Here is a 57671-nt window from a genome sequence, read left to right as displayed (position 1 = left end):
CCGCGGTCGTTTCCGGCGACCGGATCGGTGGTGTTGATCGCCTCCGGGATCGGGATCACTCCGTTCGTGTCGATGGTGCGGGAGCTGGTGCAGTCGGGCCACGATCTCTCCGGCCTGACCATCGCGCACGTGCTGCGAGATCAGGGGCGTGCCGTATACGCCGATGACCTGGAGAGCGCCCGGGCCGTGAATGCCCGCGTCGCGGCCGTCGAGGCGCCGGAACTCGCCGACGGGATCGATGATCCCACCCGGCTGGCCGAGCTTATCGGTTCCATCGCGGCCGGCGCACACTATTACGTGTCGGGTACGCCTGCGTTCGTCGAACGGACGTCGGCGGCGGTCCGCCGCCTCGACGGTACGACGCGGTCCCGGCCGTGGCGTGTCCACACCGACTCGTTCTCCGGATACTGAACGCGTCTGATGGAGTTCGAATACCACTGCGAGATAGTCACATTCGTCGTCTCGCCGAAGCACGCCTACTTCGGTAGGCCGAAGGACGGCCCGGCCGACGAGGTCGAGACCCGCACCCCAGCCTCGGTGGAGATCGTCGCCGACAAGGGGATTCGTGGTGATCGCTTCTACGGAATCCGAGCCCACACCGAGGCGGCCGTGACGTTTCTGGCGCTCGAAGCATGGATGGCGGCGGCGGCTGACGCCGATCCTGTTCTGGCCCGCCGCAACGTCGTCGTGCGTGGTGTCGAGCTCGATCCGTTGCGGGGACGCGAGTTCGAGCTGGACACCGGGTCGGGTCCGATCCGGTTCCGCGGCGGACGCCCTGCTCATCCGTGTTCGTGGATGGACACCGTTGCCGGGGACGGGGTGCGCAAAGCCCTGATCGGACGTGGTGGACTTCGGACGCAACCGCTGACGTCGGGGACGCTGAGCGTCGGTCCCGCGGTCTTGCGCACCGACGTCGAACTCGACGCCGCCCGCGCCGCCGACCAGGTGCGGCGGGCGCAGCCGACGTAACCGTTACCCCTTGACCCGGGGGGGGCGAGGTGATGGGTGGCGAACTCCGAAGTGGCTCAGCAGTTTGTCTCCCCGTTCGCAAATGGCGGCCGCCTGACCCGGGACGGACCGTGAGCGGGCACACCGGCCCCCTGCTGTTGGCCGCTGTCTGGCGGACGGTGCCCTTGACAGTCGAGCCGGTAACGCAACGTGCTCGTGTTCAACAGTAGGTATCGCTGAGCGATACCTACTGATGAACACCAGCAATGTCACTGTGGAGTTGTCAAGGGACGGATGCGGTCCCGGGTGTGGCCCGGGTGCGGAAGGTGCTACGCGAAAGTGTGTGTCGGACGGCCGGTCAGGCGGCGTCGTCGAGTCGCATGGTGCGGCGGTTGTAGGCGGGTAGCGGTCGGCGGTGCGGGTCGATATTGGCGGGCGGGACGAGCCACGGGTGGCGGTCGAAACCCATCACGATGTCCCAGCCGTGGTGGTGGACTTGGGTGTGGCAGCGTTGGCAGAGCAGGCAGCCGTTGTCGAGGTCGGTGGGTCCGCCGTCGGCCCACGACTTGATGTGATGCACCTGCGTATGGGACGGCGGTGCACCACATTTGATGCAGCAGGCGTCGCGGACGATGATCGCTTTGCGTAAGTGTGACGGATACAACCGGCGGGTGTGACCCATCTGTAGTGGTACGCCCTCACTATCGAGGATTATCTCCGTGAGCGAGCCGTCGCACGAGACCTGTTTCGCGGTGGCTTGCCTGACCGATCCGGTCCACGGCAGCGTTGCGAGGTCTCCGGTCGCGGGGATCGTCAGCATCAATTGAGTGCGCGGGGAACCAACGGTATCGACGGTAGCGCCGATCGCGGCTTGGTCGAGGATCAACTCGAAGGCGTCGGCGCGGCGTTGCTCGGCGGTGCGTCGATCTTCGGCGCCGTCGGGTTCGGGTCGTGGGCAGGACCGTTCGTCGATCATCGTCAGGAACTTCTCGCCCACGACCTGGGTGAGGTCGGCGCGGACTTCGACGCGGCCGTCGTCGGTGGTGTGGGCGTTGACCGCGTTCAGCGATGTGTCGTCGGCGGCGGCGAGGCCGGCCTCGGTGTCATCCACCAATGTGTTGCCGATGGCCCGCGCGTGCTTGCGCACGTCTGTCGGCGTCGCACCCGAGAGCGCTTGGGCAATCAGTTCGATCTCATAGCGAGAACGTTTATCCTCGGAAAAAGCGTCGCCACAGCGCTTCTCGATTTCATTCATGCCTCGCACGATGGCATCGACGATCTCGCCGGATAGTCGCCCATCGGCGGCGTGACGCGCCACAGCGGGCAGGTTGGGTAGGGCGTCGACACTTCGCATGGTGCGAAGAGCGGCGGCAGGTGCATGTCCTGACTCGATCAGCAGCTTCTTGGTGGTGCTGCCGGTTTTCTGTGCGACTCCGAGGGCGTCGAGTTGCGCTGCGTGCGTGGCGATCTGGTGGTCTGCGAGGTTGCGGATCAGGCGCCACGTGTCGAGGGCGTCGAATGTTGCTCTGCCCGTTGGGTCGTCGGTGGGTGGGGTGGTTCCGATGAGTTGATCGAGGAGAGTGGCTAGCTCTGGCATGACTCCAAGGTACAGGAACATTCGTTCGATTTCGAGGGTTTTCCACAGGCGCGAGACGCGCGAATTCGTCAGCTGTGCAGTGTTTTTCGTTGACAGTGCGTCGATTCGCGTTGACTGTGCAGCAATCGTCGACAGTGGTCGCACTTCAGTCACGCATGATCTCGGATCCTGGCCAATATTCGATCGAGGCAGTCCGAGGGGATTCGGGCTGAGTTTCGTCGCGCGCCGGCGGTGAGGCGCTGTCAAGGAGCGCAGTCGACCTCAGCCGGTGGGACTGTCTGGCGTATCTGCCCCGAGGTGCGGTCGCCGGCCCACCGCTCTCAATAGTTGCCTGCTCGACCCGCGGGGCGGCTTTCCGCACTCCGGCAACCGCAGATCCAGCGGTTCGGAACAGGAAGCAGTGGCCCACTGCCGCACAGTCGACGGGTTGGGGGCCTCACCCGGCCAGTGCGCGCAGAAAGAACCCCAGGTTCGCCGGACGTTCGGCCAGGCGTCGGACGAGGTAGCCGTACCACTGCTCGCCGTAGGGGATGTAGACCCGGACGCGTGCGCCCGCGGCTGCCAACCGGCGCTGCTCGTCGGCCCGTATTCCGTACAGCATCTGGTGTTCCCAGCTGTCCGGCGCGCGACCGAATTCGTTGGCGAGGATTCTCGCGGCGTCGATCATCGTGGGGTCGTGGCTTGCGACCATCGGATAACCGGAGCCCTTCATCAGTATCCGGAGGCACCGCTGATAGCTGTCGTCGACCTGGCGGCGGTCGGTGAACGCGACCGCGGGCGGTTCGGCATAAGCGCCCTTGCACAACCGGATTCGGGCGCCCGACGCCGCGAATTCGGCGCAGTCGTCCTCGGTGCGGCGCAGGCAGGCCTGCAGCACGGTCCCGGTCTCCGGGAACTCCGAGCGCAACGATCGCACGATTGCCAGCCGCTGGTCGACGGTGGTGTGATCCTCGGCGTCCACGGTGACGACGACGTCCAGGCCATCGGCCGTTTCGACGATCGTGCGCGCGTTCTCCTCGGCGATCTTCGCGCCGTGCTCCGGCAGTGCGAGACCGAGCGCGGTCAGCTTCAGGGACACCTCCAACGACCCGGCAGGTGACGGACGGCGTCCCGAAAGAGACTCGAGCAGAGCCAGATACGCGGTCACCGTGGCTTCCGCCTGGGATTCGTCGAGGGTGTCCTCGCCCAGGAAGTCGACCGAGACGGAGAGTCCGTCGGCGAGTTCGGCCCCGACGGCGGCCATGGCGGCGTCGAGCGATTCGCCCGGCACGAATCGGCGGACCACTCGTCCGGTGACCGGCCACCGCTGGGACGCGTCCTTGATCCGCTCGCTGCGCGATGCCGCGACGATCGCGGGCCGCAGCACCGTGTCGAAAACGGACCCCATCACAGTGCCGTCCAGTCGGCGACCATGTGCGGGTACGACGAGGTCGTGGGAGGTGAGAACGTCTCCTTGATCGTGCGAGTCGAGGTCCAGCGCATCAGGTTCTGCTTCGACCCGGCTTTGTCGTTGGTTCCCGACGCCCGGCCGCCGCCGAAGGGTTGCTGCCCGACCACGGCGCCGGTCGGCTTGTCATTGACGTAGAAGTTGCCCGCCGTGTTCCGCAGCCGGTCGGAGGCAAGGGCCACCGCGGCGACATCGGTCGCCATGACCGACCCCGTGAGTGCGTACTGCGCCGTCGAGTCGACCAGGCCGAGAATGTTCTCGTAGTCGGCGTCGTCGTAGACGTGAACCGCGAGGATCGGACCGAAGTACTCCGTGGCGAACGCCTCGTCGGTCGGGTCGTCGGACACCAGTACCGTGGGTCGGACGAAGTACCCCTCGGTGTCATCGCAGACGCCGCCGACCGCGACGGTCAGCGACGCCGACGACTTGGCCCGGTCGATGGCCGCGACCTGCTTGTCGAACGCGCGTCGATCGATCACCGCACCACCGAAGTTCGTCAGATCTCGGACGTCGCCATAGGCGAGTTCGTCGGCCTCGCCGAGGAACTCGTCACCCATCCGCTCCCACACCGACCTGGCGACATACGCGCGCGACGCCGCCGAACACTTCTGTCCCTGATACTCGAAAGCGCCGCGCGTCAACGCCGTTCGCAACGCGTGAGGTTCGGCCGAGGCGTGCGCGACGATGAAGTCCTTGCCACCGGTCTCGCCGACGAGGCGCGGATAGTTCCGGTAGTGCTCGATGTTGGCACCGGCCTCACGCCACAGATGACGGAACGTCCTCGTCGACCCGGTGAAATGGATCCCGGCCAGATCCTCATCGGCGAGAACGACATCCGAGACCGCGGCACCGTCGCCGTGGACGAGGTTGATCACCCCGGGCGGCAATCCGGCGGCCTCGAGCAGCGCCATGGTCAGCTGCGCCGAGTACGCCTGGGTGGGGGAGGGCTTCCAGACGACGGTGTTGCCCATCAAGACCGGGGCGGTGGGCAGATTGGCGGCGATGGCGGTGAAGTTGAACGGGGTCACGGCGTAGACGAACCCGTCCAGTGGACGGTGGTCGAGCCGGTTCCACACCCCGGGCGACGACTCCGGTTGCTCGGCGAGGATCTCACGCGCGAAGGCGACGTTGAACCGCCAGAAGTCGACGAGCTCGCACGGGGCGTCGATCTCGGCCTGCTGCACCGACTTCGACTGACCGAGCATGGTCGCCGCCGCGATCCGTTCGCGCCACGGCCCGGCCAGCAGCTCGGCGGCGCGCAGGATCACGGCCGCGCGGTCGTCGAAGCTCGTGTCTGCCCAGTCGGCGGCGGCAGCGCGGGCGGCGTCCACCGCGGCGCGGGCGTCGTCGTGGGTGGCATTGGTGATGAAGCCGAGTACCTCGCGGTGTGCGTGGGGCTGGACGACGTCGATCTCCTCACCCTCCCCGAGGCTCAGGTGGCCGCCGATGATGTGCGGGAACTCGCGGCGGCCGGCATGCGACTGTCGCGCCAGCTCGTCAACGATGCGCGCACGCTCGGGCGAGCCGGGGGCATAACTGTGGACGGGTTCGTTCGACGGTCGAGGGGGAGTGGTGATGGCATCCATGACCTCAGTCCACCGTCCCCTCCGACGTCGCGATATGGCCGATCGGCTGAGAGGGGTCTCGTAGTCTTGTCCGTATGGACAAGACGGCCGGTATCGCGCTCGGGCGGTTGGTCCTCGCCCTTGACCAGACCGTCGCGACCCTGGTCTCGTCGCCCCGCGGTCTCGACACGCCGGTGTCGACGATGGCGATGGTCGACGCCGACGACGTGCACTACGGGCTCGGGCATGCCGCCCGATCGGCCGACCTGTTCCTCCTGGTCGGGCTCGCCGACGACGTCGTCGTGGAGTGGCTCGGCGGCCTCGGCGCGCACCGCCCGGTCGCCGTACTGGCCAAGACTCCCACCCAGACCCAGGTCGGTCTCGCCGATCGACTGGGTATCGCGGTCATCGCCATCGACCCGCACGCCCGCTGGGAACGCATCTACAACCTCGTCACCCGGGTGCTCGACGCGGCACGCGGCGCGGTCGGGAGAAGCGAGTCCATGGAGTCGGGAAGCACCGGCGACCTGTTCGAGCTCGCCGCGGAGGTCGCCCGCCGGACCGGTGGTCTGGTCAGCATCGAGGACGAGCACGCGCACGTCCTCGCCTACAGCTCGGCCGGTGAGGAGGCCGACGAGTTGCGCAGACTGTCGATCCTGGGCCGCGAGGGGCCACCGGAGATGCTGGCCTGGCTGCGCGAGTGGGGAGTGATGGACGCGGTCCGGAAGTCGTCCGGCGTCGTGACGGTCGAGGCACGCACCGATCTCGGACTTCGGCCGCGTCGCGCGGTCGCCATCCGTCCGGCCTCGGGCGCACACGGCGATCGCTCCGACGTCCTGATGGGGGTCGTCTGGTTGCAGGAGGGGTCGCGCCCGCCGACCCGCGACACCGACGAGGTACTCGTCGGCGCCGCAGCTGTTGCGGCCCGGGTGATCTCGCGACGGCGTTCGGCAGGCTCCGACCACGATCAGCGGGTCCGGCGACTCCTCGGTGTCGGTGGCGTACCGGTCGACGCGGCCCACCTCGCCGCCCAGCTCGGCATCGCGCCGACCGCCACGGTGACGATCGTGGGGTTCACGGCCCCCGACGGCATCCGCGCCGGGCAGGTCTCGGCACTCATGCTGCACGCCAGCGCATTCAGTCCGCTGTCGGTCACGGTCACCATCGGTGACCGCGCGTACGTCGTGCTCCCCGACGTCCCGCTCGACGACGCCGTCACGTGGGCGCGGATCTCCGTCGACGCCGCCGACCGCCAATTCGGCGTGCCGGCACGCGCAGTCGTCGCCGGCCCCGACACCATCGCCGCCGCAACCGATCTGCGCTCTGCGATCGATCGTGTCCTGGACGCCGCCGGTCGCGACGCCGACCTGTTCGACGACGTCACCACCGTCGAGCGATCCCGCACCGGGGTGCTGCTCGCCGAGATCATCGGATTGCTCTCGGAGAACCCCGATCTCGTCGACACCCGGGTCGCCGGGCTCGCGGATCTCGACACTCGCAGCGGCAGCGAGTTCACCGCGTCGTTGCGCGCCTACCTCGACCATTTCGGTGACGTCCGCGCGGCAGCGGCGGCGCTGCACGTCCATCCGAACACCTTGCGCTACCGCATCCGTCGAGTGCAGACCCTGACCGGGATGGATCTCGACGACCCGGCGACGCGTCTCGTCGTGGCGCTGTCCCTGCGCGCTCGGTGAGAGTCGCTGCGCACCCGAGTCTCACCCCGACCGAGTGCCACCCCACCCGGCCGGCCGGTGGGTACCGTGGCGCCCATGCCCTCATCGTCGAAGTCCCTGTCCGACCTGACCGGCTCGCGGGTCGTCGTCACCGGTGCGACGAACGGTATCGGGATGGCCACCGCCCGCGCGCTCGCCCGGGCCGGTGTGCAGGTGGTCCTGGCCGTCCGCGACACCGATCTCGGCGCCCGGCGCGCACGGGAATTCGGCGGTGACTGCGAGGTGATCCGGCTCGATCTCGCCGACCTCGCCTCGGTGCGGACCTTCGTCGAGGAACTCGACGGCCCGATCGATGTGCTGGTCAACAACGCCGGCATGTTCCCGCATCAGCATCGGACGACGCGGGACGGATTCGAACTCGGCATGGGCACCAATTTCCTCGGGCCGTTCGCCCTGACCAATTTGCTCCTGCCGCGCATCAGGCGGCAGATCGTGTCCGTGGGTTCGGAGGGGCATCGCCGAGCACGTATCGATCCCGCCGACCTGGACCTCCGACGCGCCCGGTGGTCGTCGCCGCGGGCCTACACCGGGTCGAAACTCGCGGTGATGCTGTGGGGCCTCGAACTCGACCGACGGTTGCGCGACGTCGGGTCGCCGGTGACCTCGATGCTCACCGATCCCGGCTGGGCCGCGTCGAACATCTCGAACAAGCCGGGCCTGGGCGTTCTGCACCGCGCGGCGCAGGGCCTGGCGGGTGTCGTCGGCAACGATCTCGACGCCGGCGCGGCACCCACCCTGCACTGCCTGACCGAGCCGATCCCGCCGGGCAGCTACGTGGGGGTCGACGGACCATGGGGACTGCGCGGCCGACCGGTGCTGTCGGGCCGGTCGCTCACGGCGTGCGACTACGAACTGGCCGGTCGACTGTGGACGGAGGCCGAGGCCCGCACCGGTACCCGGTGGCCGCTGGGGTAGTGCTTACGTCGCCCTACCGGCGGACGCGGGATCGGTCAGTCGATCCGACAGCTGGGCGGTGAGTTCGTGCGCATACTCCAGTTGCCGCTCGAGCTTCTCGCACGCCAGTCGTGCGCGCTGCCGGAACTCCGCGACCTCCTCGAGTGCCGCCCGCCGGTCCGCCGGCGCCGCGTCGGAGTCGTCGAGGACACTCTCGGCGTGCAGGAGTGCGCGCATGTCGTCGAGGGTGAAACCGAGAGGCTTCATCCGCCGGATCACGAACAGCCGATCGATGTCGGCCCGGGTGTACAGCCGGAAGCCCCCGGCCGAGCGGGCGGACGGGACGACCAGACCGACCTCGTCGTAGTGGCGGATCGTCTTGATGGACAACCCGGTTTCGGTTGCCACCGCGCCGATCTGCAGGTGCTCGGCGGTGTCGGTCCCGTCGTCGGTCACGACCTGTCCTCTCTGCCCGGTCAGCCCACGCCGCCGAGCTGCCCGCTGAGACGTCGATGACGTTCGGCGCTGTGGTCGTCGAGGCCGACGATGGTGGCCGTCTTGCCCTTGGCTGCGTACTTGGTGGTGACGGCATCGAGCGTAGCGACCGTCGACGCGTCCCAGATGTGTGCGCCGCTCATGTCGATGACGACGTCGTCCGGGTCGCCGACGTAGTCGAACTGGTACACGAGGTCGTTGCTGGACGCGAAGAACAACTCGCCCAGCACCGCGTAGACGCGGGTTCCGGGTTCGGGATCGGCGACATCGACCACCTCCGTGAAGTGGGCGACCCGGCGCGCGAACAGGACCATCGCCGTCAGGACGCCCACGATCACCCCGTACGCGAGATTGTGGGTGGCCACGGTGACGACGACGGTCGCGAGCATCACGGCCGTCTCGCTCTTCGGCATGCGCCGCAACGTCTTCGGGTTGACGCTGTGCCAATCCATGGTGCCGACCGACACCATGATCATGACGGCGACGAGCGCGGCCATCGGGATCAGCGCGACGATGTCACCCAGCCCGACGACCAGGATGAGCAGGAAGAGTCCGGCCAGAAACGTCGAGATGCGGGTGCGGGCCCGGGACTCCTTGACGTTGATCATGGTCTGGCCGATCATCGCGCACCCGCCCATGCCGCCGAAGAGACCGGTCACGATGTTGGCGATGCCCTGACCGGTGGCTTCACGCGTCTTGTCGGAGTGGGTGTCCGTGAGGTCGTCGACGAGCTTGGCGGTCATCAGCGATTCGAGGAGGCCGACGAGTGCCATGGTGAAGGCGTAGGGAGCGATGACCGTCAACGTGTCCCAGGTCCACGGAACGTCGGGGATGAACAGGCTGGGCAGACTGTCGGGCAGGTCGCCCTCGTCGCCGACGTCGGGGACGGAGAACCCGACCGCGAGTGTGACCGCGGTGAGCAGCACGATCGCGACGAGTGGTGATGGGATCGCCGTGGTGAGCCGCGGCAGACCGACGATGATCGCGAGCCCCGCCGCGACGAGGGGATAGACCAGCCACGGCACCCCCAGCAGGTGGGGGAGTTGAGCCGTGAAGATGAGGATGGCCAGTGCGTTGACGAATCCGACCATCACGCTGCGCGGGATGAACCGCATCAGACGGGCGACACCCACTGCGCCGAGGACGATCTGGATGACCCCGGCGAGGAGCACCGCGGCGATCAGGTGATCCAGGCCGTGACTGGCGACCAGGGGCGCCACCACCAGCGCCACCGCCCCGGTGGCGGCGGAGATCATTGCCGGACGGCCGCCGACGATGGCGATCGTCACCGCCATCGTGAACGAGGCGAACAGGCCCACTCGCGGGTCGACCCCGGCGATGATCGAGAACGAGATGGCCTCGGGGATGAGCGCGAGAGCGACCACGAGACCGGCGAGGACCTCGGTACGCAGGCGCCGCGGGGAGCGCAGGGTCGCCAGCACCGACTGTTGTCGGGCAGGAGTCAGCACCTCGGCCGTCATCGGCGTCTCGACTTTCGTGAGGTAACGGAAACGTCTGTCGCGGAAGGGGTCACCCACCCTCGCGGGCGTCGGGCGATTCCGACGGCCGACGCCGCCCCGCAGGACGTGCCAACTCTACCCTCACGGGAGGGTAGAGATGCAAATGCGGGTGCGCGGATGGGCGTCACGCCACATAACTCCAGGCGCGCAACAACACGCCCCCTGCGCGATGCGCAAGGGGCGTGTCGACGATGCGGGATCAGAGAATCGTGAGCATCTCGTTGTAGGTCGGCAGCGGCCACAGATCGTCGGCGACGATGGACTCGAGGGTGTCGGCGACCTCGCGGACCGCGGCCATGGCCGGGACCAGTTTCTCCAGCGCGTACTTCGACTCCTCGAAGGTGGACTCGCCGTGCATGCCGGCGATACCGGCATCGAGGGCCGTCAACCCGTCGTGCAACGTGCTGATCAGTCCGGTCAGTTCCTCGAGCAGCGGTGTGGGAGCCTCGATTCCGGCCATCTTGAGCGACGCCGCGGTCCCGGCGAGCTCACCCTGGTACCGGATCGCGGCCGGCATGATCATCGTCTTGGCGATCTCCGCGGTCTCCTTGGCCTCGACGAGGAGGGTGAGCGCGTAGTACTCGAAGATGACGTCCTCGCGGGCCTCGAGCTCGCGGGCCGACAGCACGCCGTACTTCTCGAAGATCTCGACGACCTCCGGCGAGGTGTACTCCGTCACCGCGTCGACCGTCGTCCGCAGGTTCTTCAGTCCGCGGGCGGCGGCCTCTTCCTGCCATTCGTCGGAGTAGCCGTTGCCGTTGAAGATGACCGAGCCGTGGGCATTGACGATCTCCTGCAACACCTTCTGGACGGCGTCCGCGAGTTCGAGACCGTCGGCGAGGAGCTTCTCGAGGTCCGAGGCGATGAAGTCGATGGAGTCGGCGAGGATCGTGTTGATGGCGACCATGGGATCGGAGATCGACTGATTGGAACCCGGTGCGCGGTATTCGAACCGGTTGCCGGTGAACGCGAAGGGGCTGGTGCGGTTGCGATCTCCCGGATCGGCTTTGAGGGGCGGCAGGGTGTCGACCCCGAGTTCGATGACCCCCGCGGCCTTGGAACCGGTGGCGCCGCCCTTGGCGATCTGCTCGAAGACGTCCATCAGCTGGTCGCCGAGGAAGATCGAGATTATCGCCGGCGGAGCCTCATTGGCGCCGAGACGATGATCGTTCGACGCCGAGGCGACCGCCGCGCGGAGGAGCCCGCCGTAGAGGTGTACCGAGCGGATGATCGCGCCGCAGAAGGTCAGGAACTGCATGTTCTCGTGCGGGGTGTCGCCGGGATTGAGCAGGTTGCCCTGATTGGCGTTGCCGAGCGAGAAGTTGACGTGCTTTCCCGAGCCGTTGACGCCGGAGAACGGCTTCTCGTGCAGCAGGCATTTCATGCCGTACTTCTCGGCGACGGCCTTCATCGTGGTCATCATCAGCTGCTGATGGTCGTGGGCGAGGACCGACCGCTCGAAGACCGGTGCGATCTCGAACTGGCCGGGCGCGACCTCGTTGTGCCGGGTCTTCGCCGGGATCCCCTGCTTGAACAGCTCGCGGTCGAGTTCGATCATGAACGACAGCACTCGTTCCGGGATGGCACCGAAGTAGTGGTCGTCGAACTCCTGGCCCTTCGACGGCGGTGCGCCGAACAGGGTTCGGTTGCAGGTCATGAGATCTGGTCGCGCATAGAAGAAGTGCTCGTCGATCAGGAAGTACTCCTGCTCGGCGCCGGCGTAGGAGACGACGGTGTCGACGTCGTCGTGGCCGAAGAGGCGGAGCAACCGCATGGCCTGCTTGCTCATGGCCTGTTGGCTGCGCAGGAGCGGGGTCTTCTTGTCGAGGGCCTCGCCGGTCCACGAGATGAAGATCGTCGGGATGCAGAGGGTGTTGCCGTTCGGGTTCTCCAGGATGTACGCCGGGCTGGTGACGTCCCAGCCCGTGTAACCGCGGGCTTCGAAGGTGCCGCGCAGACCGCCGTTGGGGAAGCTCGACGCGTCGGGCTCGCCCTGCAGCAGCGTCTTGCCCGCGAACTCGGCGAGCGATGCACCGGTGGAGTCGGGTTCGAGGAACGAGTCGTGTTTCTCGGCCGTGAAACCGGTGAGCGGGTAGAAGACGTGGGCGTAGTGGGTGGCGCCCTTCTCGATGGCCCAGTCCTTCATGGCCACCGCGACGTAATCGGCGAGGGTGGGGTCGAGCGCGCAGCCGGTGTCGACGGTTGCGGCGACCGCCTTGAAGACGTGCTTGGGCAGCCGCTTCTTCATGACCGACAGGCTGAACACATTGCGCCCGAACGTGTCTGCGAGGGGTTCGGTGAACCCCGGCGCCGACACGTCGTAGGTCGTCACGGCCTCGATCGCCTGTCGGCGGGACATGCTGCCACTCATGGATACTCCTGGATGATCTGGGCCCCCCTGTGCGCGGGGGCGCACGACGACGTCGCTACGCCGTTTGTCGCAATTGCGAGCGCTTCGACGCTATGAGCTGGGTGTATGCGCCCGATTGCCCCTGTGTGACGCCGAGGAAAACTAGTGCCCCTCGGAACCGATCGGGGCAACGCCGTTTTCGAGAACCCGTGGCGCGACGGTCTACCGCAGCGTCGCGTTGTCGCCCATCACCGCGCCCTCGCGGCGCGGATCGGCGCCGCCGATCCAGCCGCCGCCGTGTCGCAGCAGTGCGCTGAGCCCGCTCGACTGTTCCTCGACCGACACCTCGGCTCCGCGTTCCCGGAGGCCGCGGACCAACGGATCGTGTGCGCCGTCGTCCGGGGTGTCGACGAGCGGGTGTTCGCCGCCGACGTTGGAGGTCGGGGTGTTGGCCGAGCCGAAGTCGATCATCGACACGGCCTGCTGGGGATCGAGGCCCCAGTCCAGCATCCCGACGATCGTCTTGACGACGAACTGGATGATCACTGACCCGCCGGGGGAACCCAGGGCCGCGACCACCTCGGCCGGCGCTCCGTCGGCGCCGGGCTGCAGAACGAGTGTGGGCGCCATCGACGAGCGCGGCCGCTTGCCCGGCGAGACCCGGTTGGCGAGCAGCGTCCCGTCGTCGTCGCGGGGTTCGGCGGAGAAGTCGGTCAACTCGTTGTTGAGTAGGAACCCGTCGACCATGTGGTAACTGCCGAAGGCGGATTCGATGGTCGTCGTCATCGTGGCGACGTTGCCGTACCGGTCGGCGACGGTGATGTGACTGGTTCCGTGTTCGGTGCCCGGGTGCGACCCCAGGGGCACCGGTCCGAGGTCACCCGCCGGCGCCTCGCCGAGCGAGGAGTCGGGTGAGATGAGCGCTGCCCGGGACCGCAGATAGGCCGGATCGAGGATGGTCGTGACCCCGCGCCCGGGCAGCGGGACGAAGTCCGGGTCGGCCACGTACTTGTCGCGATCGGCGTAGGCGAGGCGTTCGGCCTCGGTGACGAGGTGCACGGCGGCCGGGTCGGGACGCCCGCCGTCGGCGTCGAGATCGGACGGCGGCATCGACGGCAGATCGAAGTTCGCCAGGATGCCCAGCGCCGACGCGACGGCGATCCCGCCGGACGACGGTCCGGGCATGGCCACTATCTGTCGCCCCCGATAGGTGGTGACCACCGGCTTCCGGGCGATCGCACGGTAGTCGCGTAGATCCTGCTCGGTCATCAGGCTCGGTGTCATGCCGCCCGCGGTGCTGCCGGCCTCGGCGACGATGGCTCGGGCGAGCGGCCCCTCGTACATCGCGCCCGCGCCGTCGGCGGCGAGGGTGCCGAGCGTCTTGGCGTACGCGGGGTTGACGAGCCGGGCGCCGGCCGGCTTCGCGGCGCCGTCACTCGCGAGGAAGTAGGAGCGGGCCTCGTCGTCGGCGCCGAGGTCGGCCGCCGACGCGGCGATCGCGGTCGCCAACCGCGGGCTGATGTCGAACCCGTTGTCGGCCAATTCGATCGCCGGATCGAACAGATCTCGCCACGGTTGTCCGCCGAAGTCGGCATGGACCATCTCGAGCATGCGCAGCACGCCCGGCACGCCGATGGACCGTCCCGAGGCGCGGGCACTCGGCACGGGTGGGGTGGGATCGTCGGGGGCGATCCGGGTCAGGTAGGTCTCGGTGGCCGCCGCCGGCGCCGTCTCGCGACCGTCGAATGCCCGCACGCTCTTCGACCCCGCGTCGTAGTAGAGCGCGAAGGCGCCTCCGCCGATCCCGGAGGACTGCGGCTCGACGAGTCCCAGCACCATCTGCGCGGTGACCAGGGCGTCGGCGGCCGTCCCGCCGTCGCGCAGCACCTCGCAGGCCGCGCGGGTCGCGACCGGATTGGCGGTTGCCGCTGCGTAGGTGTCGGTGACGACCGGTCTCATCCCCGTTCGGAAGCCGGACGCGACTTCCGGTCTGGTGGCGATGTCGGTGGGTGCGGCCGTCATCGTCTGGGCGTCGATCATCTCCCCGTTGGGGATCTCGGCGCAGGTGACCGGACTCGCCTCCGGCCCGGCTGGATCCGAGCCGCAGGCAGTCGCGAGGAGGGCGGTGGCCGTCGCGACGACGAGGACACGTACCACTCGAGAGACTCCGGACCCGGCCGTCATCGGCCAAGCGTACTGACCGCGGGGCCGTTCGCGACGCGAACTGGGTCGAATGTTCAGGACAGCGGCCGTGACCGCATAGGGTCGAGGCGGAGGGCCGCACCGACATGGTCGGCCGGACGAGACGAACGGGGAGAATCGTGGGAGTGGTACGGCATCAGGCGAAGATCGACAGGCCGCGCGAGCGGGTCTTCGACTACATCGACGGTTACCAGAACGTCCCGGAGTACCTGCTCGGGGTCACCCGGTTCGAGCCGACGACGGAGAAGACCAGCGGACTCGGCGCGAAGTTCGCGGTCTCGATGGACGTCGGGCCGAAGACACTGAAGTCGGTGGTCGAGTGCACCGAGTACGTCGAGAACGAGCTCATCGAGTTGAAGGCCGTCGAGGGTTTCGACGCGAACACGACGTGGCGGTTCGCCGACGCGGACGGTGGATCGGGCACCGAACTCGACGTCGAGATCAACTACAACCTCCCCGGCGGTATGGCGGGCAAACTCCTCGGCAAGGTCGTGGGACCGTTCGCCGCTCAGGCGGTGCGGCACACAGAAGCGACGATCAGGAAGAAGATCGACTAGGAGCCGGATTTCGGCTCGGGCTCGGCCGACCGCCGTTCGCGCGCCGGGCCGGGTTCCGGTATCCGGTTGGGCAGGTGCCGCGAGAACAGCAACGCCAGCACGAGCAGGCCGAAGACGACGAACAGCGACTGCTGCAGGGCCGCGATCTGCGAATCCGAATAGGCCTGTGACACCGCCTGTGCGGACTCCTCCGAGCCGCCCGCGTCGAGGACGAGGGTGCGCGCCTCGTCGGCGGAGATGATCGGCACTCCCTGCTCGTCGACGGCGGCGATGATGCGTTGTTGGTCGGTGGGGGAGAGGTTCTCGGCGTCGTCGACCGCCGACACGAAGCCCGACGACAGCATGAGCAGGAAGACCGATCCCGCGACCGCGGTGCCGAACGACGACCCCAGGTTCTGGAAGGTGCCCTGCAGGCCGCCGACCTCCGAGGTGTCCTTCTCCTCGACAGCGGACATGTTGACGTTGCCGAGTTGTGAAGCGAGCAGACCGAAGCCGGCACCGACCACGAACATGCCCGCGGCGAAGGCGGCGTTGCGCAGATCGATTCCCACCGAGGCGATGACGAGAAGCGTCCCCAGCGCCATCGTGATCTGTCCGCCGCGGGCGATGAACCGTGCGGAACGCCGTGCGGTGAGCCAGGATCCGAGGATCGAGAACAGGACGAGCCCGACCGAGAGCGGCAGGATCTTCACCCCGGTCTGCAGTGCATCGCGTCCGAGCATCGTCTGCAGGTACACGGGAACCACGAAGAACAGGGCGGCGATCGCGAAGTACTGGGCGAGGAAACCGCCGAGTCCGCTTCGGAGAGCAGCGATGCGGAAGAGTTCGACACGCAGCAGCGGTTGGCGGCCGGACGTCGCCAGGGTGCGCTGCCGCAGGACGAACAACCAGAGCACGACGACCCCGGCGAGCAACAGGTATGCCACGGGGGAGACGCCCAGCGGGGCGATCTCGTCCCCGCCGAGCTCCGGCGGATGCTGCGGCTTCAGCCAACCCCACGTCTTCGACTGCAGGACGCCGTAGACGATCAGCGACAGGCCGCCGGCGGATGCCACGACGCTGAGGGGGTCGATGCGTACCTCCGGGTCGCGGGGTACGTCACGAATCAGCTTGGCCGCGAACAGGACCGCCACCATGACGACGGTCTCGGCGACGAACACGTAGCGCCACGACAGGTATGTGGTCATCACGCCACCGAGCAGCGGGCCGACGGCGGCGGCCAGCCCGGTGACCGCGCCCAGGATCGAGAATGCGGTGACCCGGGCCTTGCCCGTGTAGTTGATGGCGGCCAGCGATGCGATCGCGGGGATGACGAGCACCGCGCCCAGCCCCTCGACGAGTGACCAGCCGATGAGCAGGACGGTCAGGTTGGGACTCAGCGCTGTGGTCAGCGAGCCGATGCCGTAGATGACCGCACCGATCTTGAATGCTCTTGCGCGCCCCATCAAGTCGCCGAGCTTGCCTCCGGTCAGCATGAAGGCGGCCATCGTCAGCGCGTAGAAGGTGATCGCGGCCTGCATGCCGGTGATCGAGGTCCCGAGGTCGTCGGCCACGACCGAGATGGACACGTTCATCACGGTGCTGTCGAGCACCATCACGAACTGTGAGACGGCCAGGATGATGATCACAGACCAAGAGCGCATCGTCAGTCTCCTCAGATGTGGTGAGCGCTCTGATCTTTACAGGTTCGGCGGTTTACTGCGCGGGATTGAGCATCGGTACGAGGAACTGGCGCGCCACCGTGGCGAGCTGCGCGTCGTCGGTGATGTCGACGACGCGGCTGGGCACGGTGAGGAACGACGCGGAGATGCGGACCATCATCTCGGCCACGAGATCGACGTCGAGTTCGTCGGAGATGTTGCCCGCCAGCTGTTCCCGGCGCAGCTGGGCGGCGACGAAGTGCTGGACCGTCGCGAGCAGCATGCCGTCGCCGCCGATCATCGATTCGATCAGCATGCTGGGCTCGGCGTCGCTGATCTCACCGATCAGCGGGTTGCCGGAGATCGCCCGCAGCGAACCGACGAACCCGACCACGACGCGGTCGGCCACGGTGTCGGCGCGGGGGATCTCCGCGCGGAACCGGTCGAAGTACCGACGGAACTCGCGGAGCACCACCTGGTCGACCAGGGCGTCCTTGGTGGCGAACTTGCGATACAGGGTGACTCTCGTGACGCCGGCGCTCTTCGCCACCTTCTCCATCGGCGTCCGTTGCACGCCCAGCCGGCAGAAGAGTTCGAAGGCCGCGTCGAGCAGACGTTCGGCGGTGGGATCGGCGGCCTCGTCGGATTGAGCCGCGGATTCGAGAAACGCCCGCTGGAGAAGCGAGCTGGACAGCGAAGCGCCGGACGGCTGCGTGGTCACTCGCCTCACCCCCTTCCTCACATCATGACCGCATGAGCTTCCATGATCGCAAAATTCGCGAAAGAGGTGTGTTCTGGACCACGCGGTGGTAACAATGATACAAGGATACGTTGTTTGTCACATTGATACATGGAAGTGATGGGACGGGGTCATGGAAGATCTGAACAGGCGGAACCTGATACGCGCGGGCGGTGTCGTCGGCGCAGCCGGTGCGGTCGCGGCGCTCTCGCAGACGACGCCGTGGACGTGGTCGCCGGCGAACTCGGTGCCCGGCCGCGGTCGCGGCGCGGACCCGCGGCAGCTGTGGGACGACGAGGCCGACCCGGTGATCGCCAAGGTCATCGACAGCGGGCAGGTGCGCAACGTCAATCGCCTGCTGCGCACGTGGCATCGTAACTCGCAGCCGCTGCCCGCCGGGCTGCCCTCGGAACTGCGCGACTTCATGGAGCACGCTCGTCAGCTGCCCGCGTGGGCCGACCAGGCCAAGCTGGCCGACGCGGTCCGATTCAACCAGAAGCGCGGAACCTACCTCGGCGTCCTGTACGGCTTCGCCAGCGGCATGATGAGCACCGTCATCCCGCGCGAGGCCCGGTCGGTCTACTACTCCAAGGGCGGATGGGACCTCAAGGACCGCATCACCAAGACCGCGAAGCTCGGATACGACATCGGATCGCTCAACGCCTATCAGCCCGGCGGCGAGATGATCGTGACCTGCGTGAAGACCCGTATGGCGCATGCCGGCGTGCGCCACCTCCTGCCGCAGTCCCCGCACTGGGTGCACGGCGCGACGGAGAAGAAGCCGATCAGTCAGGCCGACATCATGGTCACCTGGCACAGCCTGCCGACGACCGTCATGCGCAACTTCGACAAGTGGAACGTCCCGATCGCGGCCGACGAATCCGCCGGATTCCTGCATTCGTGGCAGATCACCGCTCGCCTGCTGGGCGTCCAGGACGAGTACATCCCCGCCTCCTGGGCCGCCGCCGACTCGCAGGCGCAGCAGGTCCTCGACCCGATCCTGGCGCCGACCCCCGAGGGTCGCAAGCTCGCCGACATGCTGCTCGACCTCGGCATGAACCTCGACCTCTCGCTGATCTCGCGCGGCGTCCTGGGGGCGCTCACGCGATTCGTGCTCGGTGACAAGGTCGCCAACTGGTATCAGATCCCGCGGGAGCCCGTGTGGAGCCCGCTGCTCGAGACGGCGTGGGGTCCGTACGTACAGATCCGCGAGGGTCTGCTCAATGTCGGCATGCCGCGTGAGGCCTACTGGCTGTTCGACGAGTTCCTCCGCCAGTTCGTGCTGTTCTACATGTCCGAACTGCGGATGCCGATCAACATCGAGATCCCGGTGATCAACAACCCGAAGTACAACTAGCCCACCTGGTGGTATGTCTCAGAATCAGGCGGCTAGTCTCCGGCGTTCGATCGGCGCCTGGCTGCGTTGTCGTCGGTCGAGATAGCGATGCTATCCCTCCCTCCTCCGCCTTGCCAGACACCGATCGCTCCGCCGGATACTGGCCACCTACTCCTGAGACACACCACTAGTCGGCGGACTCCTTCTCAGCCCCCGCCGACTCACCGACTTCCACCGCCCGGTCCTGCTTCTTCTTGTTCCGCTTCGGCAACAGGGGGAGGCGGGGCCGGGCGGTGAGCCATTTGCTGAACGGTAGGCGTAGGAGGACGTCGACGAGCGCCAGCGAGGCCGTCAGTACCAGCACGACCAAGATGATCGAGCGCAGGATCGCCGAATGCGGGAACCAGTCGAAGAGGCCGCTGAGGAATCCGACGCGTCCGAGGACGTCCAGGATCAGTGGGTGTACCGCGAAGACCCCGAAAGCGCGCAGGGTCGCCTGGGACACCAGTTTTCCGCCGGCAGGCCGGCCGGCGGCGCGTCGGTCATCCCAGACGAGGCCGATCAGCCAGAGCAGGACGAAGCCGCCGATGAACCAGGGGAGCGACACCGGGTTCCAGGCCGTGTTGGCCTTCCACGGCACATTCCCCGGCGATGTCGCCAGCAGGTATCCGGCAACGGTGAAGGCCGCGCAGCCCGCCGCGACCAGGACGACCGTCGCCATGTGGTCGCGGAGCCAACGGTCCACCGCCTCGCGATGCTGCGCGGCCAGCACGCCCATGGTGATGAAGAGCGCGTACATCGGCAGCGTCTTCCACAGGTGCTGGTAGGCGACGTCCCAGACGTGACCGGAGGGTCGGGGGAGGTACTGGTAGACGACGAACACCAGGAGTTGGATCGCGGTCCCGCCGGCCAGCAACAGCCATGGGTGATTGCGGCCGCGTTCGAAGACCCACGCGATCAGTGGGAAGAACAGGTAGATCTGCATCGAGATCAGCAGGAAGTACAACTGGTACTTGCCCTCGCCCACGAGCAGGTCGTGCCCGAGCCGGGGCAGCATCTCACTGATCGGCGGGAACGGATTGTCGGCGATGATGATGTGGTCGGTGATCGTGTAGATCAGCGTCCATGCCAGGTAGGGCCCGACGACGAGCCCGAAACGACGCCGCCAGAACTGCCACGGCGACATCTCCCGACCCTGCATGCTCAGCACGAGGACGTAGAGGGTCACCGCCACGAAGCCGTATCGCGTCAGGTGGCACAGGGTGCCGACGAGATTCGCGCCCCTGATCTCGTCGGCACCGCCGTTGATGGCGTTGATGCTGTGCGCGACGACCACGAAGGTGAACAGGACGACCCGGACGAAGTCGGCGGTGTGCGCGCGACCGCGGGGCTTGGTCGTGGGCGAGGGAGGGGCCGACTCGGCGGGACGGGGTGCCACGGAGTCCGCAGACCCTTTCGCGCTGGTCGTGGTCTCGTCGTCGGCGGTGGGTGCCGACCCTGATGCCGCGTGCACCAACGAAAAGACCTCCCCGGGTGAAACGGTAGAACGTATGCGGTAGGCAGTGTACGGACACAGGCTGGCAGGAACCTCAACGCCGGGGTGTCCTCAGTGGTGACGATCACAGCCGGAAATGTCCGGTTCGCGTCGGGGTCGATCGTACCGGTCCTCGCATTCCGACGCCGGGCGTCACACATCGTCGTGGGTGTTCCCGGCGACGGGGGCGAACTACACGATCTTCACCATCTGAGGTGTGTGGTGTGGCCGGGTGAGGTCGCTCGCGTAGACTCCCGCTGTCGGGGAGCCGCGCCACCGTGGGCTCTTCGCGGTCCGCCTTCGTAGCTCAGGGGATAGAGCAACCCTCTCCTAAAGGGTAGGTCGTAGGTTCGAATCCTACCGAGGGCACCAGTCTGGCCGTTCCACTGCGCGAGTGCCGTCTCGCGGGGTTTCGGCCTACGAACTCACGCCGGATTTCGCGAACCGCCGACGGTAGACGAGTGGCGAGACGCCGACACTCGCGGCGAAATGGTGTCGCAGCAGCGTCGCCGACGTGAAGCCGACCTGGCGTGCCACCTCGTCGACGCTGGCGGTGGTCGTCTCGAGCAGGTTCTTCGCCGACAGCACTCGCTGTTCGGTCAGCCAGCGGCGAGGCGAGATGCCGACCTCGTCGACGAAGCGACGCGCAAAGGTACGTCCGGACATGTGCATCCGGGACGCCATGTCGTCGATGCTGATGTCGCGGTCGAGGTTGGCCGTCATCCAGGCCAGAAGCGATCCGAAGCCCTCGTCGGTGCACGCCGGCATCGGGGCCTCGACGAACTGGCGTTGTCCGCCGTCGCGGTGCGGTGGCACGACCATGCGCCGCGCGATGCGGTTGGCGACGGCCGGTCCCCAGGATTCGCGGACCAGGTGCAGCGAGGCGTCGATCCCGGCGGCTGTGCCGGCGCTCGTGGTCACGGGTCCGTCGTCGACGAAGAGGACGTCGGTGTCGACCTGCGCCTGGGGGAACATGCGCGCGAGATGGTCGCCGTAGCGCCAGTGGGTGGTGCACCGACGGCCGTCGAGGAGTCCGGCCGCGCCGGCGACGAACGCGCCCGAGCAGACGGTGAGGACACGTCCGCCGTTGTCGACGACCGCACGGATGGTGTCCAGGATCTCGACGGGGTAGTCACCGCTGATGCTTCCGCCGGGGATGACGACGAGATCGACGTCGCGGCACTCGTCCAGGGTGTGCGACACCTGGATCGACACCCCGTTGCCGACGGCCAGCGCGGTTTCGGGATCCGGCGTGGCGACCCGGAAGTCGAAGGCGGGGACGTCGTCGTCGGTGCGGTCGAGGCCGAACACCTCGTGCACGACGCCGAACTCGAAGAGCGCGACGTGTCCGTACAGGAGGACACCAACCGAATGCAGCACCTGACCAGTATGGCAGATAATTTGCGAACATTGACTGAACTGCCACTGGTGGCCGAAATGATGTGGGCGGAGGATTACTGCCATGACACTCCTCTTCGTTCTCGCCCTTGTCGTGGTCGCCTCGGTCGCCGGTGCAGCCGGCCTACTGAGTCTCACCGCGCGACGTACCCCCGTCGGCCAGCGGACGCCGGGCCAGCGGATTGCCGACTGGTTCACCCGGAATCCGCGGCGCCCCTACGGTCCCGACACTGAGCGAGTGGCAGCAGAACTGAGCATCCTCACCCGCCGGTACGACAAGCTCATCTGACCCGTCGGCCGCTGCGCTACCGTTGCGGTCGTGAGTTCACAGACAGTCCTCGTGACCGGCGCGACCAGTGGCATCGGGGCCGAGGTCGCCCGCCAGTTCGTCGCGAGGGGACACCGGGTCTACGGCACCACCCGCAATCCGGATTCCGTACGCAACCCGATCCAGGGCGTCACCTACGTCCGGCTCGACAACGCCGACTACGAATCCGCCGAGTCCTGCGCGGCCCTCGTCGGCGACGTGGACATCCTGATCAACAACGCCGGCGAGTCCCAGGCCGGTGCGCTCGAGGACACCTCGATGGCGGCCGTCGAGGATCTGTTCCGGGTCAACGTCTTCGGGCCGATCGCGCTGACCAAAGCGGTGTTGCCCGGCATGCGTCTCCGGCGCCGGGGCACGGTCGTGATGGTCGGGTCGATGTTGTCCAGCTTCCCGGTCGCCTTCCGGTCCAATTACGCCGCGACCAAGTCGGCGTTGAAGGCTTTCGCGCTCGCGTCGCGACGCGAGTTGGCGCCGTACGGGATACGGATGATCAGTGTCGAACCCGGCACGATCGCCACCGGCATCGGTGATCGCCGCAGCATTCACATCGGCGACGACTCGCCCTATCGCGCCGAGTACGAGACGCTCGCCGCCGCCACCCGGCGCAACGAGGACGCGGGCATCAGTGCGGCGAGCATGGCCACCCAGATCGTCGACGCCGCGCTGGCCGAGCATCCGAAGCCGTTCTACGCCAAGGGCAATCAGGCGGGGGTGGTCTTCCTGCTCCGGCGTCTCGCGCCGCGACAGCTGATCCTGGACATGACCGCGCGCAAGCACGGACTCCCGAAGGTGAAGATCTGACCGTGCGACTCACCTTGCGAGTCATCGGGATCGGGCCCGGCGGACCGCGTCAGATCACGCTGCAGGCGATCGACGCGATGGCCGACGTCGATGCCTTCCTCGCGCTGGAGAAGGGCACGGCGAAGAGCGGCCTCCTCGACGCACGCCGCGCCATCCTCGACGAGTATGCGCGCGAGGGGCATTCGCTGGTGGAGATCCCCGATCCGCCACGCGACCGGGAACCGGCCGACTACGACGCCGAGGTCCGGCGCTGGCACGCCGCGCGCGCCGAGCTGATCGCCGGCGCACTGCGCGACGAGGTCGGCGACGGGGGAGTGGCCGCGTTCCTCGTCTGGGGCGACCCCGCCCTCTACGACAGCACGCTGCGGATCGTCGACGATCTCGCCGCCCGCGACGACCTCGAACTCGCTGTCGAGGTCATCCCCGGCGTGACCAGCGCGAGCGCGCTCACGGCGGCCCACTGCATCGTCGCCAATCGCGTCGGCGAACCGATCCACACGACCACGGGCCGACGCCTCGCGGAGACGCCCGCGGGCGCCGACGCGAATCAGATCGTGATGCTCGACGCCGACCTCACCTTCCGGCACACCGCCGACCCGGAGGATCACATCTGGTGGGGCGCCTACGTCGGCACCGAGGACGAGATCCTGATCAGCGGCAAGGTCGGTGAGGTGACGGACCGGATCGTCGAAGCTCGCGCCGAGGCCCGGGACCGGATCGGCTGGATCATGGACATCTATCTGCTGCGCAAGACTCGCCGCTAGCTGGACCCTTCGTGACGCGCCCTCCGCAAGCTCCGGGCGCTCCTCAGGGAGCAGGGGCAGGGCGTTCTTTCGAATTAGGAGCGGGGTGGTGTCACAGGTGCTCTCGCGCCACGAGTTCCACCGTCACGTGCATCGCGATGGAACTCACCGCGAGCAAGGCGATCAGCACGAACATCTGCATCGCCGCGGCCGCCCACACCGACGCCCCGCCGAGGACCATGCCGACGAACGCGCCGGGGATCGTGACGAGTCCCACCGACTTCGTCTGATCGAGGCCAGGGACGAGCGCGGTCGCCGAGGGCGGGCCGGCGATCTCCATCCGAGCGTCCCGCGGGTCGAAGCCGAGCGACAGCGCGGCTTCCACCTCGCCGCGACGGACCGACAGCTCGTCATGCGCCCGGCGTCCGGCGAGCGAGGCGGTGACCATCGCGCCGCCGAGCATGATGCCGGCGGTGGGGATCACGGCGATGCCGCGAGCGGGAAGCACACCGACTGCCACCAGAGCGGTCACGATCGCGATCGTCGGCGCCGCCACCGGCCCGGCACACCACGCGGTTCCCGCCAGGCGGGGACCCCCCGGTCGCACGCGTCGGGCCGAGGTCCAGGACGCGGCGGTCGCCATCACCGCGACGAACAGCGCCGAGGCCCACAGGTGGGGGATGACGGCGGCGAGCACGGCAGCCAGCGCCGCGAGTTGCGCGCCGGCCCGGAGCGTGGCGACGACGGTCTCCCGGGCCAATCCGCTCCGACGGTTCACCAGCACGGCGACCACGGCCAGCAGTACGACGGCCACCACCAGTGCGGGCCCGATGCGCACCACCGCGTCGCCGATGCCGTTCACCGGTTCAGTTCACCAGATCTGACGCAGCGCGCCGAGCATCTCCTCGCGGATCTCGCTGCGGCAGATGACGAAGTCCGGCATGTACGGATGCCGGTTGTTGTACACGATCTCCGACCCGTCGAGGCGACTGCAGTGCAGTCCGGCCGCCAGCGCGACCCCCACCGGCGCCGCGTTGTCCCACTCGTACTGACCGCCGGCGTGGACATAGGCATCGGCATCGCCGCGGACGACGGCCATCGCCTTCGCGCCGGCCGAACCGACCGGCACCATCTGCAGACCCAGTCGGTTCGCCACGTAACTGGTCTCATACGAGCCGCCCCACCGGGAGGTGACGAGACGCCGGGTCAGTTCGCCGGTGGTCTCCGCGACGGTGTCGGAACGGAACAGTTCACCCGTCGCGGGCAGCGACACCGACGCCTCGGTGACGATCCCGCTCTCGGTCAGCGCGACGTGTACGGCCCAGTCCGGCGAGCCGCCGGCGAATTCCCTTGTGCCGTCCAGGGGGTCGATGATCCACACGCGCGACGCGGTGGCCCGGTCGCCGACGTCGGCGGCTTCCTCGGACAACACCGCATCGCGTGGCCGGTGTTTGCGGAGCACCGTCGAGATCCAAGCCTGCGCAAGCGCATCGCCCACATCGCCGAGCATCGCGCCGCCGAGCAGGTCGCCCGAACGGATTCCGAGGAGTACTTCGCCGGCTCCCTGCGCGATCCGGGCGGCCAGCTCGGCGTCGGAAAGTCGGGAGTTCATCCCACAACTAGAGCACACTGGTGGCATGCCTGAGCTCCCAGAGGTGGCCGCCATCGCCGACTACGTCGACGGCCGTGCGGCCGGACTCCCGATCCGCCGGGTCGACGTCGCGTCGTTGTCGGTGCTGAAGACCGCGGACCCGCCCTACACGGCGCTGATGGACCGGATCGTCGAATCCGTCGGCCGGGTGGGGAAGTACCTGGTCATCCGTACCATTCCCGGTTCGGCGGCCACTGCGTCAGAGCCGTTGCTGCAGCTGGTCATCCATCTGTCGCGGGCGGGCTGGGTGCGGTGGAGCGAGGACTTGTCGCCCAAACCCCTGCGGCCGGGCGGGAAGAGCCCGATCGCCCTGCGGGTGCACTGCGGCCTACCCGGCGAGGGGTTCGACGTCACCGAGGCCGGGACGCAGAAGCGACTCGCGGTGTGGCTGGTCCGCGACCTCGCCGACGTCGAACGGATCGCCGGTCTGGGACCCGACGCGCTCGAGCTGACGTCCGAACAGTTCGCCGAGATCCTCGCCGGCACCACCGGCCGGATCAAGAACGTGCTCACCGACCAGCACACCATCGCCGGGATCGGCAACGCCTACTCCGACGAGATCCTGCACACGGCACGCCTGTCGCCGTTCGCGTCGTCGAAAACACTGAAGGCCGACCAGGTCGCGACACTCTACGATGCCATGCGCGGCGTGCTCACCGACGCGACCGGGCGTCTGGAGGGGCAGGCCGTCGCGCGGCTGAAGTCCGAGAAGCGCACTGGTTTGCGCGTGCACGCCCGCACCGGCCTGCCGTGTCCGGTGTGCGGCGACATCGTCCGCGAGGTGTCGTTCGCGGACCGGTCCTTCCAGTACTGCGCCACGTGCCAGACGGGCGGGAAGGTGCTGGCGGACCGTCGGATGTCGCGGTTGCTGAAGTAGGTCGCGCCGGGCGACCGGGAAGGCAGAACTTACCGGCCGGTAGCCTGGTCCTCGTGACGACACGGCAGAGGATTCTCATCACGGGTGCGAGTTCGGGGCTCGGGGAAGGCATGGCCCGACGCTTCGCCGCCCAGGGACGTTCGCTCGCCCTCGCGGCGCGCCGCCGCGAGAAGCTGGATGCGCTGGCCGGCGAACTGCGGCCCACCGCCGCACAGGTCGAGGTCGCGACGCTCGACGTCACCGACGTGGACGCCGTCCCCGAGGTCTTCGGGAGGCTGGCCGACGGTCTGGGCGGTCTCGACCGGGTCATCGTCAACGCCGGACTCGGCAAGGGCGCACCCCTCGGCACCGGCAAGGCCGCCGCGAACATCGAGACCGTGCAGACCAATCTCGTCGGCGCGCTGGCTCAGGCCGAGGCGGCGCTGGAGATCTTCCGTGCGCAGAACGCCGGGCACCTCGTGCTGATCAGCTCCATCTCGGGTGTTCGCGGCATGCCCAAGGCGCAGGCCGCCTATTCGGCGTCGAAAGCCGGGCTGACGGCGCTGGGGCAGGGACTCCAGGCCGAGTTCGCGTCGTCGCCGATCACGGTGTCGGTGGTCGCGCCGGGCTACATCGAGACCGATATCAACCGGGGCGTGAAGACGTCCCTGATGGTCGAGACCGACAAGGGCGTCGACGCGCTGGTCAAGGCGATCGAGGCGGAGAAGGACTGGGCCCCGGTGCCCGCGTGGCCCTGGACACCCATCGCGGCCGCGCTGAAGTTCCTGCCGGCGTCGGTCAGCCGCCGACTGGTCTGACTTCTGTGATTCGTTCAGACAGCCGATGTTTCGCGTTCGACCCGCGGGCTACCGTCACGGGATGCCTGTTCACCGATTGCCGCGGCTGACGGCTGTCGTCGTGGCAGGTGTTGCGGGGTTCGGCTTGCTCGCTGGTTGTGCTCCGTCGGTACCGGTCGATCGTGACCCGATCCCCTCGGTGTCGACGTCGGCGCCGGCGTCGACCAAGATCGTGACCGCCGGACCACAGCGCGACGAACGGCCGGTGATGAGACGGTTCCCGCTCCTGCTGGGGTCGGGGGTCGAGGGCTGGGCGGCCGGCACTCTCGGGGACGACTCATCGGACAGAGTTCCTGGACCATCCACGTACTGGTTCGACGCGGTCGTGCACGTTGGTACCGAGCGCGCGGCAGAGTGGGCGGGGCGGTACGGCGCCGACCCGGTGGCCCCGCCTGACTCGGTGGCGGGCGCGTTGCGCGACCTGGTGCCGCCCGGCGGCTTTCTCGGCGGGCCCGCCCTCGACCGTGCGTTTTCGTCACCGGAGTGGCGCGCGACGGTGTACCTGTCGCTGACGACGGGTCGCGTGGTCGTCCTGGGTATCGACGACTGACCTGCGTAAGGTGGCCGTCGTGGCGAACAAGCAGGGACAAGTGGTGGCCTCGGGCGCGTTTCAGGTGTTCGGCGCTCGACAGCGGGATCAGGTCGGCGAACTGCTCGGCGAGATCTTCGACCGCACGGACATCGCGGCCTTGGGCTCCGACTGGCGGGGCATCGTCTACTTCACCCTCTCCGACGACGAGACCACCGCCGCCGACACGGTTCTCGGCTTCGACCCGTCGAGCGGGACCTCGGGTGAGCTGGCCACCGTCGACGAGGTGTCCGAGGCCGTCCGGACCGGTGACGTCGCCGAGGCCGTCGACGTGGCGAGCTTCGATGCGTGGCGGGAGGCGACCGGTACCCGCGCCCTGGACATGGGTGCCTGCGTGCCACCCGCCCTGTATGAATTCCTCGGCGGTGATCCCGCCGAACGAGACGTCGAGCCAACCGATCTCGTCACCTACGTGGCGACCGCGGCCGCGATCATGGGCCGCATCCAGTCGCTCGGCGTCGAACCCGGGGACGAGATCCCCGATGCGGTCTTCGACGAGGAGTATTGGACCTAACCGCCGGTTGAGCCGCCCTTGTGCCGGTTGAGCTTGTCGAAACCCCCTCAGACCGCGCGGCCTCGTCGTTCCCGATACCACGCGACGAGGGCGTCGGTCGACGAATCGTCGTGCGTGTCAGGCGCTTCCGACTGGATGATGGTGCCGAGCAGTTCCTTGGCCTGGGTCTTGCCGAGTTCGACACCCCACTGGTCGAACGGGTTGATGCCCCAGATGGCGCCTTCGACGAAGACCTGGTGCTCGTAGAGCGCCACGAGCTGGCCGATCACCGACGGGGTGAGCTGGGGGGCGAGGATCGAGGTGGTGGGGCGGTTGCCCGGCATCACCTTGTGGGCCACGACATGTGCGGGCACGCCCTCGGCGGCGATCTCGTCGGCGGTCTTGCCGAAGGCGAGCACCTTGGTCTGGGCGAAGAAGTTGCTCATCAACAGGTCGTGCATGGAGCCCGAGCCGTCGGGAGCGGTCGGCAGGTCGTCGGTGGGTTCGGCGAAACCGATGAAGTCCGCGGGCACCATCCGCGTGCCCTGGTGCAGCAGTTGGTAGAAGGCGTGCTGGCCGTTGGTTCCCGGTTCGCCCCAGAAGATCTCGCCGGTGTCGGTGGTGACGTGGTGGCCGCCGGCGGTGACCGACTTGCCGTTGGACTCCATCGTCAGCTGCTGCAGGTAGGCGGCGAAGCGGGCCATGTCGTTGCTGTACGGGAGCACCGCGCGGACACCGACATCCCAGAAGTTGTTGTACCAGAGGCCGATCAGGCCGAGAACGACCGGCGCGTTGCGTTCGAGGGGCTGGGTGCGGAAGTGCTCGTCGACCATGTGGAAGCCGTCGAGGAACTCGGCGAAGCGTTCCTTGCCGATCGCGGCCATCACCGACAGTCCGATCGCGGAGTCCACCGAGTACCGGCCGCCGACCCAGTCCCAGAAGCCGAACATGTTGTCGGTGTCGATGCCGAACTCCGCCACTTCGGCGGCGTTGGTGCTGACGGCGACGAAATGCTTTGCCACGGCGTCGGAGTCGGCGTCGAGCGCCTGCAGGAGCCAGGTGCGTGCGGCGGCGGCGTTGGTGAGTGTCTCGAGAGTGGTGAAGGTCTTCGAGGCGATGATGAACAGTGTCGTCTCGGCGTCGAGGTCGGCGAGGGTGCCGACCAGGTCCGCGGGGTCGACGTTGGAGACGAAGTGGCAGCGGATCCCGGCGTCGACGTAGTGGCGTAGTGCCTGATAGACCATCACCGGACCGAGGTCGGAGCCGCCGATGCCGATATTGACGACGTCAGTGATGGGTTGTCCGGTGTGTCCCTTCCACTCTCCGCTGCGGAGGCGGTCGGTGAACTCGCCCATCCGGGTGAGGACCTCGTGCACGTCGGCGACGACGTCCTGGCCGTCGACGGTCAGTGTCGCATCGGCCGGCAGGCGCAGCGCGGTGTGCAGGACGGCGCGGTCCTCGGAGGTGTTGATGTGGGCGCCGGCGAACATGTCGTCGCGGATCTCCTCGAGACCGACCTCGCGGGCCAGGCTCATCAGGAGTTCGAGCGTCTCGCGCAGCACCCGGTGCTTCGAGTAGTCGATGTGCAGATCGCCGACGTCGACGGTGAGTTCGCGCCCGCGTGCGGGATCGATCGCGAACACCTCACGCAGGTGCATGGCGTACACATGCGGCTGATGAGCCGCGAGCGCCTGCCAGGACTGCGTCGCGGTGATGTCGCCGTGGTCGGTGCCGGTGAAGTCGCTGCCAGGTGCCTGGGTGCTCATGACCACCAACCTTATGTGCTCGGCGTCGTGGCCGCGACGGTCGTCACACGTGGCGCGCAGGCGTCACCGGATCACCGCGTCGGTGTGCGAGGGGCCGGCGGGTCAGCGGCCCAGTGGCCCTCGCCCCAGACGCAGCAGCAGCATCGCGAGGGTGTGCCCCTCCTGGCCGAGATCCTGGAAGCGCTCGAGCACCTTCACCTCGCGGCTGTGGACCAGGCGGGGGCCGCCGGAGGCCATGCGTGCGGCACCGATCTTCTTCGACACCGCCGACCTGCGCTTGATCGCGGCGAGGATCACGGCGTCGAGCCGGTCGATCTCGAGCCGCAGCTGGTCGATGTCGTCGGGCAGGTCGCCGACCTCGGACGAGAGCTCGTACTTGTCGAGGTCGATCGAGTGCTCGAACGACGTGCCGCCGGAAGGGCGGGGGTCCTGAGCGCCGGGGCTGGGGCTGCGGTCGGTCACGCGCCCGATTTTGCCACGACGCCCCGCGACGACCCGCATGCGGCCGAGTCGCCCGACCCGACCACGACGCCGCTCGCGGCACATGGAAACTGGAGCGCATGCCCAACGCGCGGATGGTGTCCCTCGTCGCCCTGTCCCTGATCGTGGGTCAGCTGATCATCCGCGGCTGGCTCGTCGCGACGGGCAACTTCTACTGGGACGATCTGGTCCTCGTGGCACGCGCGTCGTCGAACCCGATCCTGTCCTGGGAGTACCTGGGCCACAGTCACGACGGGCACTTCATGCCGGCGGCGTTCCTGCTCGCCGGGGTGGCCACGTGGCTGGCACCGCTGAACTGGGCGCTGCCGGCGCTGATGCTCGTGGCGATGCAGGCGATCGCGTCGGTGGCGGTGTGGCGGATGGTGCGGGTCATCGCGCCGCGCGCCCGCATCGGTGCACTCGTCGCGCTCGCGTTCTATCTGTTCAGTCCGATGACGGTGCCCGCCTTCGCCTGGTGGGCGGCCGGCCTCAACACCCTGCCCCTGCAGGCGGCGATGGCGTGGATCGTCGCCGACGCGGTCCGCCTCGCGCGCGGTGACGTCGACGACGCGCGACGCCGGCTGGTGTGGACCCGCTCGACGATCGTCTTCCTGAGCGCGCTGGCGTTCTTCGAGAAGTCGTTGTTCATCCTCCCGGTGGCGCTGGTGGCCGCGGTCCTCGCGAACGGCGGTCCCCGCGCGACCACGGTGACGCTGCGGGCCGCCCAGGAGCTGTGGCTGGCGCTGACCGTCGTCGCCGCGTCGTGGGTGGCGGTGTACTTCATCACCACCGACCCGACGTCGGGTGAGCAATCGGTGGCGCAGACCGCGCGCCTGGTCTGGCGGTCGGTGACCGATGCGATCGTGCCGTCGCTCGTCGGCGGGCCGTGGGAATGGGAGCGGTGGACGCCGAGTCCGCCGACGGGTTTCCCGCAGATGTGGATGATCGTCGGCGGCTGGCTGGTCTTGGCCGCGGTGACCTGGTGGGCGGTGGCCCGCCGCCGCGGTGGCGCGGTGATCGTCGCGTGCGCGGCCCTCTACGCGGTCGCGGCGCAGATCCCGGTGATGTGGAATCGGTCGAGTCCGCAGACGGCGATCGAACTCGCCCAGCACATGCGCTATCTCCCGGACACGGCGCTGGTGTTCACCATCGCTCTGGCCCTGCTGTGCGCGGCGCCGGCCCGGACCACCGATGTGGGCGGACGGCATGCGCGCACGTCCGACGCCGAGGCCGGGCGCGATGAGGAGCGGTCGGCCGCGCTGCCCGCGTTCGCGTCCGTCGTCGGTGCGCTCGTCGTGGTGTCCGCGCTGGTGTCGCTGGTCTCGTTCTCGTCGTCGTGGCGGGACAACCCGACCGGCGACTACCTCGAGACCGCGACCGCATCGCTGCACGACGCCGCGACGCAGGGGCCGGGCGGCGTGACCATGCTCGACCAGTCCGTGCCCCTGGAGATCCTGCAACCCTTCGTCTACCCCGACAACCAGGTCAGCCGCATCTTCGGCCGCGTGGAGCCCCGGCCCGACTTCGGGGTGGCCACCGACCGGTTGTTCGTGCTCGACACCGCGGGAAATCTCGTGCCCGGCGGCGTGACGCAGCGTCGCACCATCTACGCGGGGGCGGGGACCTGCCGGACCCCGGAGGTCGACGGACCCACCCGACTGCGACTCGACGGTCCGCTCTTCTCCTGGCCCTGGACGATCGCGCTCAGCTACTGCGCGACCCGGGACGGCGAGATCGAGATCGCGCTCGCGGACGGGGAAGCGGTCCGGGCACCGGTCCGCGCGGGACTGGGGTCGGTGTATGTCCGGATCAACGGTGGCGGCGACCACGTCGATCTGCGGCCCCTGACGCCGGGGCTGCGGCTGCACACCGGCGCCGGCCGGGTGGGCGAGGCCGCCGAGGCGCGCTTCGCGGGCGGCTGAGTTCTAGTGGTGTGTCTCGGAAATAAGCGACTGGTCTCCGGCGCTCGATCGGCGCCTGGCTGCGTTGTCGTCGGTCGAGATAGCTCCGCTATCCCTCCCTCCTCCGCCTTGCCAGACCACCGATCGCTCCACCGGATACCGGCCACCTATTTCCGAGACACACCACTAGTCGTAGTAGAACGCGGAGATGTTGTCGCTCTGGTTCTCCGCGGCGATGAGGGCCCGCAGCGCCGACGCGGTCTCCTCCTCGGCGACGAAGTAGACGACCTGCGCGTCGCCCGCCGCGGCGACCTGCTGCTCCATCTGCTTGCGGAGCACCTCGGTGCCTTCCCAGGACGGATCGAAGGTGCCGCCGACGATGTGGTCCTGATATCCCTCACCGAAGGTGATGTGCATGTTGCCGTCGGTGCCGATGCCGTCGAAGACGTAGTCGCCGCGCTTGATCGCGTAGTAGCTCGGCAGGCCGGTCACACCGGAGCCGAACCGGGCCTGTGCCGGTTCCTTGTTTCCGGTGCGGACGTAGACGATCTCGGTGTTGGTCTGCTTCTCGTTGTTGTCGATGAGATCGTTCAGTTCGTCTGTGGTCGCGTCGATGAAGGCGAGATAGGTGAAGGTGTACCGCGACGCGATGTTGGTGTCCGGCGGGAGGTTGGTCGCCGCGCAGCGGGTGGTTCCGTTGCGTCCGAAGTCGACCCGCAGGACCACCTTGCACTCACCGCCGACGGCGCCGGGCGGGCGGTTGCCGACCGCGAAGTTCAGCGTCAGGCCGTAGTTGAAGTGGCCGCGGACGTCGTCGGCGTACGGGCTGCCCTGCACGGTGTAGTCGAAGGCGCAGGACGAGGTGGTGCATGCACCCGTCTGGCGCGAGGACACCACCGGCTGCTCCATCCAGAGGCCGGGGGCGGGCACCGACAGCAGGTCCGAGACGAGTGCACGCTGGTTCGCGAACACCTTCTGGGCCTGGTCGGCCGGCTGCAAGCTGACCGCGGCGTCGATGTCGTAGGTGACCGGGCCCTGCACGCTCTGACCCTTGACGTTCGTGACGTTCTTCGTCTCCGGGTCGAAGGTGACCTCCCACGCTCCGATCTTCACCTTGTCGTCGCCGACGAACTCGATCGGCGGGTCGGTGGTGGGCCAGCGTCGGGCGTCGGGGGTGCCCTTGTTGGGCGCCGGGAGCTCGGCCCCGAGCTGCGGCGCGTCGCCGTTCTCGATGTTGCCGATGTCGCCGGCGAGGTTGTCCGGGCCGAGGATCGTGCCCAGGCGCGGCAGGCTGGTGAAGCGGGTGGAGGCCCACTTGTTGTCGAGCGGGGCGGCGTCGAGATTCGTCTTCTCGGCGTCGACGAGGAGTTCGTTCCACAGAGCGCCGGGGGCGCTGAGGAACGGGCTGTTGCCGATCTGCCGGTACTCGCCCTGCTGTGAGCCCAGGGTGATCGTGCCCTCGGCGGTGTTCGACGTGGTGACGATCAGGTCGTCGAACTCGACCGTCCCCTCGCCGCGCTCGTCGTCGTACTTGTAGGTGACCTTGCCGGTGAACTTCGCCGCCGGGCTCGTCGCCATCTTGAACAGCACCTCGTCGAGGCTCTTCTGCGCACGGAAGGCGGGGGTGGGCTCCACGGTGCCGGCGCTGCTGAACGGGACGAACGACAGGACGAGCGCGATGACGAGGGCCAGTGCTCCGACACCGAGGGCGATGGCGGCGGGGACGATGGACGGTCTCTTCATGGCGCCTCTTCCTGCTCGCCGGGGCGTCGTCGCCGCGTGCGAGTTGTTCGCAGACAGGGCACCCCGAGCCGGTGATACCGCGTCATATTAGCCGCGGGACACGGCGATCGGGGCCTCAACCCACGGGGCCGGTCGGCTGTTCGGTCGACCACGTGCCGGGGTCGACCGAACCGGCCGACGGGGGTCTGTCGGCGGTGGCGGGTAACCTGGACAACCGATGAACAGCTCTTCTTCTGCCCCTCTTCTCGCCGGTCGCGCGGGCGCCGCTCCCTCGGGTGCGGCCGCCGACGACCGGGTCGCGCGCCTGCTCGACGGTCTCAACCCGCAACAGCGCGCCGCGGTGCTCCACGCCGGCGCGCCGTTGCTGATCGTGGCGGGCGCGGGCTCGGGCAAGACGGCGGTGCTGACCCGCCGGATCGCCTACCTGCTCGCCGCGCGGGACGTCACGCCCGGGCAGATCCTGGCCATCACCTTCACCAACAAGGCCGCCGCGGAGATGCGCGAGCGGGTCATCGACCTCGTCGGCCCCCGCGCCGCCTACATGTGGGTCTCGACCTTCCACTCCACATGCGTGCGCATCCTCCGGGCGCAGTCGGGGTTGCTGGAGAAGATGAACTCCAACTTCTCCATCTACGACGCCGACGACTCGAAGCGGTTGTTCGGCATGGTCATCCGTGACCTCGACCTCGACCCCAAGAAGTTCAGCCCGCGCGGCGTTTCGGTGGCCGTGTCGAACTTCAAGAACGAACTCATCTCGCCCGACGAGGCGCTGGCCGCGGCGCCCGAGGACGACCCGACGTCGACGACGATCGCGCAGATCTACGCCGAGTACCAGCGCCGTCTGCGCGCCGCAAACGCCTTCGACTTCGACGATCTGATCGGGGAGACCGTCGCGCTGCTGCATCGGCATCCGCAGGTCGCGGAGTATTACCGGCGCCGATTCCGTCACGTTCTCGTCGACGAGTACCAGGACACCAACCACGCGCAGTACGTGCTCATCCGCGAACTGGTGGGGGAGCAGACCACCGCGAGTGGTCTGGAGCCCTCGGAGCTGTGCGTCGTCGGCGACGCCGACCAGTCCATCTACGCCTTCCGCGGTGCCACCATCCGCAACATCGAGGAGTTCGAACGCGACTTCCCGTCCGCCGAAACCGTTCTGCTCGAACAGAACTACCGGTCGACGCAAACGATCCTGTCGGCGGCCAACGCCGTCATCGCGCGCAACTCCAACCGGCGCGAGAAGAAGTTGTGGACCGACTCCGGTGACGGCGAACTCATCGTCGGCTACGTCGCCGACTCCGACCGCGACGAGTCGACGTTCATCGCCAAGGAGATCGAGGAACTCACCGACTACTCGATCGGCGGGTCGTCGAGTCACAAATACTCCGACATCGCGGTGTTCTACCGCACCAACACCGGTTCGCGTGCGATCGAGGAGGTGTTCGTCCGGCACGGGATTCCGTACAAGGTCGTCGGCGGCACCAAGTTCTACGAGCGCAAAGAAGTGCGGGATGTGGTGGCCTACCTGCGGGTGGTCGCCAACCCCGACGACTCGGTCAGCCTGCGCCGGATTCTCAACACGCCTCGGCGCGGTATCGGCGATCGCGCGGAAGCCTGCGTCGCCGTGCATTCGGAGAACACCGGACGGAGCTTCTACGAGTCGCTGATGGACGCTGCCGAGGGCAAGGTCGCATTGCTCAACACGCGGGCGGTCAAGCAGATCGGCGGGTTCGTCGAACTCATCGAAGGGCTCCGGTCGGACTTCCTGACCCACTTCGGCGAGGCCGGCTCGGAGGACGCGGATGTGGCCTTCCTCGACGCCACAGAGGAGTCGGCCGACATCGGCGAACTCGTCGACGCGATCGTCGAGCGCACCGGCTACCGCGCCGAACTCGAGGCGTCCAACGATCCACAGGACGGCGCACGCCTCGACAACATCAACGAACTCGTCGCCGTGGCACGGGAATTCAGTGCCGACGCCGCGCAGGTCGACGCCGATGCCGACGACCCCGAGGTCGAGGTGGACCGCGAGGGCGAGCCCGAACCCGGTTCGCTCGCAGCGTTTCTCGAGCGGGTCTCACTCGTCGCAGACGCCGACCAGGTGCCGGATGAGGGCGAGGGCGTGGTCACGATGATGACCCTGCACACCGCCAAGGGCCTCGAGTTCCCGGTCGTCTTCGTCACCGGTTGGGAGGACGGTCATTTCCCGCACATGCGCGCGCTCGGCGACCCGGCCGAGCTGAGCGAGGAGCGGCGCCTGGCCTACGTCGGGATCACCCGCGCCAAGCAGCGTCTGTACCTCACCCGGTCGGTCACCCGCGCCTCCTGGGGGCAACCGGTGTCGAACCCGGAATCCCGTTTCCTGCAAGAGATCCCGCAACACCTCGTCGACTGGCGCCGAACCGAACCCAAGCGCTCCATGCGCGGCTTCGGCGGATCGTCGGGCGGCGTGTTCGGCCGCGACGGGGCATTCTCCGGTTCGGGTGGTTCGTCGATGGGCCGTGGCCGCTCGTCGTACTCGTCGGATCCGGCCCGCGGACGCAACAAGCAGGTTCAGCTCGACATCGGCGACCGACACAACCATCCGAAGTACGGCATGGGCAAGGTCGTGGCCAAGGAGGGCAGCGGCGCCACCGAACGCGTCACCATCGACTACGGCGGCAGCGCGGGACGTGTCACGCTTCTCACCGCGGGCGGGATTCCCGGCGACAAGCTCTAGGGCTGGGTTCGCAAGGAGCGCACGCCCCCGCTCCCTGATCCGGAAGAAGTGACCCCCACTGCTCCCTGAGGAGCGCCCGGAGCTTGCGGAGGGCGCGTCACGAAGGGTCCTGGCAACCGAGACTGCGAATACCCTTCGTGACGCGCGCGAGCTCGCCCCTCAGCAACCGCGCCTGACGGCCATCGTGGACTACGAAAGAACTCGTTGTGCTCGGAGCGGGCCCAACCACTGCTCCCTGAGGAGGCCGGAGCTTGCGGAGGCCGTCACGAAGGGTCCTGGTGAGACCGCGTCGCCAACCCCTCGTGGCTCGCCGCGACCTGTGGGGCCCTTCTGCTAGCCGGTGTAGCCGGAGAGCTTCACGCCCTTGGCGGCGAGCCAGGGCACGGGGTCGATCTTGGTGTTGCCGTTCTTCCACACCTCGAAGTGCAGGTGCGGGCCGAACGAAAAGCCCTCGTTGCCCACCAGGGCGATGACGTCGCCGGCGGTGACGCGCTGGCCTTCGGTGACCAGGACGCCCGAGGAGGCCATGTGGCCGTACATGGTGACCGTGCCGTCGGCGGCCTGGATCTGAACCCAGTGGCCGTATCCCGACGCGGGCTCGGCCTTGATCACGACACCGTCGGTGGCGGCGTGGATCGGGGTGCCGAGGGGAGCGGCCATGTCGATGCCGCCGTGCATGGTGCCCCAGCGCATCGCGAAGGCGGAGGTGAAGTCGTAGCTGCCGAGCGGGATCGGCGAGGTGAAGAGCGGGCGCCGGGCCAGGGCCTCGCGACGATCCTGGTCCGCCGCCATTTTGGCGCCCACACCCAGCTGATTGGTGAAGACGTTCATCTGGTCGGTCTGTGCGGTCGCAGCAGCGACGCCGGGGCCCAGCTCCGCGGGTGCGGCGCCCGGGGCGGTGGCGTCGTTGACGGCCGCGGCGTTCACGGGTGCAGGCGCCTCGTCGCTCGTGCCGACCTGAGCGACCGCGGCGACGGCCGCGCCGGCGGCCATGGCGATGAGAGCTGCGCGTCCGCCCTTGAGGGCGTTCGGCGGCGCCGCGATGCGGTGCTTGCCGCCACGCCGGACCCGTTGTCCGGCCGGATTCGTCCGGAAGGGGCGATGCTCGGTGTCGTCGTCGAGATCGTCGTCGTCGAGCGAACGGAGTTCGCCTCCGTCGAAGATGTCAAGCTCGGCGCCCTCGACGTCGAACGGCTCGTCGTGCTCGTACTGATCGAACTCGTGCTCGGGGATCAGGATGTCCTGAGTGATCTCCGAACGGGTGGGACGGTAGTAGCCCTGCCACGACGACGGCGTCCAGCCGGCGTCGGAGTGCTCGCGAGTGGAGGTGTCGGAGTCTGCGAAGTCGAACTCGTAGTCGGTGAGGTCGTACCCGGCCGCATCGTCGGTGTCGACAATGGGGATGATCGTGGTCATCTCTTCCGCTGTGACGTCATCGATCAACCCGCCCGATCGGACGCGGCCCGATCCGCGTGAGACACCGAGTCCCGCCAAATCGTCCACCTCATCTCTTCGCTACCGCATCTCGTCGCCGGCGGATCGAAGTCACCGTCCGTAATCCTTCTGTGACCACCGCTGAGAGCCGACGGTAACGAAATGATTGCGGCAAGTCCAACCGTAGACAGCGACAAACCGGCATATTGTGAGCTGAGTCACATGGCTGGTCGCCAAGTATGGAAATTGCCGGATTTTCTGTTCACTACAGCAAATTCAACCTGTGAAGACCGCGCGCCGATGGATTCTGCGGTCGTCGCAGTTCATGGGGTCGGACCGACGCTGCGGACCTCACGTCACGACGTCAATACTGTGAGAACCGACCGAGCGAGTGATCTGTCGCACAAGCGCAGGGTGCGCGCGGGGTGGCGATTCCCGACAGGTTTAAAGTCCGATATGGCCCGCATTACACCCTTGCGCGGGCAAATCTACGAGATGGTGAGCTGAATGGATCTCTTCGAATACCAGGCGAAGGAACTGTTCGCCAAGCACGGGGTTCCCACCACACCCGGTCGGGTGACCGATGATGCCGCCGATGCGCGGGCGATCGCCGAGGAAATCGGCAAGCCCGTGATGATCAAGGCGCAGGTCAAGACCGGCGGGCGTGGCAAGGCAGGCGGCGTCAAGTACGCCGCGACCCCGGACGACGCGCAGTCCCACGCTTCCAACATCCTTGGCCTCGACATCAAGGGCCACGTCGTCAAGAAGCTGCTGGTCGCCGAGGCCAGCGACATCGCGGAGGAGTACTACATCTCCTTCCTGCTCGATCGCACCAACCGCTCCTACCTGGCCATGTGCTCGGTCGAGGGTGGCATGGAGATCGAAGAGGTCGCGGCGACCAAGCCCGAGCGCCTCGCGCGGGTCGCCGTCGACGCCGTGAAGGGTGTCGATCTGGAAACCGCGCGCTCGATCGCCGAGCAGGGCCATCTGCCTGCCGAGGTGCTCGACGCCGCAGCGGTCACCATCGCGAAGCTCTGGGAGGTCTTCGTCAAGGAAGATGCCACCCTGGTCGAGGTCAACCCGCTCGTCCGCACCCCGGACGATCGGATCCTCGCCCTCGACGGCAAGGTCACCCTCGATGCCAACGCCGACTTCCGTCAGCCCGGCCACGAGGAGTTCGAGGATCGCGACGCCACCGATCCCCTGGAGCTCAAGGCCAAGGAGAACGACCTCAACTACGTCAAGCTCGACGGCGAGGTGGGCATCATCGGCAACGGCGCGGGACTGGTCATGTCGACCCTCGACGTGGTCGCCTACGCCGGTGAGAAGCACAACAACGTGAAGCCCGCGAACTTCCTCGACATCGGCGGCGGCGCCTCGGCCGAGGTCATGGCTGCCGGCCTCGACGTCATCCTCGGCGACGAGCAGGTCAAGAGCGTCTTCGTCAACGTCTTCGGTGGCATCACCGCATGTGACGCCGTCGCCAACGGCATCGTCGGTGCTCTCGAGAAGCTGGGGTCCGACGCCAACAAGCCGCTGGTCGTCCGCCTCGACGGCAACAAGGTCGACGAAGGCCGCAAGATCCTGGCCGATGCGAACCACCCGTTGGTCACGCTCGCCGAAACCATGGACTCGGGCGCCGACAAGGCCGCCGAGCTGGCGAGCAAGTAAGGGAGCCACGGAATATGTCGATCTTTCTGAACAAAGACAACAAGGTCATCGTCCAGGGCATCACCGGCGGTGAGGGCACCAAGCACACCGCTCTGATGCTCAAGGCCGGCACCAACATCGTCGGCGGTGTCAACGCGCGCAAGGCCGGCACCACCGTGTCGCACGTCGACGCCGACGGCAACAACGTCGAGCTGCCGGTGTTCGCATCGGTCGCCGAGGCCATGAAGGAGACCGGGGCCGACACCTCGATCGCCTTCGTGCCGCCGAAGTTCTCCAAGGACGCCATCATCGAGGCCATCGACGCGGAGATCCCGCTGCTCGTGGTCATCACCGAGGGCATCCCGGTGCAGGACTCCGCCTACGCGTGGGCCTACAACGTGGAGAAGGGCGAGAAGACCCGCATCATCGGCCCCAACTGCCCCGGCATCATCACCCCGGGTGAGGCGCTGGTGGGCATCACGCCGAACAACATCACCGGCAAGGGGCCGATCGGTCTGGTCTCCAAGTCGGGCACCCTGACCTACCAGATGATGTACGAGCTGCGCGATCTCGGCTTCTCGACCGCCATCGGCATCGGCGGCGACCCGGTCATCGGCACCACCCACATCGACGCCATCGAGGCGTTCGAGAAGGATCCCGAGACCAAGCTGATCGTGATGATCGGTGAGATCGGCGGCGACGCCGAGGAGAAGGCCGGCGAGTACATCAAGGCCAACGTGACCAAGCCCGTCGTCGGCTACGTCGCGGGCTTCACCGCCCCCGAGGGCAAGACCATGGGCCATGCCGGCGCCATCGTCTCCGGCGGTGCGGGCACCGCGCAGGGCAAGAAGGAAGCCCTCGAGGCTGCGGGCGTCAAGGTCGGCAAGACGCCGTCCGAGACCGCCGCGCTGGCGCGGGAGCTCTACGAGGCACTGTAAGAAGTCACGAGAACCGAAGAACCCGAGCGGGTCTGCCCGCTCGGGTTTTTTCGTGGGCCGACCGACCGGATCGGCGCGTGCGATAATTCGTCGGTGAACTCCCCGGCGCGACGCGGCGCGATCTCCCAGCTGGCAGGGGAGTCGATGCGGTTCGCCGGGGTGGTGGCCGACGTCGCGGAACGTCTACCCCTCGCGGGCGGGGTCGTCGGGTCCGTCCGTGCGCGGCTGGCCGAGGCCGCCGACACCGCTGTCACCGTGGTGGTCTCGACGACGCGAGCCGTTCTGGGAGTCGTCATCCGGGAGGTCGTCGACGCATTGGTCGAGGAGGTCGACCTCACCGACCTCGTCCTCACCCACGTCGACCTGAAACGACTCATCAGCGAGGTCCTCGCACTCATCGACATCGACGAGGTGATCACCACGGTCGATCTCGATCGGGCTGTCGCACAGGTGGATCTGATGGCGGCGATCGATCTGGTGGACCTCGACAGGGTGATCGGCAAGGTCGATCTCGACTCCGTCGCCACCCGGATCGACATCGACGCGATCGCGGCCCGGATCGACATCGACGCCATTCTCGGGCGCGTCGACCTGATCGGACTCGCCGAGGAGATCATCGACGGTGTCGACCTCCCCGACATCATCCGGGAGGCGAGCACCTCGGTGACCGCCGATGTGATGACCGACGTGCGCAGCACCAGCGAACGTGCCGACGACGCGGTGGCCAACGCGGTCAACCGATTCTTGCGTCGCCGCGGTGCCGCGGCCATCGAGGCAGCTCCCGATGAGGAGGGGCCACGATGACCGCGGAACCGAAACCGACAGAGCTGCTGCAGAACTCGTCCCCGACGACGCCCGGTCTGCCGCCCGTGCACAAGGCCCATGCGGTGCAGGACCGGGACAAGAACGCGGGCATCGTGAGCCGGGGTGTCGCCTCGTTCCTCGACCTCCTCGTCGTGTGGACGATCCTCGGTGCCGCCTATGCGGGCCTGTCCCTGATGAAGTTCGTGCTCTCGGTCAGCGAATTCTCGTTGCCGGAGGTCGATCTGGTCTTCACCACGACCGGCTTCGTGCTGGTGGCGGTGCTCTACCTCGCGACGTGCTGGGAGGTCTCCGGACGCACACTCGGGTCGGTCGTGATGGGCCTGCGGGTGGTCAATTCAGAGGGTGCCCGGATTCGGCCGACCATCGCAGTGCTGCGCGCCCTGCTCTGTACGTTCTTCGCGATCGGTCTGGTGTGGGTGGTCGTCGACCGGCGTCGGCGGTCGGTGGCCGACGTCCTCCTGCGCACCCGGGTCATCTACTCTCGCTGACCGCCTTGAGCTGAGCCAGTCCCTTCTCGAAGTCCTTGCCCAGCATCTTGTCGAAGATGCCGAAGAACCCTGCCACGCGGCTGAACAACGTCTGTGCGCCGACCATCGTCCAGGACACCCGCGTCGCCTGTCCCTCCGGCGCGAGTTCGAAGGTGACGGTGTTGGTGGCCTTCATCGGCTTCTCGAAGGCAAGGTGCACCTCGACCTCGCGCGGCTCGTCGACGCGCGTGATCTCCATGGCGCCGCGTCCGGCCTTCTTGTTGCCCGACCACGCGTACTTCGCGCCGACACCGGATTCCGCACCGGAGTAGTCGCGCGTCATGTCGGGGTCGACGCCCTCCCACGGCGACCAGTGCACCCACTGGTGGAAGTCGACCAGGTACGGCAGCACCGCAGTGGGCGGTGCGTCGACGATGGTGGATCGGGTGATGCGGAAGGTGTCGGACATGCGGGCCCCCGGAAGAGATCGGTCGGTGGTACGGAACGGGTGTCGGGCTGACGAGAGTATGACACCGGGCGCCGACGGATATCATCCCGTCGGGGCGTCGCGGAGGGTGTCGACGTCAGGCCGGAGCCGCCCGGCCGCGGCGGGATACGGTGTGAGGCATGGGTGAGCGGGCACGGCTGACGGCGACAGACCTGCGCGTGATGATCGTCGACGACGATATGTGGGAATCGTGGGATGCGCCGGTCGGTGAGCCGGCCACGACGTCCGATGGTGCGGACGACACCTATGCCATCGAGCTCGACCGGGCACGCCGAAAGAGCGGTTCGGACGAATCGGTCACCACCGGCGCCGGCGCGATCGGCGGCCGGCGAGTGGCGATCGTGCTGGGGGAGTTCGAGTTTCTCGGCGGGTCGATCGGGCGCGATGCGGGGGCCCGGATCGTCGCAGCGGTCCGACGCGCGACACGCGAACGACTTCCGCTGCTGGCGTTTCCCGCCTCCGGAGGCACCCGGATGCAGGAGGGAACCGCGGCGTTCCTGCAGATGGTCGCCATCACGGGTGCCGTGACCGACCACAAGGCCGCCGGCCTGCCCTACCTGGTGTACCTGCGTCATCCGACCACGGGTGGCGTGTTCGCGTCGTGGGGTTCGCTCGGCCACATCACCTGGGCGGAACCCGGAGCGCTCATCGGTTTTCTCGGGCCGCGCGTCTACGAAGGCCTGTACGGGGAGCCCTTTCCGGCCGATGTCCAGACCGCGGAGAATCTGGTCCGCACAACGGTTGTCGACGACGTGGTCGATCCCGTCGATCTGCCGGCCCGCCTCGCCGCGGTGCTGCGACTGCTCGACGCGCGTGACCGGCCGTCGTCGGACGACTCGGTGACGGTACGTCCGCAGCGCACGCAGTCGGGGGAGCCGGAGGACACCTGGGCCTGTGTGCTCGCCACCCGCGAGGCCGGACGCGCGGGCCTGGTCGAGTTCCTGGCCGGCGGGGATTCGGCGCCACTGTCGGATGCCGGGCCACTGCGCTTCTCGCTCAGCGACTTCGACGGTCGGGTCGCGTTGGTCGTCGGCTACGACCGGACGTCACAGGCGGCGGGGGACCTCCCGGGGCCGCGACATCTGCGCGAGGCGCGGCGGGCGATCATGGCGGCCGGCGACCTCGGACTCCCGGTGGTCACCGTGATCGACACCCCGGGCGCGGAACTGTCGGTCGTCGCCGAGGAGGGTGGCCTCGCGGCGCAGATAGCGCGCTGCACAGTCGAATTGCTCAGTGTGCGCGTGCCGACCGTCTCGGTCCTCCTCGGGCAGGGTGCGGGCGGCGCCGCGCTCGCGCTGTTCCCCGCCGACGTCCGGGTCGCGCGCGCCGACGCCTGGCTCTCGCCGTTGCCGCCCGAGGGAGCGAGTCTCATCGTGCACCGTGATCTCGACCATGCCGGTGAGATGGCCTCGCGGCAGGGCATTCTCGCCGGGCGCATGGCCGCGCAGGGCATGATCGACCACGTCGTCGACGCCGGATCGGACGACGAAGCGCTGTCGGCGATCCGCGACTGGATCGGCCGGTATCTCGCGGGATCGCCGGTTCCGGACGACGAGGCACGAACACGCGTGCCGTCGAAAGACGCGCGATGAGCGCGCGCACCGTCGCCGTCGGGGCGCTCATCACCGACGAGTCAGGACGGATCCTGTTGATCCTGAGGCGGAACGAGCCGTCGGCCGGGCACTGGAGCCTCCCCGGCGGCCGGGTGGAGCCCGGGGAGTCGCTGGAGCAGGCGGTGGTCCGCGAGGTCGAAGAGGAAACCGGCTTGCGGGTGACGGTCGGCGAATTGGCCATCCAACTCGAGATCCCGGTCGGCGACGGACGGGTGTACGAGGTCCACGACTTCCGTGCCGAGATCCGTTCCGGGGAACTACGTCCAGGTGACGACGCCGCGGACGCGGCGTACTTCACACCGGCCGAGGTCCGTCGGGCGAAGGTCACGAACAGGTTGGTGGAGTACCTGGAGCAGGCCGGTGTGATGCCGCCGGAGTCGCCCTGACGGCGCACCCGCCGACGGTCCCGGCGCAGCGGGGCCGACGTGGTGCACGGACATGGTTTTGTGCAGGATGGAGGGATGACCGATCTACTGCCCCTGGACCCTGACCAACTCCTCACCACCACCCGCTCGGTGCGCAAGCGTCTCGACTTCGAGCGTCCCGTGCCGCTCGACGTGGTCAAGGAGGCGCTCGAGGTCGCGTTGCAGGCACCGACCGGCAGCAACAGCCAGACCTGGCACTGGATCGTGCTCACCGATCCCGAGCTGAAGCAGAAGGTCGCGGACTATTACGCGCAGTCGTTCGCCAAGTACTACTCGGGCCAGGCCCCGCGGGATGAGACCGGCAAGCGCGTCGCCTCCAGTGCCCAGTACCTCGCCGACACGATGGGTCAGGTCCCGGTGCTTGTCATCGGCGCCATCTACACCGGTGGCGACCTGCCGGCGGGTAACCAGGCCGGTGTCTGGGGTTCGCTGCTGCCGGGTGCCTGGAGCCTGCAGTTGGCGTTGCGTGCTCGCGGCCTCGGATCGGCGTGGACGACCCTCCACCTGAACTACGAGAAAGAGGTGGCCGAGCTCCTCGGCATCCCGGCCAACATCCATCAGGGCGTGTTGCTGCCGGTGGCCTACAGCAAGGGCACCGATTTCAAGCCCGCGCCGCGCAAACCTCTCGACTCGGTCCTCCACATCGACGGCTGGTGAGGGCGGGGTGCCGGGTCACGACTGATCCGGCACCTCACACCGGAGTGCCGCCAGCGCCATCGCGGTGAGGAGGCGGCGCAGTCCGTGCTGGTCGAACGCGGGCAGGCGAGGCGACGAGTTGAGCAACCCGAACATCGCGTGAACGCGCACGCGGGCTTCCTCGCGGTCGAGTGTGCCCCCGTTCTCGTCGACCACCGCGAGGAGCACGTCCACCCACCGTTCCACGTAACGGCGCTGCAGCAGCCGGACCCGGTGATTGGCGTCCGGGGTCATCGACGGCAGGTCCCGATCCTGCACCGTGATGAGGTCGGGACGGGTGACGAGGACGTCGATGTGAAAGCCGATGAGCGCCACCAAGGTTTCCGTCGGTGAGCCGCCGCGGTCGGCGACCTCGCTGCCGCCGTCGTGCAGTCGCTGACTGATGTCGATGAGCATCTCGTCGAGTAGCTCGGTCTTGGAGGAGAAGTGGCGGTACATGGCCGGGCCGCTCACCCCGACGGCTCGTCCGATGTCCTCCAGTCGCACGCCGGCGAATCCTCGCTCGGCCATCTGGTGGGCGGCGGCGGACAGCAATTCGGCACGACGGGCCGCCTTGGCCTGGGTTCGGCGCGTCGGCGGACGATTCGTGATCTCCGATTCGTCCTCGCGCGGTTCATGCGTCGCGGACATCGATCCCGAACTCTACGCGTTCGGCGTGCGGGCGAGATGCAGCGTGTCCGACGTCGGCGCGCGGGGTGGGTGACCCGGTCGAATGAAAACTGCACCGGCCGGTGCTCACGAGGCCGGGAAGGGCTTAGTCTTGCGCATGATCGCGCGCCGGACGGCGGGCGCAGAACAGTCCGAAAGGGCGGCGGGCCGAGTCCCGCAGCAGCGACGAGGAGCGGATCGTGAATCCAGGCGAACCCCAGCACCCCGGCGGTCAGTGGTCAGGCGTTCCGCAGGGCCCGCTGCAGACCGGGGGCTTCGCCGGCAACCAGGATCAGACGGCCCACGTCCAGCACCCGGGCACCGGGAGTCTTCCTCCTCAGCAGTGGAACCCCGGCGCGCAGTACCCGCCTCCCGGTCCTGGCTGGGGACAGCCGGCACGCGGACCACGTGCGGACCTGTCGGTGATCTTCGCGCTGGCCTCCGCGGTCGCGGGGGTGGTCACGTACTTCATGGGCTTCCTCGGGTGGATCTCGGTCGGGGCCGGTGCCGAGGAGGAACTCAACCGTTGGGGAACGGATTTCGAGGAAGGGCAGGGCGGCATACCCGCGTACTTCTCCTACGAGATCGTCCTGAACCCCGGCAAGTTCTTCATCCTGCTCGGGGTCGTCGGCATCGCGGCGACGTTCGTGCTGGTTCCGAGCTATCGCAAGGCGCTGCCGTTCCTCGCGGTCGTCGGAGTCGCCGCGTGGCTGGCCCTGTTCGCCGCGGCACTGATCACGCCGCCGTTCCTCGACCTCGGTGCCGGTGCGATCGTCGGGCTGATCCTGGGATTCCTGCAGGTGGCGCTGCTCATGGCAGCGGCGTTCTTGTACGGTCTGAAGAAGGATGACTCGCCCAACCGGGGATGACGGCCCCGACGATCCGATCGTTCGCCTCCTGCGTCGTGCGGGATGTGTCTTCGCCGACGAAGAAGCCGCGCTGCTTCGCGAACACACAGCCGACGCAACCGAACTCGACGCGCTGTGTGCCCGACGCGTGGCCGGCGTGCCGATCGAGCATCTGGTGGGCTGGGTGCAGTTCGGCGAGTTGCGGTTGTCCGTGGGCCCGGGCGTCTTCGTGCCGCGGCAGCGTTCCCTGTTGTTGGCGCGCACCGCGATCGCCGCAGCAGATGCGTGCCGGTCGCCGACCGTACTCGAGGCGTTCTGCGGGGTCGCCCCCATCGCCGCGAGTGTTGTGGCCGCGGTGCCCGGCGTCGAACTGCATGTCGTCGATGCCGACGACACCGCGCTCGGCTTCGCGCGCCGAAACCTGCCGGACGGGACCGGGATTCACCTCGGTGCCGGGCTCGTCCCGTTGCCGGCAGCACTACGCGGCCGCCTGGACGTGATCGCCGCAGTACCTCCCTACGTGCCCGAGTCGGCGCTCGGACTGCTGGCGCCGGAGGCCCGGGATCACGAACCGCACCGGGCACTGCTCGGTGGCCGGGACGGCCTCGACCACATCACGGCGTTGATCGCCGACGCCCGGGGATGGCTCGCCGTCGGTGGCGAGTTGCTGATCGAGATGAACACCGCCCAGTACGACCTGGTCGCCGTCGCCCCGCCTACCAGAGCGCATTACGAGTGCGAGGTCGTCCCGGGCGACGATGGCCAGACCGCTGTGGCGCGTCTTCGGCGGGCGCGGTGAGGCCGGCCGGCTGAAAACCACCCTCCAGCGGTGGCCCGACGCCTCATGGGCGTCGGGTGCGCTGTGTCGGGCGGTTTTCAGTTGCGCCGGCTCGAAGGCCCTAGATCCCCAGCACCTCCCGCTGCCGTGCGACCGCTTCCCGGTAGCGCGCGACGTTGGCCATCTTGATCCCCTCGTAACCCCGGACCATGTCCGGTAGTTCCGCGAGGTCGACGACCGCGGGTACCTGGTCCGCGCCGATGCGCCCACTCGCGAGCGCATCGAGCGCGGCGTCGACGAGTTCCCGGTACTCGACGATCAGCGCGCGTTCGGTGCGTCGGATCTCGCTGCGGCCGAACGGGTCCAGTCGGGTCCCCCGGAGCCGCTTCGCCTTCGCGAGCGCGCTCAGCGGGGTGTCGGCCCACGATCCCAGCGCCAGCTTCTCGCGCATCCCCATACTCCGTAGGGTCGGTGGGTGGAGGCGTACCGCGACCTCGGCGTCGGCGCCGAATTCGTCGGCGATGCGCGCGGCGAACGCCGGATCCTGCGTGAGCCGGGCGACCTCGTACTCGTCCTTGTAGGCCATCAGCTTGTACAGGTTTCGGGCGACGGCGGCGGTGAGCGGGGCGTCCGATGCGACGCGTCGTACGCGGTCGACCGTGTCGAGGTAGGTTCGCGCGTATCTCTCGTCGGAGTGGGCGGTCAGCTCGTCGTACCGGATCGCGATGGTGCGCCGGAGGTCGGCGTCGATATCCCCGAGCGCGCTGACCACCTCGAGGGCGTGGCGGCTCGGTTCGATCTCGGCGACCCCGCGACCGTGCAGTCCGTCGATGGTGCCGGACACGGAGTCGGGATCGGACACGACCTGCCGGCCGCGCCGGAACGCCTGGACGTTCGCGTCCACGGCCACGCCGTTGAGCTCGATCGCCCGCTCGATGGATTCCGCCGAGATGGCCAGCGCCCCGGCTTGATACGCAGCACCGACCATCAACATGTTGGCGTACTGCTCGTCGCCGAACAAGGCTGTCGACACCGCTCCCGAATCGAGGTACACGGTCCGCGCGACCCGGGAGTCGACCGCGGAGTGGACGGCGGAGTCCGCCGGGAACCCGACCGAGGTGTCGATGACCATCAACCCGGTCGGCACCTGGGTGGTCGAGACGATCGCGACCGTCTTCTCGGGAGCGGTGACCTTGAGGTTGACCGGGTCGGTGCCGACCAGCGGATCGCACACGAGGTACAGGTCGCAGTCCTCGGACGCCACCTTCGCCGCCTGCTCCAGCGGATACGGGGCCACCTTGATGTCGCTGACCACGGCGCCGCCCTTCTGCGCGAGCCCGGTCATGTCGACGGTCCGGGCCGAGTGGCCGTCGAGGACGGCAGCGGTGGCCAGGACCTGGGACACGGTCACCACGCCGGTACCGCCGATACCCGTGATGCGCAGGGAGAAGGTGTCGCGGATGGCGGGGACCGCGGGCATCGGCAACACGGTGTCCGCCAGATCGGCTGCGCGCGTGCGGATGCGGTCGGTGCCCGGGGTGACCGTGACGAACGACGGGCAGTCGCCCTTGAGACAGGAGAGGTCGAGGTTGCACGAACTCTGGTCGATGCGCGTCTTGCGTCCGAACTCGGTCTGGACCGGGTGCACCGAGAGGCAGTTCGACTTCTCGCCGCAGTCGCCGCACCCCTCGCAGATGCGTTCGTTGATCACGACGCGACGAGTGGGGGTGGGCATGGCGCCGCGCTTGCGCTTGCGGCGCTTCTCGGCGGCGCAATGCTGATCGTGCACGAGCACCGTGACGCCCGCGACGCCCGCGAGTTCGGTCTGTACCTCGAGCAGGTCATCGCGGTGGCGGACCTCGACGGTGTCGGGGAGTCCCAGCGTACGAACATGTTTCGGGTCGTCGGAGGTGACCACGACCCGGCTGACACCTTCGTCGAGCAGCAGTGACGTCAACCGCGGCAGGGTCATCCCGCCCACCGGGTCCTGTCCGCCGGTCATCGCGACGGTGCCGTTGTAGAGCAGCTTGTAGGTGATGTTCGCGCCCGACGCCACGGCCGCCCGCAACGCCAGCGACCCCGAGTGCGAGAAGGTTCCGTCGCCGATGTTCTGCACGAAGTGGTCCGCGGACACAAACGGGGCCATGCCGATCCATTGCGCGCCCTCGCCGCCCATCTGGGTGACCCCGGCGATGTCGCCGACCTGCCGGGGATCCATCAGCAACACCATCGCGTGACAACCGATGCCGGCGCCGACCAGGGTGTTCTCGGCGACCTTCGTCGAACTGTTGTGGGGGCAGCCGGAGCAGAAGTACGGGGTGCGCACCGCCAACGGGAGTTCGATGCGGGTGCGGCGAGCGGCTTTGCGGTCGAGCCAGATCCGCGCGGCGTCGACCCCGTGGCGGGCGAGACGGTCGGCGAGTCCTCGGGTCACCGCGTCGACGTCGAGTTCGCCGAAGCGGGAGAACAAGGTCGATCCGTCTTCGTGCACCTTCCCCACGATGCGCGGGGCCCGCGGGTGGCGGAACAGGATGTCGCGCATCATCGTCTCGATGAAGTCGCGCTTCTCCTCGACCACGATGACCTCGTCGAGATCACCGGTGGCGGTGTCGAACATGAAGCGATTCAGGATCTCTCGCTCGATCGGGTAGACCATGCCGAGCTTGAGGATGCGGATTCCGAGCCGGCGCAGATCCTCGTCGTCGATCCGCATCAGACGCAGTGCTTCCCGGAGATCGAGGTAGGTCTTTCCCGCGGCGACGATGCCGATGCGGTCGTCGGGACTCGAGACCACGATCCGGTTGAGGCCGTTGAGCCGTGCGTACTCCTGCGCACGCGGGAGCCGGGTGGTCAGCTGATTCTGTTCGAGTTCCATGAGGTGGGCGCCGAGTAGGCGCCCGCTGGGCACGTGGGGGCTCGTCCCGAGGTCGCCGTAGACGGGCACTATGCGGTCCGGGTCGACGCGTGCGGTCGACGCGCCGTCCGCGACGTGCGCGGAGATCTTGAGCGAGGTCCAGACCCCGCTGGTGCGGCTCATGAGCGCCGCATGGACACCGAGATCCAAGATGTCTTGGGAATCGGCCGGATAGAGGATCGGGATGTAGAGGTCGGCCAGCGCCATCTCCGATGCGCACGGGACCGTCGAGGATTTCGCGCCCGGGTCGTCACCGACCAGCGCGACCGCGCCACCGGTGGAATGGGTTCCGATCAGATTCGCGTGCCGCAGGGCGTCCGTCGCGCGATCGAGACCGGGCGCCTTGCCGTACCAGTATCCGACGACGCCGTCGCGGGGGAGCCCGTCCGCGGACGGCGTCAATTCGGCACCGCCGATGACCTGTGCGGCGAGCTGCGAACCCATCACCGAGGTCGCGGCGAGCTCTTCGTTGAGACCGGGCCGGTGGATGACGTCGTACGGGGCGAGATGCTCGTGCCGTCGGGCGAGTTCGAGATCGTAACCGGCGAGGGGAGAGCCCTCGTAGCCGGAGATGAACGAGGCCGTCCGGAGGCCGGAACGGCGGTCGACGCGAGCGCGGTCGCGGACCATGCGTACCAGGGCCTGGATGCCGGTGAGGTAGATGTCGCCGGACTCGCGGGTGTAGCGGTCGTCGAGCGAGAACCCGGTGGCTGCCGTCTCGGGCGGCGTGCCGGGGGTCGGGACGTGCTCGGAGCGAGCGCGGTCGTCTGCGAGGGTCATGGGGTCACCTGGCCTTCTGTGTGCGGTGGCCGGTCCGGGGTTCCGGGGTGTCGGCGCATCGGTTGTGTCGGCCCGGGGGTGGTGGGCCTGCCACAACAGTACGAGAAGACGTGATGCGCGTCACGTAGGTCATGTCGACGCGGTGGATGAACCGGGGCGTGACATGGGCCACTTCATCGCGTACGATCACTTTCAGTTAATAGCCACTAACTGAAGGGTCGACGGTGACCAGCACGCTCGACGGCTTCCGGGCCGCACACCAGCGCAATCTCGACCTGCTCGACGAACGCCTGCGAGAGGTGTCCGCCGGCGGCGGCGCGAAGGCTCGTGATCGCCACGTCGCTCGCGGAAAGTTGCTCCCGCGGGACCGGGTCGACGGGCTGCTCGACGTCGGGTCGCCGTTCATCGAGGTGGCCCCGCTCGCGGCCTTCGGGATGTACGGCGGCAAGGTGCCCGCCGCCGGGGTCATCGCCGGCGTGGGGCGCGTCGCGGGTCGAGAGTGCATGATCGTCGCCAACGACGCCACGGTCTCCGGCGGCACGTACTACCCGGTCACGGTCAAGAAGCATCTGCGTGCGCAGGAGATCGCGGCGGCCAACCGGCTCCCGTGCATCTACCTCGTCGACTCGGGCGGCGCGATGTTGCTCCAGCAGGACGAGGTGTTCCCCGACCGGGATCACTTCGGACGGATCTTCTTCAATCAGGCGACCATGAGCGCCGCCGGCATCCCGCAGATCGCCGCGGTGCTCGGGTCGTCGACCGCCGGCGGGGCCTATGTCCCGGCGATGAGCGACGAGACGGTGATCGTGCGCAATCAGGGCACCATCTTCCTCGCGGGCCCGCCACTGGTGAAGGCGGCGACCGGAGAAGATGTCTCCGCCGAGGACCTCGGCGGTGGTGCGATGCACTCATCGGTCTCCGGTGTCACCGACCACCTCGTCGACAACGACCAGCAGGCGCTCGCCAAGGTCCGCGAGATCGTCGCGACGCTCGGGCCCCGTGAGGCGCCACAGTGGGAGACGATCCCGGTCCGCGAGCCGGTGCGGCCGCAGACCGACATCTACGACGTGGTGCCCACCGACCCGCGAACTCCGTACGACGTCCGATCGGTCATCGAGATCCTGTGCGATGGAGGAGAATACAACGAGTTCAAGGCGAACTACGGCACCAGTCTGGTGACGGCGTTCGCGCACCTGCACGGTCACCCGGTGGGGATCGTCGCCAACAACGGTGTCCTGTTCAGCGAATCCGCGCTGAAGGGAGCTCATTTCATCGAACTGTGCGACCAGCGTCGCATCCCGTTGCTGTTCCTGCAGAACATCACCGGCTTCATGGTCGGCAAGGCCTATGAGCAGGGCGGCATCGCCAAGAACGGGGCCAAGATGGTCAATGCCGTGGCGTGCGCACGCGTGCCCAAGTTCACCGTCATGGTCGGCGGCTCCTTCGGCGCGGGCAACTACTCGATGTGCGGACGCGCCTACTCGCCCAGATTCCTCTGGATGTGGCCCAACGCCCGCATCTCGGTCATGGGCGGACCGCAGGCCGCCGACACCCTCGGAACGGTGCGACGCAACCAGATCGAGCGATCCGGCGCGGAATGGTCCACCGAGGACGAGGAAGCGTTCAAGGCCCCGATCCGCGAACAGTTCGAACAACAATCGGATGCCTACTACTCGACGGCCCGGCTGTGGGACGACGGCATCGTCGACCCCGCGCAGACCCGGACACTGCTCGGCCTCGCTCTCGAGACCGCCCGCTACGCACCGCTCGCCGATCCGCGCTACGGCGTCTTCCGGATGTGACCGCCGATGCCGACGCCGCTCCGCCTACCCCGAGGACTTCGACCGTGAGTACCAGACCCATCCGCAGTGTCCTGGTGGCCAACCGTGGTGAGATCGCCTGCCGGGTGATCGACACCCTGCGCCACATGGGAATCCGCAGTATCGCAGTCTATTCCGACGCCGACGCGCAGGCGCGCCACGTCCGGGAGGCCGACGTCGCGGTGCACATCGGCCCGGCCGCCGCCACCCAGAGCTACCTCGACATCGCAAAAGTGGTCGACGCGGCACGCAAGACCGGTGCCGACGCCGTCCACCCGGGCTACGGATTCCTCTCGGAGAACCAGAAGTTCGCGGCCGCTCTGGCGGAGGCGGGCATCGTCTTCATCGGGCCGCCCGCGGAGGCGATCGCGACGATGGGAGACAAGATCACGGCCCGGGCCGCCGTCACCGCTCGCGACGTGCCGGTGGTGCCGGGTCTGTCGCGCCCCGGCCTGATCGACGACGACCTCATCGCCGCGGCCCCCGACATCGGGTTCCCGGTTCTCATCAAGCCCAGTGCGGGTGGCGGTGGAAAGGGCATGCACCGGGTGGCCGAGGCGTCGGAGCTGCCGGCCGCGCTGGAGCGGGCCCGCCGTGAGGCCGCCGCCGCGTTCGGCGACGACGCGCTGTTCCTCGAGCATTTCGTCGACACCCCGCGCCACATCGAGGTGCAGGTCCTCGCCGATCAGCACGGGAACGTCATCCACCTCGGCGAGCGTGAGTGCTCATTGCAGCGGCGGCACCAGAAGGTGATCGAGGAGGCGCCGTCGGCGCTGCTCGACGCCGAGACCCGTGCTCGCATCGGTGAGGCCGCGTGCGATGCCGCGCGCAGTGTCGGCTACACCGGGGCGGGCACGGTCGAGTTCATCGTGTCGGCGCACCGGCCCGACGAGTTCTTCTTCATGGAGATGAACACCCGCCTGCAGGTCGAGCACCCGGTGACCGAGCTCGTCACCGGAGTCGACCTCGTGGAACAACAGATCCGCGTCGCCCGCGGAGAAGTCCTGGGTCTGACGCAGGACACGATCACCCTCAGCGGCCACGCGATCGAGGCACGCGTGTACGCCGAGGACCCGGCCCGCGGTTTCCTGCCGACCGGCGGCACGATCGAGCATCTCGTCCATCCCGACACCTCGGCCGGTGGCGGCATCCGCGTCGACTCGGCCATGCTCGACGGATTGCGCGTCGGCAGTGACTACGACCCGATGCTCGCGAAGATCATCGCCTACGGTGCCGACCGGGAGGAGGCGCTCGAACGTCTCGATCAGGCACTGGCCCACACACGCGTGCTGGGCGTGGTCACCAACATCGACTTCTGCCGCTTCGTCCTGCGCCAGCAGGCGGTCGTGGACGCCGACCTCGACACCGAGCTGTTGGACCGCCTCGTCACCGATTACGCTGCGCCGGAGCCCATTCCCGAGGCACAGGTGCTCGTGGGTCTGGCACGGATCGGCGCTCGCGATGCCGACGACGTCTGGTCCTCGGCGGTCGGATGGCGGGTCGGTCGATCCGCTCCGGTCCGCACCCGCCTCGTCGCCGGCGGACGACATTCGACGGTGGCCATCCAGGTCGATGCCGCCGACGAATGGTCCGTCTCGGGAACCGCCACCGTCACCTTCGACGACGACGCCGAGGCGCCGTGGACCGGGCACGTGGTCTACCAGCCGGCGCAGCCCGGCGACGGTCGCGGATCGGACCGCCTGGTCGTCGACGGGGTGACGCAGTCGTGGTCGAGTGTTCGAGTCGGAGAGAGCTGGTGGGTGGGAGGGCCGTCGGGCACCTGGGTCCTCGAACTCGCGAAGCCCCTGCTCGACGAGGCCGCCGACGAGCACGCCGGCGAGATCACCAGCCCGATGCCGGGCACCGTGGTCGCCGTCGCCGCCGAGATCGGGGCCGACGTCTCCGCCGGCCAGTCGGTCGTCGTCGTCGAGGCGATGAAGATGGAGCATGCGCTCACCGCGCCGGTGGACGGCACCGTCGACATCTCCGTGAAGGTGGGGGACAAGGTCGACGCGGGACAGATCCTCGCCGTCGTCACCGCCGGCGATCCCCTTGATCTCTGAGGTGCGAGGAGCGAAAGCGACGAGCCTTTACTGATCCCTGAGGTGCGAGGAGCGAAAGCGACGAGCCACGAAGGGCCCTGAACCACCCGTCGACAACCTTCCCAGGAGAACACTCACATGGAACTCACCCAGGAGTACACCGACCTCATCGCGACGGTCCGCGACTTCGCGCAGACCGTGGTGGCGCCGGTGGCCGCGAAACACGATGCCGAGCACAGCTTTCCGTACGACGTCGTCGCCCAGATGGGCAAGATGGGACTGTTCGGGCTTCCCTTCGACGAGAAGTACGGCGGCATGGGCGGCGACTACTTCGCCCTGTCGCTCGCGCTGGAGGAACTCGGCAAGGTCGACCAGTCCGTCGCCATCACCCTCGAGGCCGGGGTGAGTCTGGGCGCCATGCCGATCTACCGATTCGGCAGCGAGGAGCAGAAAGAGCAGTACCTCCCCGAACTCACGGCAGGCACGGCGCTCGCCGGCTTCGGGTTGACCGAACCCGGGGCGGGCTCGGATGCCGGAGCCACCGCGACCACGGCCCGGGACGACGGTGACTCGTGGATCATCAACGGCGGCAAGCAGTTCATCACCAACTCGGGGACCGACATCACCTCACTGGTGACGGTGACCGCGGTGACCGGGGTGAAGGAGAACGGCAAGAAGGAGATCTCCACCATCATCGTGCCGTCCGGCACGCCGGGTTTCACCGCCGAGCCGGCGTACAACAAGGTCGGGTGGAATGCCTCGGACACCCATCCGCTGACCTTCACCGACGTACGCGTTCCCAAGGAGAACCTGCTCGGTGTCCGCGGCCGCGGATACGCCAACTTCCTGTCCATCCTCGACGAGGGGCGGATCGCCATCGCAGCCCTCGCCACCGGCGTCGCCCAGGGGTGCGTCGACGAGAGCGTGAAGTACGCCAAGGAGCGACAATCCTTCGGCAAGGCGATCGGTGAGTACCAGTCGGTGTCCTTCGCGATCGCCCGGATGGAGGCGCGCGCCCACGTCGCACGGACCGCCTACTACGACGCGGCGGCGAAGATGTTGGCGGGCAAGCCCTTCAAGAAGGAGGCGTCGATCGCCAAGATGATCGCCAGTGAGGCGGCGATGGACAACGCCCGGATGGCCACGCAGATCCACGGCGGGTACGGCTTCATGAACGAATATCCCGTCGCCCGGCACTACCGCGATTCGAAGATCCTCGAGATCGGTGAGGGCACGACCGAGGTGCAGCTCATGCTGATCGCGCGCGAGCTGGGGTTCGCATGAGCGACACCACCGGCGGGCGTCGAATCGTACAGCGCGGGTTGTGGTTCGAGGAGTTCGAGGAGGGCACCATCTACGAACATCGGCCCGGACGCACTGTCACCGAGGCCGACAACGTGCTGTTCACGACGCTGACCATGAACACGCAGGCGCTCCACCTCGACGCCGCCTGGTCGGCCGAGCAGCCGGGTTTCGGCGGGCAACGGCTGATCAACTCCATGTTCACCCTGTCGACGATCGTGGGATTGTCGGTCTCCCAACTCACCCAGGGCACCCTGGTGGCGAACCTGGGCTTCAGCGAGGTCGCCTTCCCGGCGCCGTTGTTCGCCGGCGACACCCTGTACGCGGAGACCGAGTGCACCGGTAAACGCGAATCGCGGTCGCGTCCGGGTGAGGGCGTGGTGAACTTGACCCACATCGGACGCAACCAGCACGGCGAGGTCGTCGCCCGCGCCGCACGAGCAACGCTGGTGCGCAGGCAACGGACGGAGTGACGACGATGTTCTTCGAGGACCCACCCGGCGGCCCGGTCGCGGGTTCCGGACTGTCGGGGCAGCTCACCAACGCGTGGCTGCCGCCCGGGCCGGCGATGTTGTTCTGCCCGGCGGACCGTCCCGAGCGATACCAGAAGGCCCTCGACCGGGCCGACGTCGTCATCCTCGACCTCGAGGACGCGGTGTCGCCGACGAACCGCGCCGCAGCCCGGGAGGCTCTCGTCGCCAATCCGGTCGATCCGGACCGCACCATCGTGCGGATCAACCCGGCCGGTACCGGCGACTACCGGCGCGATCTCGCCGCCGTCTCGGAGACGAACTACCGGGTGGTCATGCAGGCCAAGGCCGAGGACGTGTCCTCGATCCTGGACACCGCGTTCCAGACGATCGCACTGATCGAGACGCCGCTCGGCGCGACCCGCGCCCGCGACATCGCCGCCACCTCCAACTGCATCGGACTGATGTGGGGGGCAGAGGATCTCGTCGCGGGCCTCGGCGGCACGTCGAGCCGGTTCGGTCCGGGTGAAGCCCGGCCGGGTGAGTACCGGGACGTCGCGAGTTGGGTCCGGTCGATGGTCCGCATCGCGGCCGCCGCGTACGGGAAGTTCGCCGTCGACTCGGTGCACCT

Annotated in this window: 49 protein-coding genes and 1 tRNA gene (2 of these 50 cut by a window edge); 30 read left to right on the top strand and 20 right to left on the bottom strand. The window is 68.1% G+C overall.

All coding sequences use genetic code 11. The annotated features are described in order from the left end of the window. Positions 1–411, top strand: the 3' portion of a protein-coding gene (locus ACFUEJ_RS03805; protein ID WP_165630379.1) for an FAD-dependent oxidoreductase. 1164 nt of this gene lie to the left of the window's left edge; the window shows 411 of its 1575 coding nt (coding positions 1165–1575); the start codon falls outside the window, past its left edge; it ends in the stop codon at positions 409–411. Between the two features lie 9 nt (positions 412–420). Beyond that, complete coding sequence (locus ACFUEJ_RS03800) at positions 421–969, top strand: molybdenum cofactor biosysynthesis protein (protein ID WP_165630378.1); 549 nt, start codon at positions 421–423, stop codon at positions 967–969. A 337-nt stretch (positions 970–1306) separates the two neighbouring features. Here the strand turns inward: ACFUEJ_RS03800 and ACFUEJ_RS03795 are convergent, their stop codons facing one another. The 3 genes from ACFUEJ_RS03795 to pruA form a co-directional block, all read right to left on the bottom strand. Further along, positions 1307–2566, bottom strand: a complete 1260-nt coding sequence (locus tag ACFUEJ_RS03795) for an HNH endonuclease signature motif containing protein (protein WP_277242617.1) — start codon at positions 2564–2566, stop codon at positions 1307–1309. A gap of 415 nt (positions 2567–2981) precedes the next feature. Further along, positions 2982–3932: a proline dehydrogenase family protein gene (locus ACFUEJ_RS03790; protein WP_277242618.1), complete on the bottom strand. Its 951-nt coding sequence runs from the start codon at positions 3930–3932 to the stop codon at positions 2982–2984. Beyond that, positions 3932–5578, bottom strand: coding sequence for an L-glutamate gamma-semialdehyde dehydrogenase (pruA, locus tag ACFUEJ_RS03785; RefSeq protein ID WP_388027657.1), 1647 nt, complete (start codon positions 5576–5578; stop codon positions 3932–3934). The genes ACFUEJ_RS03790 and pruA overlap by 1 nt, the downstream gene beginning before the upstream one ends. A 74-nt stretch (positions 5579–5652) precedes the next feature. Between pruA and ACFUEJ_RS03780 the strand changes: the two genes are divergently transcribed. Both ACFUEJ_RS03780 and ACFUEJ_RS03775 read left to right on the top strand, forming a co-directional pair. Beyond that, positions 5653–7251 carry a CdaR family transcriptional regulator gene (locus ACFUEJ_RS03780; protein ID WP_068972452.1) on the top strand — a complete coding sequence of 533 codons (1599 nt, stop codon included), beginning with the start codon at positions 5653–5655 and terminating at the stop codon, positions 7249–7251. A 75-nt stretch (positions 7252–7326) separates the two neighbouring features. After that, entirely contained in the window at positions 7327–8205 is an 879-nt protein-coding gene (locus ACFUEJ_RS03775) for an SDR family NAD(P)-dependent oxidoreductase (RefSeq protein ID WP_175401126.1), read from the top strand. Positions 8206–8208: 3 nt separating this feature from the next. Here the strand turns inward: ACFUEJ_RS03775 and ACFUEJ_RS03770 are convergent, their stop codons facing one another. The 4 genes from ACFUEJ_RS03770 to ACFUEJ_RS03755 form a co-directional block, all read right to left on the bottom strand. Beyond that, positions 8209–8640 (bottom strand): MerR family transcriptional regulator, encoded by a 432-nt coding sequence (locus ACFUEJ_RS03770; RefSeq protein WP_068972453.1) that lies wholly within the window; start codon positions 8638–8640, stop codon positions 8209–8211. A 20-nt stretch (positions 8641–8660) separates the two neighbouring features. Further along, a complete protein-coding gene (locus ACFUEJ_RS03765; RefSeq protein ID WP_068972461.1) occupies positions 8661–10160 on the bottom strand; it encodes a SulP family inorganic anion transporter in 1500 nt (499 codons plus the stop codon). Positions 10161–10398: 238 nt separating this feature from the next. Beyond that, positions 10399–12570 carry a glutamine synthetase III gene (locus ACFUEJ_RS03760; RefSeq protein ID WP_058251564.1) on the bottom strand — a complete coding sequence of 724 codons (2172 nt, stop codon included), beginning with the start codon at positions 12568–12570 and terminating at the stop codon, positions 10399–10401. A 201-nt stretch (positions 12571–12771) separates the two neighbouring features. Next, entirely contained in the window at positions 12772–14733 is a 1962-nt protein-coding gene (locus ACFUEJ_RS03755) for a gamma-glutamyltransferase family protein (protein ID WP_277242620.1), read from the bottom strand. Positions 14734–14870: 137 nt separating this feature from the next. On the opposite strand from ACFUEJ_RS03755, the gene ACFUEJ_RS03750 reads away from it, so the two are divergent. Further along, a complete protein-coding gene (locus ACFUEJ_RS03750; protein WP_269552545.1) occupies positions 14871–15308 on the top strand; it encodes an SRPBCC family protein in 438 nt (145 codons plus the stop codon). Here the strand turns inward: ACFUEJ_RS03750 and ACFUEJ_RS03745 are convergent. Continuing rightward, positions 15305–16951 (bottom strand): MFS transporter, encoded by a 1647-nt coding sequence (locus tag ACFUEJ_RS03745; protein WP_388027652.1) that lies wholly within the window; start codon positions 16949–16951, stop codon positions 15305–15307. The two genes, ACFUEJ_RS03750 and ACFUEJ_RS03745, sit on opposite strands and share 4 nt — an antisense overlap. Before the next feature lie 52 nt (positions 16952–17003). Beyond that, positions 17004–17669, bottom strand: a complete 666-nt coding sequence (locus tag ACFUEJ_RS03740; RefSeq protein ID WP_068972455.1) for a TetR/AcrR family transcriptional regulator — start codon at positions 17667–17669, stop codon at positions 17004–17006. Positions 17670–17820: 151 nt separating this feature from the next. Here ACFUEJ_RS03740 and ACFUEJ_RS03735 point away from each other — a divergent pair, with 151 nt between their 5' ends. Then, a complete protein-coding gene (locus ACFUEJ_RS03735; protein ID WP_058251559.1) occupies positions 17821–19044 on the top strand; it encodes an oxygenase MpaB family protein in 1224 nt (407 codons plus the stop codon). 166 nt (positions 19045–19210) lie between these two features. Here ACFUEJ_RS03735 and ACFUEJ_RS03730 read toward each other — a convergent pair whose 3' ends face one another. Then, complete coding sequence (locus ACFUEJ_RS03730) at positions 19211–20536, bottom strand: acyltransferase (RefSeq protein ID WP_388027649.1); 1326 nt, start codon at positions 20534–20536, stop codon at positions 19211–19213. A gap of 317 nt (positions 20537–20853) precedes the next feature. Here ACFUEJ_RS03730 and ACFUEJ_RS03725 point away from each other — a divergent pair. Further along, positions 20854–20929: transfer RNA gene (locus ACFUEJ_RS03725), tRNA-Arg, on the top strand. Positions 20930–20974: 45 nt separating this feature from the next. Here the strand turns inward: ACFUEJ_RS03725 and ACFUEJ_RS03720 are convergent. Continuing rightward, positions 20975–21937: a GlxA family transcriptional regulator gene (locus tag ACFUEJ_RS03720; RefSeq protein WP_078113412.1), complete on the bottom strand. Its 963-nt coding sequence runs from the start codon at positions 21935–21937 to the stop codon at positions 20975–20977. 82 nt (positions 21938–22019) lie between these two features. Here ACFUEJ_RS03720 and ACFUEJ_RS03715 point away from each other — a divergent pair, with 82 nt between their 5' ends. From ACFUEJ_RS03715 to cobF, 3 genes are read left to right on the top strand one after another with little or no spacing between them, the layout of a single operon-like run. Continuing rightward, complete coding sequence (locus ACFUEJ_RS03715; protein ID WP_078113410.1) at positions 22020–22244, top strand: hypothetical protein; 225 nt, start codon at positions 22020–22022, stop codon at positions 22242–22244. 30 nt (positions 22245–22274) lie between these two features. After that, entirely contained in the window at positions 22275–23084 is an 810-nt protein-coding gene (locus ACFUEJ_RS03710; RefSeq protein ID WP_068972458.1) for an SDR family oxidoreductase, read from the top strand. Between the two features lie 2 nt (positions 23085–23086). Then, entirely contained in the window at positions 23087–23848 is a 762-nt protein-coding gene (gene cobF, locus ACFUEJ_RS03705) for a precorrin-6A synthase (deacetylating) (RefSeq protein ID WP_388027644.1), read from the top strand. A gap of 91 nt (positions 23849–23939) precedes the next feature. On the opposite strand, the gene ACFUEJ_RS03700 is transcribed toward cobF, so the two are convergent. Next, entirely contained in the window at positions 23940–24689 is a 750-nt protein-coding gene (locus ACFUEJ_RS03700) for an ABC transporter permease (protein ID WP_388027642.1), read from the bottom strand. 9 nt (positions 24690–24698) lie between these two features. After that, positions 24699–25439 carry a 3'(2'),5'-bisphosphate nucleotidase CysQ gene (locus tag ACFUEJ_RS03695; RefSeq protein ID WP_078113407.1) on the bottom strand — a complete coding sequence of 247 codons (741 nt, stop codon included), beginning with the start codon at positions 25437–25439 and terminating at the stop codon, positions 24699–24701. A gap of 25 nt (positions 25440–25464) precedes the next feature. Between ACFUEJ_RS03695 and ACFUEJ_RS03690 the strand changes: the two genes are divergently transcribed. The 4 genes from ACFUEJ_RS03690 (at position 25465) to ACFUEJ_RS03675 (ending at position 28294) form a co-directional block, all read left to right on the top strand. Continuing rightward, positions 25465–26355, top strand: coding sequence for a DNA-formamidopyrimidine glycosylase family protein (locus ACFUEJ_RS03690; protein WP_058251551.1), 891 nt, complete (start codon positions 25465–25467; stop codon positions 26353–26355). A 53-nt stretch (positions 26356–26408) separates the two neighbouring features. Continuing rightward, positions 26409–27152: an SDR family oxidoreductase gene (locus ACFUEJ_RS03685; RefSeq protein WP_058251550.1), complete on the top strand. Its 744-nt coding sequence runs from the start codon at positions 26409–26411 to the stop codon at positions 27150–27152. 61 nt (positions 27153–27213) lie between these two features. Further along, positions 27214–27741: a hypothetical protein gene (locus tag ACFUEJ_RS03680; RefSeq protein ID WP_065631787.1), complete on the top strand. Its 528-nt coding sequence runs from the start codon at positions 27214–27216 to the stop codon at positions 27739–27741. Positions 27742–27760: 19 nt separating this feature from the next. Next, positions 27761–28294, top strand: a complete 534-nt coding sequence (locus ACFUEJ_RS03675) for a hypothetical protein (RefSeq protein ID WP_058251677.1) — start codon at positions 27761–27763, stop codon at positions 28292–28294. Between the two features lie 47 nt (positions 28295–28341). Here the strand turns inward: ACFUEJ_RS03675 and pgi are convergent, their stop codons facing one another. Both pgi and ACFUEJ_RS03665 read right to left on the bottom strand, forming a co-directional pair. Further along, the gene (pgi, locus tag ACFUEJ_RS03670; protein WP_211540096.1) at positions 28342–30039 is read right to left on the bottom strand and encodes a glucose-6-phosphate isomerase; all 1698 of its coding nucleotides are present in this window, start codon (positions 30037–30039) and stop codon (positions 28342–28344) included. A gap of 102 nt (positions 30040–30141) precedes the next feature. Further along, positions 30142–30501, bottom strand: a complete 360-nt coding sequence (locus tag ACFUEJ_RS03665; protein WP_033203695.1) for a chorismate mutase — start codon at positions 30499–30501, stop codon at positions 30142–30144. 98 nt (positions 30502–30599) lie between these two features. Here ACFUEJ_RS03665 and ACFUEJ_RS03660 point away from each other — a divergent pair, with 98 nt between their 5' ends. Beyond that, the gene (locus ACFUEJ_RS03660) at positions 30600–32441 is read left to right on the top strand and encodes a hypothetical protein (protein WP_388027637.1); all 1842 of its coding nucleotides are present in this window, start codon (positions 30600–30602) and stop codon (positions 32439–32441) included. 165 nt (positions 32442–32606) lie between these two features. On the opposite strand, the gene ACFUEJ_RS03655 is transcribed toward ACFUEJ_RS03660, so the two are convergent. Further along, positions 32607–34163, bottom strand: a complete 1557-nt coding sequence (locus tag ACFUEJ_RS03655) for a hypothetical protein (protein ID WP_065631784.1) — start codon at positions 34161–34163, stop codon at positions 32607–32609. Positions 34164–34380: 217 nt separating this feature from the next. Here ACFUEJ_RS03655 and ACFUEJ_RS03650 point away from each other — a divergent pair, with 217 nt between their 5' ends. Then, positions 34381–36882: a UvrD-helicase domain-containing protein gene (locus ACFUEJ_RS03650; protein WP_058251545.1), complete on the top strand. Its 2502-nt coding sequence runs from the start codon at positions 34381–34383 to the stop codon at positions 36880–36882. A gap of 333 nt (positions 36883–37215) precedes the next feature. Here the strand turns inward: ACFUEJ_RS03650 and ACFUEJ_RS03645 are convergent, their stop codons facing one another. Then, positions 37216–38385 carry a M23 family metallopeptidase gene (locus ACFUEJ_RS03645; protein WP_211540100.1) on the bottom strand — a complete coding sequence of 390 codons (1170 nt, stop codon included), beginning with the start codon at positions 38383–38385 and terminating at the stop codon, positions 37216–37218. A 438-nt stretch (positions 38386–38823) separates the two neighbouring features. Between ACFUEJ_RS03645 and sucC the strand changes: the two genes are divergently transcribed. From sucC to ACFUEJ_RS03625, 4 genes are all read left to right on the top strand, one after another. After that, positions 38824–39987 (top strand): ADP-forming succinate--CoA ligase subunit beta, encoded by a 1164-nt coding sequence (gene sucC / locus ACFUEJ_RS03640; protein ID WP_211540101.1) that lies wholly within the window; start codon positions 38824–38826, stop codon positions 39985–39987. Between the two features lie 14 nt (positions 39988–40001). After that, a complete protein-coding gene (gene sucD / locus ACFUEJ_RS03635; protein WP_058251543.1) occupies positions 40002–40904 on the top strand; it encodes a succinate--CoA ligase subunit alpha in 903 nt (300 codons plus the stop codon). A 93-nt stretch (positions 40905–40997) separates the two neighbouring features. Continuing rightward, on the top strand, positions 40998–41708 hold the full coding sequence (locus ACFUEJ_RS03630; protein ID WP_223258814.1) for a hypothetical protein: 711 nt from the start codon (positions 40998–41000) through the stop codon (positions 41706–41708). Next, complete coding sequence (locus ACFUEJ_RS03625) at positions 41705–42217, top strand: RDD family protein (protein WP_249146034.1); 513 nt, start codon at positions 41705–41707, stop codon at positions 42215–42217. Before ACFUEJ_RS03630 ends, ACFUEJ_RS03625 begins: the two co-directional genes overlap by 4 nt. On the opposite strand, the gene ACFUEJ_RS03620 is transcribed toward ACFUEJ_RS03625, so the two are convergent. Continuing rightward, positions 42201–42665: an SRPBCC family protein gene (locus tag ACFUEJ_RS03620; protein WP_211540102.1), complete on the bottom strand. Its 465-nt coding sequence runs from the start codon at positions 42663–42665 to the stop codon at positions 42201–42203. The genes ACFUEJ_RS03625 and ACFUEJ_RS03620 overlap by 17 nt on opposite strands. Before the next feature lie 158 nt (positions 42666–42823). Here ACFUEJ_RS03620 and ACFUEJ_RS03615 point away from each other — a divergent pair, with 158 nt between their 5' ends. The 3 genes from ACFUEJ_RS03615 (at position 42824) to ACFUEJ_RS03605 (ending at position 45399) form a co-directional block, all read left to right on the top strand. Next, positions 42824–44296, top strand: coding sequence for a carboxyl transferase domain-containing protein (locus ACFUEJ_RS03615; RefSeq protein ID WP_211540103.1), 1473 nt, complete (start codon positions 42824–42826; stop codon positions 44294–44296). After that, the gene (locus ACFUEJ_RS03610; protein ID WP_211540104.1) at positions 44293–44703 is read left to right on the top strand and encodes an NUDIX hydrolase; all 411 of its coding nucleotides are present in this window, start codon (positions 44293–44295) and stop codon (positions 44701–44703) included. Before ACFUEJ_RS03615 ends, ACFUEJ_RS03610 begins: the two co-directional genes overlap by 4 nt. A 75-nt stretch (positions 44704–44778) precedes the next feature. After that, entirely contained in the window at positions 44779–45399 is a 621-nt protein-coding gene (locus tag ACFUEJ_RS03605; protein WP_068969949.1) for a nitroreductase family protein, read from the top strand. Positions 45400–45414: 15 nt separating this feature from the next. Here ACFUEJ_RS03605 and ACFUEJ_RS03600 read toward each other — a convergent pair whose 3' ends face one another. Then, complete coding sequence (locus ACFUEJ_RS03600; RefSeq protein ID WP_388027630.1) at positions 45415–46068, bottom strand: TetR/AcrR family transcriptional regulator; 654 nt, start codon at positions 46066–46068, stop codon at positions 45415–45417. Between the two features lie 218 nt (positions 46069–46286). On the opposite strand from ACFUEJ_RS03600, the gene ACFUEJ_RS03595 reads away from it, so the two are divergent. Continuing rightward, positions 46287–46955 carry a DUF5336 domain-containing protein gene (locus ACFUEJ_RS03595; protein WP_388027627.1) on the top strand — a complete coding sequence of 223 codons (669 nt, stop codon included), beginning with the start codon at positions 46287–46289 and terminating at the stop codon, positions 46953–46955. Next, positions 46933–47733, top strand: coding sequence for an SAM-dependent methyltransferase (locus ACFUEJ_RS03590; RefSeq protein ID WP_388027625.1), 801 nt, complete (start codon positions 46933–46935; stop codon positions 47731–47733). The genes ACFUEJ_RS03595 and ACFUEJ_RS03590 overlap by 23 nt, the downstream gene beginning before the upstream one ends. A 100-nt stretch (positions 47734–47833) precedes the next feature. Here ACFUEJ_RS03590 and ACFUEJ_RS03585 read toward each other — a convergent pair whose 3' ends face one another. Continuing rightward, positions 47834–51406 (bottom strand): indolepyruvate ferredoxin oxidoreductase family protein, encoded by a 3573-nt coding sequence (locus tag ACFUEJ_RS03585; protein WP_078113398.1) that lies wholly within the window; start codon positions 51404–51406, stop codon positions 47834–47836. A 224-nt stretch (positions 51407–51630) separates the two neighbouring features. Between ACFUEJ_RS03585 and ACFUEJ_RS03580 the strand changes: the two genes are divergently transcribed. From ACFUEJ_RS03580 to ACFUEJ_RS03560, 5 genes are all read left to right on the top strand, one after another. Continuing rightward, a complete protein-coding gene (locus ACFUEJ_RS03580) occupies positions 51631–53208 on the top strand; it encodes a carboxyl transferase domain-containing protein (protein WP_065631772.1) in 1578 nt (525 codons plus the stop codon). A gap of 44 nt (positions 53209–53252) precedes the next feature. Further along, positions 53253–55289, top strand: coding sequence for an acetyl/propionyl/methylcrotonyl-CoA carboxylase subunit alpha (locus ACFUEJ_RS03575; RefSeq protein WP_388027621.1), 2037 nt, complete (start codon positions 53253–53255; stop codon positions 55287–55289). 117 nt (positions 55290–55406) lie between these two features. Then, the gene (locus tag ACFUEJ_RS03570; RefSeq protein WP_058251531.1) at positions 55407–56552 is read left to right on the top strand and encodes an acyl-CoA dehydrogenase family protein; all 1146 of its coding nucleotides are present in this window, start codon (positions 55407–55409) and stop codon (positions 56550–56552) included. Beyond that, complete coding sequence (locus ACFUEJ_RS03565; protein WP_065631769.1) at positions 56549–57043, top strand: MaoC family dehydratase; 495 nt, start codon at positions 56549–56551, stop codon at positions 57041–57043. Before ACFUEJ_RS03570 ends, ACFUEJ_RS03565 begins: the two co-directional genes overlap by 4 nt. Before the next feature lie 5 nt (positions 57044–57048). Then, positions 57049–57671, top strand: the 5' portion of a protein-coding gene (locus tag ACFUEJ_RS03560) for a CoA ester lyase (RefSeq protein ID WP_058251675.1). It continues 292 nt past the right edge of the window; only the first 623 of its 915 coding nucleotides appear in the window; its start codon is at positions 57049–57051; its stop codon lies off the right edge, out of view.

It is taken from the genome of Gordonia sp. NPDC057258, assembly GCF_042668985.1.
Classification (GTDB): Bacteria; Actinomycetota; Actinomycetes; order Mycobacteriales; family Mycobacteriaceae; genus Gordonia; species Gordonia hongkongensis.
This window is presented reverse-complemented; position numbering and strand designations above follow the sequence as displayed.

Coding starts and splice junctions, on each gene's coding strand:
- ACFUEJ_RS03800 (WP_165630378.1), top strand. CDS start 421: ATGGAGTTCGAATACCACTGCGAGATAGTCACATTCGTCGTCTCGCCG.
- ACFUEJ_RS03795 (WP_277242617.1), bottom strand. CDS start 2,566: ATGTTCCTGTACCTTGGAGTCATGCCAGAGCTAGCCACTCTCCTCGAT.
- ACFUEJ_RS03790 (WP_277242618.1), bottom strand. CDS start 3,932: ATGGGGTCCGTTTTCGACACGGTGCTGCGGCCCGCGATCGTCGCGGCA.
- pruA (WP_388027657.1), bottom strand. CDS start 5,578: ATGGATGCCATCACCACTCCCCCTCGACCGTCGAACGAACCCGTCCAC.
- ACFUEJ_RS03780 (WP_068972452.1), top strand. CDS start 5,653: ATGGACAAGACGGCCGGTATCGCGCTCGGGCGGTTGGTCCTCGCCCTT.
- ACFUEJ_RS03775 (WP_175401126.1), top strand. CDS start 7,327: ATGCCCTCATCGTCGAAGTCCCTGTCCGACCTGACCGGCTCGCGGGTC.
- ACFUEJ_RS03765 (WP_068972461.1), bottom strand. CDS start 10,160: ATGACGGCCGAGGTGCTGACTCCTGCCCGACAACAGTCGGTGCTGGCG.
- ACFUEJ_RS03760 (WP_058251564.1), bottom strand. CDS start 12,570: ATGAGTGGCAGCATGTCCCGCCGACAGGCGATCGAGGCCGTGACGACC.
- ACFUEJ_RS03755 (WP_277242620.1), bottom strand. CDS start 14,733: ATGACGGCCGGGTCCGGAGTCTCTCGAGTGGTACGTGTCCTCGTCGTC.
- ACFUEJ_RS03745 (WP_388027652.1), bottom strand. CDS start 16,951: ATGCGCTCTTGGTCTGTGATCATCATCCTGGCCGTCTCACAGTTCGTG.
- ACFUEJ_RS03735 (WP_058251559.1), top strand. CDS start 17,821: ATGGAAGATCTGAACAGGCGGAACCTGATACGCGCGGGCGGTGTCGTC.
- ACFUEJ_RS03715 (WP_078113410.1), top strand. CDS start 22,020: ATGACACTCCTCTTCGTTCTCGCCCTTGTCGTGGTCGCCTCGGTCGCC.
- ACFUEJ_RS03695 (WP_078113407.1), bottom strand. CDS start 25,439: ATGAACTCCCGACTTTCCGACGCCGAGCTGGCCGCCCGGATCGCGCAG.
- ACFUEJ_RS03690 (WP_058251551.1), top strand. CDS start 25,465: ATGCCTGAGCTCCCAGAGGTGGCCGCCATCGCCGACTACGTCGACGGC.
- ACFUEJ_RS03680 (WP_065631787.1), top strand. CDS start 27,214: ATGCCTGTTCACCGATTGCCGCGGCTGACGGCTGTCGTCGTGGCAGGT.
- pgi (WP_211540096.1), bottom strand. CDS start 30,039: ATGAGCACCCAGGCACCTGGCAGCGACTTCACCGGCACCGACCACGGC.
- ACFUEJ_RS03660 (WP_388027637.1), top strand. CDS start 30,600: ATGCCCAACGCGCGGATGGTGTCCCTCGTCGCCCTGTCCCTGATCGTG.
- ACFUEJ_RS03655 (WP_065631784.1), bottom strand. CDS start 34,163: ATGAAGAGACCGTCCATCGTCCCCGCCGCCATCGCCCTCGGTGTCGGA.
- ACFUEJ_RS03650 (WP_058251545.1), top strand. CDS start 34,381: ATGAACAGCTCTTCTTCTGCCCCTCTTCTCGCCGGTCGCGCGGGCGCC.
- sucC (WP_211540101.1), top strand. CDS start 38,824: ATGGATCTCTTCGAATACCAGGCGAAGGAACTGTTCGCCAAGCACGGG.
- sucD (WP_058251543.1), top strand. CDS start 40,002: ATGTCGATCTTTCTGAACAAAGACAACAAGGTCATCGTCCAGGGCATC.
- ACFUEJ_RS03625 (WP_249146034.1), top strand. CDS start 41,705: ATGACCGCGGAACCGAAACCGACAGAGCTGCTGCAGAACTCGTCCCCG.
- ACFUEJ_RS03620 (WP_211540102.1), bottom strand. CDS start 42,665: ATGTCCGACACCTTCCGCATCACCCGATCCACCATCGTCGACGCACCG.
- ACFUEJ_RS03615 (WP_211540103.1), top strand. CDS start 42,824: ATGGGTGAGCGGGCACGGCTGACGGCGACAGACCTGCGCGTGATGATC.
- ACFUEJ_RS03610 (WP_211540104.1), top strand. CDS start 44,293: ATGAGCGCGCGCACCGTCGCCGTCGGGGCGCTCATCACCGACGAGTCA.
- ACFUEJ_RS03605 (WP_068969949.1), top strand. CDS start 44,779: ATGACCGATCTACTGCCCCTGGACCCTGACCAACTCCTCACCACCACC.
- ACFUEJ_RS03600 (WP_388027630.1), bottom strand. CDS start 46,068: ATGTCCGCGACGCATGAACCGCGCGAGGACGAATCGGAGATCACGAAT.
- ACFUEJ_RS03590 (WP_388027625.1), top strand. CDS start 46,933: ATGACTCGCCCAACCGGGGATGACGGCCCCGACGATCCGATCGTTCGC.
- ACFUEJ_RS03585 (WP_078113398.1), bottom strand. CDS start 51,406: ATGACCCTCGCAGACGACCGCGCTCGCTCCGAGCACGTCCCGACCCCC.
- ACFUEJ_RS03570 (WP_058251531.1), top strand. CDS start 55,407: ATGGAACTCACCCAGGAGTACACCGACCTCATCGCGACGGTCCGCGAC.
- ACFUEJ_RS03565 (WP_065631769.1), top strand. CDS start 56,549: ATGAGCGACACCACCGGCGGGCGTCGAATCGTACAGCGCGGGTTGTGG.